Raw genomic sequence first — 52,070 nt, 5'->3', positions numbered from 1 at the left:
CCGGTATTCTAACCAACTGAACTACCACTCCGCAAAATCTTGCTTAATATTGAGTTTTACTTTATTTTTATTAAATATAGCACGGTACTCTAACCGTTATAGATATAAGTGGCGGAGTGGACGGGACTCGAACCCGCGACCCCCGGCGTGACAGGCCGGTATTCTAACCAACTGAACTACCACTCCGCAGTATATATCTAATTTCGAGTTTAGCACAAAAATCAGTGAACGGGACTCGAGCCCGTTTCAATAAATATAAGTGGCGGAGTGGACGGGACTCGAACCCGCGACCCCCGGCGTGACAGGCCGGTATTCTAACCAACTGAACTACCACTCCGCAGTATATATTTACCTAAGAGACCAACATATTTTAAAATATGGTGGACGATACTGGGCTTGAACCAGTGACCCCCGCCTTGTAAGGGCGGTGCTCTCCCAACTGAGCTAATCGTCCGTCTCTGTGGGGGCGTATTATAGGCAGATCCAAAAAGCTGTCAACATAAAAGCTATTAAAATTACTAATTTTTTTCAAATTAGTGCTTGTTTGATTTTTTTTTGTGCATAACGGTGTTTTTGTCGACATTAGATTTTAAAAACAATCACAATATTCATGATTAGTTGTAAACAAGTCTTGTTAAAAGGTGAATTAAGGCAAGCACAATGATAAAATGCCGCCAATTTCTAGACTTATTTGTGTACTAGGCTGTGTTTTATATATTTGCCTAGTTTTTTGATATTGAGAATTTTATGACTTTAACTACTCGTTTTGCTCCTAGTCCTACTGGATATTTACACGTTGGTGGCGCACGTACCGCCTTATATAGTTGGCTTTATGCTAAAAAAAATGGCGGTGATTTTATTCTTCGCATTGAAGATACTGATATAGAGCGTTCAACCCAAGCTTCTGTCGATGCCATTATGGATGGTATGAATTGGTTAAATTTAGAATGGACACACGGCCCTTATTTTCAAACTAAACGTTTTGACCGCTATAAAGAAGTTATAGCGCAATTACTTGAATCTGGTCATGCTTATCGCTGTTATAGTACAGCGGAAGAAGTTGATGCGATGCGTGAGGAAGCTAAAGCGAAAGGTGAAATAGAAAAGTATAATGGTTTATGGCGTGAACGCACAGACTATCCAACCGACAAGCCCTTTGTTATTCGTTTTAAAAACCCACTTGATGGTGAGGTGGTAATTAAAGATATGGTTAAAGGTGACATTACTATAAGTAATACACAACTAGATGATTTAATTATTGCTCGTTCTGATGGTACACCAACATATAACTTAACTGTCGTAGTAGACGATTGGGATATGAAAGTAACCCACGTTGTTCGCGGAGACGATCATATATCTAACACGCCAAAACAAATTAATATTCTTGCTGCATTAGGTGCAGATATTCCTGAATATGCTCATATTCCTATGATTTTGGGCGATGATGGCAAACGTTTATCTAAACGCCACGGTGCGGTAAGTGTTATGCAATATCGCGATGATGGTTATTTACCTGAAGCCTTACTAAATTATTTAGTGCGTTTGGGGTGGTCACATGGCGACAAAGAGATTTTTTCTCGTGAAGAAATGATTGAACTATTTGATTTAAAAGATTGTAATCGTGCCCCTTCAGGTTTTAACACCGACAAACTGATTTGGGTGAATCAGCATTACATGAAAACAATGGATCCCGAGTATGTGGCGCAACACCTTGCGTGGCATATGAAAGATCAAGGTATAAATACTGACAATGGTCCTGCGTTGGCTGATATTGTTAGTATTCAAGCAGACAGAGTGAAAACTTTAAAAGAAATGGCAGAAATTTCACGTTATTTTTATGAAGATTTTTCTGAATTTGATCCAAAAGCAGTGAAAAAACATTTACGCCCTGTTGTAAAAGAACCGCTTATTTTGGTTAAATCAAAATTAGCCGCATTAATAAGCTGGGAACCTGCACCAATTCATGAGGCAATTAACGCGACAGCTGAAGAACTAGAGGTAGGTATGGGTAAAGTGGGTATGCCATTACGTGTTGCAACCACAGGGGGAGGTAATTCACCCTCACTTGACATTACGTTAGCACTGCTTAGTAAAGACAAAGTGCTTGAACGTATTGATTTAGCTTTAGCATTGCTTGAAGCACGTATTGCGGCTAATTAATGAATTGCTTTGCAGAGAATAATTTGGGAGAAATAAGTGCAATTTAGTGATTTTGGCTTAGAAAGTCGTTTAATGAGTACGGTAGAGCATTTAGGCTTTAGCGAGCCTACTGAAATTCAGCAACAAGCAATACCAGCTGCAATGCAAGGGCATGACTTGATTGCCTCATCAAAAACAGGCTCGGGCAAAACATTGGCATTTATTATTCCTGCCATTCAGAGGTTAAGTAAAAATAGAGCCTTGTCTAAGCGAGATCCACGTGTGGTTATTTTAACGCCAACACGAGAATTGGCTAAACAAGTCTTTAGCCAATTGCGTTTATTTACCGCTAACACGCAATTTAAGGCTGTGCTTATTTTAGGAGGCGAAAATTTTAATGATCAAGTTAATGTGTTAGAAAAAGACCCTCATTTTATTGTAGCTACCCCTGGGCGTTTGGCTGATCATTTAACGCAAGGTCATTTTTATTTAAATGGTTTGGAATTGCTAATTCTAGATGAAGCAGACCGTATGCTTGATTTAGGTTTTGAAAAAGAATTAAGCCAAATTAACAAAGCTGCTGACCACCGTAAACGTCAAACCTTGCTATTTTCGGCTACTTTAGAGCACGCACAAGTAAATGAATTTGCGCAAGAATTGTTAAAAAAACCAAAACGTATTGCTATTGGTGGAGCTTTTACTGAGCATAATGATATAACTAAACGTTTTTATTTAGCAGATAATCTTGACCACAAAGAGGCATTGTTAGCGCACTTTTTAACAAGTGAAACGTATCAGCAAGTGATTATCTTCACAGCAACGCGCAGTGATACTGAACGTTTAGCTAACTTGCTTACTAGTAAAAAATTTAATGCCGTAGCGTTAAGTGGCGAGTTAAATCAAGGCCAACGTAATCAGATAATGGAAGGTTTTAGTAAAGGCCACCATAAAATATTGGTAACGACAGATTTAGCTTCCCGTGGTTTAGACTTAGTGAATGTATCTTTGGTTATTAATTTTGATATGCCAAAACATACAGAAGAGTTTATTCATCGTATTGGTCGTACGGGTAGGGCAGGAAGCAAAGGTGACGCTATTGCCTTTGTTGGCCCTAAAGATTGGTTAAGTTTTAAAAATGTTGAAGGATTAATAGAGCAAACCGTTAAATTTGATCAAGTTGACGGCTTGAAAGCTAAGTTTAAAGGGGTAAAACCTAAAAAGGATAAAACGAAAGCGGTTACGGCTAACGTGAATAAAGCGTCTAAAATACAAGCGCCTAAAATGAAGAAAACCACTAAAAAGGTATTTCATGCGGCTAAAGATGTTGGCGACATGCCGATAATAAAACGCAAAAACACATTGCCAGCAACGCAAATTGAAGACAGTGATATAGATGAAGTGGATTAATGGTTACCGAAAAATACTGGTAGCGTGTAGTAGCTTATACTTTCGTTGATTATAAAGTTACCTTGTGAATCTTTAAAGATATTATCTAATCAGGGAATCTAATTAGGGAATCTAATCAGGCCATCCACGATAAATCTAAGTAATAACGTACGTTAATTAGGTTGTTTTTTTATTAAAATAATTCACATCATGAGCAGGTAAATGGCTCGGTTACCCGTTTTCTTACGTGTAATGTCACTTTTTCTGAATTTTAGATGAGTGGGTGTTGTGGCATTATCGAAATATCCACTTTTCTTTGTTTTATTGTTTAGTAAAATTAGTCGCAATTCCAACAGGCTTTGGCATTTTTGCTATGCCGTGCGTGCGCTTTAAGCACACACGCTCACTAAATTCACTTAATAAAAGTTATTATGGGTGGCCTGATTTTAATTTCTGAAACTTCATTAGGACAAGAAGTTGTCTTAGATTTAAAGTTTATTCAAGGTAAGTGTAAAGGCAAGACAATAATATCGAAGCGGTTGTGATGATTGAGCTATTTGCTGCTGATTTATCAGGGTCATATTTTCATGTTGGCATTCATTCCAATAGCACCACAGCATTTATCTTTGCTATTTAAGCGCATTAGCAAGAGTATGTATCTCCCAAAGTAAATAAATTAGGTTTATAAAAAGTAGATAGGTCCATTTTAAAAGAGCTTAAAGTATACAAGTTATGTGTTTTTTTATAGTAAGTGTTCAAGGTGTTAATCGAGTCGAGTTATTCTAAGTGGCTGGTTTGTCGCTTGAGCGGACATTAAGCTTGAGCATCCTAAAGACAATTTTAAGCAAATTTATTATATATTTGTTCATTATTTCGATTGACCAAAAAATTAACTCATTAGCAATCTCAATCAATACTTTTTTATTACAACATATAAAATCATCTTTAGATTAATTAATTCAAATTACGTAAATAACTAAATATTAATACAATTAATGAAACAACGGGGTAAGTTTTTGCAAATGAGTAATTACGAACAAAATATTATTAGGGTGTGTGATTACATTAATCAGAATCTTGATGATGATTTAACGTTAGATATGTTAAGTGAGGTGTCGGGTTTTTCTAAATATCACTTTCACCGTATTTTTTCGGCTTATACCGGGCTTAATCTAATTAAGTTTATTCAGATGTCACGACTAAAACGCGCGTCTTTTAGGCTAGTATTTAAAGCGGAAATAAAAATTATCGACATCGCTTTTGAAGCTGGATTTGAAAGTGCTGAAGCGTTTTCAAGAGCCTTTAAGCGCGAGTTTGGACAAAGTCCTTCCGAATTTAGAAAATCCCCTGAGTGGCTTAACTGGCATGATAAAATAGATATATTAAGCATACAGTTAACTGAAGCGATAGATAACAAAATGGATGTAAGAGTTGTTAATTTTGAAGAACAAAAAGTTGCGGCATTGGCGCATTACGGTGACCCTAAACTTCACTACCAAACATCGATGAGGTTTATTGCTTGGCGCAAAGCAACCAAGTTATCACCAATCAAAACTAGCAATACTTATGGGATTCCTTATTCTGATCCGAACATAGTAAAAGCAGAAGATTTTCATTTTGACCTCTGCGGCGCAGTACAAGCAGACATTCCAGAAAATGAATATGGTGTGGTAAATCAAGTTATCCCAGCAGGGCGTTGTGCGGTTGTTCGTGATATTGGTAATCGCGATGACTTAAAAAAAGGCGTTTATTATTTATATGAACAATGGTTGCCAACAAGTGGTGAACAATGCCGAGATTTTCCCGTGTTTTTTCATTATGTGAATTTTGTTCATGACGTGCCTGAACATGAAGTGATCACAGATATTTACTTGCCAATTAAATAGTTTTATCCATTAGGAATTAAAGAATGCCCCACGCTAATAATATGTTTCTTGTCGGTTCGTTACCGTCTGTCTTTATAAAAACCGCCGCACCTATTATTTTAATGATGTTGGTCAATGGTTCGTTTTCATTGGTTGATGCTTACTTTCTTGGTGAATATGTTGGCGCACATGCTCTTGCAGCCGTTACCTCAGTATTTCCTGCTTTTATGCTACTGGTGGCCTTATCAAGTTGGGTTTCCGCTGGCTTTTCAAGTGTGATGGCAAGGTTGTTGGGAGCCAATAGAAAAGATGAAGCTATCTCGGCTTACGGTCAAGCGATAACATTATCTATGTTTGTTTGTATGGTGTTAATTTTATTGTTTTTAGTGGGCGGTGAGCAACTGGTATTGTTTGTTAATAATGGCTCAGTAAACTTGTCGGGTATGAGTTATGATTATTTATCATTAATGATATATTTTTCACCATTATTATTTATTCTTACCATTAATAGCGATAGTTTGCGTTGTGAAGGACAGATGTCTTTTATGGCGGTTGTACCTTTGTTCTCGGTATTTTTTAATATTGTGTTCAATTACATTTTTATTGCGATGCTTAATTGGGGCGTGGTCGGTTCTGTTTATGGTACTTTGCTGGCTCAAGCCTTATCCCTGTGTACTGTGTTTCTATTTCGCCGTTACAGTAAAACTGCCTTAAAGGTTGCTATTGTACGCTTTACTACTAATCGTAAGCTATGGTTAGACTTTTTAGCCTTAGGTGCACCGACGAGTTTGTCTTATGTTGGTGTCGCACTTTCTTCTGCTTTTATTTTATATAACTTACAAATTTGGAGTAATGAAAACTACAGCATGATTGTGGCGGCTTATGGCATTATTACTCGAATTATGACCTTTATTTTTCTTCCTTTGCTGGGCTTGAGCATGGCGTTTCAAACTATTTTAGGCAATAACATTGGCGCTAAAGAATGGTTAAGAGCAAACAGCGCAATTAAAATCGCCATCATTATTGCGTTTATTTATTGTATATTTTGCCAGTTGTTTGTTTTGCTACTTAAAAATCAATTAGGCGGTGTGTTTGTTAACGACATACATGTTAATGCCGAAGTAGCGCGTATTTTACCTATTATGTCATCGGCCTTATTTTTATTAGGTCCGTTAATGATGGTTGGTGTTGTATTCCAAGCTATGGGGGATGCCAAACGAGCCGCTATTTTACGATTGGCAAAAGTATATATTTTCACTTTACCATTGATTTTTATACTGCCAATGTTGTTTGCCGAAATAGGCATTTGGTTAGCAGGCCCAAGCGCAGAATTTTTAGCGCTGTTACTGACCATTACTGTTTTGTTTCAACGCCGCCAAAAATCAGGGAATCCTTTTGGTTTGTTTTTTTTACATAAATAAAAATACCATTCGTATATACCCAAACCACCTCAAGATGCAATATTCAGCTGAAATTAGAAACGAGCACCTTGAGGTGGTTTGGGTATAACTCTTTCAACTTGATATTTCATAAAAATTAACTATTTATTTTTTTTAATTTAATTTCTGCTTTGTCGCTTGAGTTCAATCGGAAAAGCAGATTACTCATCGCTATACCCCCAAGGCGCAGCAGGTGGCGTAATTGGTTTGGTTAGGTCAAAGTCTACTCTAAATTCACGTCCTTCTCGAATCATGCGGTAGGTGAATTTTTCAGGGTAAATAAACATTTGCCACGTATTACCATTTGATTGTGGAATACCTTGTTTTACAAACAGTTCTTTTGAATATTGATCAACTGGAAAAGATTGCACTCGCTCCCAACCTGCATCCAAGGTGTGGCCACCATACATAGTTGATTTATCGTAACTTCCATCTACTTGACGATGATCGTGCTTTAAAGAAATACCAGAGTTTGTTTTAGTTAAAATCCACGTGCGTGAGGCATCGTTCCCAACATGAAATGGAATTTGCAGCTGACGGTCAGTACATCTTCGTACATGCATTACTAATTTTTTATTAGCAAAGCTGTCGCCACTGGCATTGTCGACTGTAACTTTACCCTGATACGCTTTGCCGCAGTGCTTTTTAAAATGTTCGAAATAAGCATCATGGGTTGAAATAGAAACTTGCGGAGCTGGCAAAACAACGGCCTTGCCATCAGCGGTATTTGTGCCAGCACTAACCGTTACACTAATACTTAAAATAGCCGCGCCAATCGGGCCAATAATAGGGCTTGATAAAATAGAAGTTTTCATGACAATTCTTTTATATTTAATAGGCGATAACCACTGATATTATCAGCTTTTGGATAGCATACACAATATGCTTGCGTATGCTCAGATTATCCATCGATTTACAAAGCAATAAATGTGATTGCCAACTATTTTATAAAGTAGCATCATATCTAAGTATTATCGGTTTCGCGCTTTATTGAAATTGCTAGTTAATTGTTAAGTGGTTGATAAATATTATGAAGTTAAATATCTATACCGATATAGGTTATGCGTTAAAAAATCTTATCTAAAACTGATTTAGCTGCGCGGATTTCTTTAAATCGTTCAACGCATCCCCCTTTGTCAGGATGATGCTTTTGAGCAAGACGCAAATATTGAGCTTTAATCATTTTTGCATCAGCATCATTTGGCAAGGCTAAAATTTCAAGTGCCTCTTTTTTATTGTCTTGTGCAATATATTGTTGCCAAAATGATTTTAGCAGATCCGTTATTTCTTCTTCTTGTGTATCAAAATAATGTTTTGCATTGAGATAATAACGTTCGAGGGGATCTTTGGTTTCAAGCGCTGTTTTAACATTATTATTGTTTGACGTGGAGTTGTTTAATGCAACTCGCTGAATTTGCACTGATTGAATAATTAACGTGAATTTATTCGAAAGCTGGTACTGTTTTTTTAAATGGTAGAGTGCATGCATGCAAAGAAAGTGGGCGCTAAATAAGTCTTTTGTATTTGCTAAGTTAAAATGGTGAAAAGGCATAATTTTTTTATCTTGTAAATGCTTAATTATTTGGTGTTCATTACATAAAGGGTACTCAGATAAAAATTTTGTTAATTCATCAAGTATTGAGGTTAAATAAGGGTTTAATGTTTGCATGTAGATAGCCTACCTAAATTTTAAGCTTGGCCTAATGAAATTTATAAAATAAAATGCTTGCCTGTATCTTAACACATTAAGCATTTGTTTTATCGTTCTGACTGTTCATCAATACAACACTCATCTTGTAGAAAATCGATAACAGTGAGTAATTTTTTATATTCTACAACACAATAAAGAGTACGTCCTTCACGTCTTTGTTTAATTAATCCAACTGAGGCTAGCTTAGAGATATGATGTGATAAGGTAGAGGCAGGAATTTTTAATTCTTCTTGTACTGCACCGACAGAAATGCCTTGTTCGCCTGCTTTAACTAAACGTTTAAAGATTGCTAACCTAGTTGGGTGACCTAATTCTTTTAATATGTTAGCAACCAGTTTTACTTCCACTATACTTTCCAAAAAATGGTTTATTTTATTTATTATTCGATAATACTCGAAATGTTTTGACATCGATACATTTTTCTTTATAATTCGATAAATCTAGAAATATGGAATCTTAAGAAATTACAATGAATATCACTCAAAATATGGTGTTTGACACATTAAATATGTTTGCATTTTTGGCTGTAGAGTTAACTCTACTCTTTTTACTTATTAGTTATATCGTAGGTGTACTTCAGCTATATATTCCACCGAATAAAATTGAAAATATATTGAGTAGCAAAAATGGTAAGGGGTATATTATTGCTGTTTTTCTTGGTGCAATAACCCCTTTTTGTTCTTGTTCTACCATTCCTTTTTTAAAAGGATTACTTAGAGCGAAAGCAGGCTTTGGTACTATGATGGTATTTTTATTTGCTAGCCCATTACTTAACCCAATTATTGTGGGGTTATTTTTTGTTACGTTTGGTTTTAAAGTGACAGCATTTTATTTTGCTATTGCTACAGGGGTTTCGATTGTGGCAGGCTATTTATTAGAAATATTAGGGTTTGCGCAATACGTTAAACCTGAATCTTACATAGCTCCTGAACCAAAAGGCTGTGCGAGTACTTGTGGTAAAGCTCCTTTGCCTAAAAGTAAGTGGCTTACAATTTGGAATAGCACGTGGGCAGATTTTAAAAATGTTTTACCTTATCTCATTGGTGGTATTGCTTTAGGGTCAATAATTTATGGTTTTATGCCAACAGAATTTGTAGCAAATGTAGCTAGCGACTCTAATCCGTATGCAGTGCCAGTTGCTGCGGTTATTGGTATTCCATTGTATATTAGGGCAGAAGCTGTTATCCCATTAAGTGCTGCATTAGCAGCTAAAGGTATGGGACTTGGTGCTGTTATGGCATTGATTATAGGTAGTGCAGGGGCAAGTTTAACGGAAGTTATATTACTTAAGTCTATTTTTAAAAATCAAATGATTGCTGCTTTTCTTTTCGTCATATTATCGATGGCAATGGGGGCAGGTTATTTATATTCCTACCTTTTTTGATTCTGATGTATTAGCTATTTTAGAATGAGTAAATTTGATTACTCTGCAATTAACTGGGTAATAGTGAAATAAGTTTCACTATTACCTAACATCTCTTTTAAATAAGGCAGTACTTCTGTCATTTGCTTTGATAATTGCCAAGGTGGATTAACAATAAACAACCCTGTGCCTGTCATACCATATTCATTGGTATCTGGTGATAAACAAAACTCAAGTTGTAAAAGGTTTTTAACATTACTATGAATGAACGCTTGCTCCATAGTATTTACTTGTTCCCGCTTAACAACGGGATACCAAAGTATGTAAGTTCCCGTAGCAAACTTTTTATAGGCTTTCACAATAGTATCTACGGCTTTGTAATAATCTTCTTTAAGTTCATACGGTGGGTCTATTAATACAACACCACGACGATTAGGAGGGGGTAATAACCCTAAGATGCCTTGATAACCATCACTTTGTTTAACAAAAACCTTCTTCCAGCGGTAACAAAAATCGTTTAAATGTTGAATATCAGTTGGATGTAATTCAAATAAATGCGTGCTGTCTTGGCGGCGCATAAAACGTTTGGCGATACCAGGTGAACCAGGATAAATATCGAGTTTGTTAGTGTCGTTTGTGCTGTTAGTAGGATTTAATTCTTTGATTAAATTCACGTAAGGCTGCAATGCTTCAGGAAGGTTTGATTCATTAACTAATTTAGCAATACCGTCTTTGTATTCTCCTGTTTTTTGAGAATATTCATCTTGTAGCTGATACATACCAGCACCAGAATGGCTATCTATATAATGAAAGCCTTTTTCTTTACGGCACATATAGTCAAGCACAAGTGTTAATACACTGTGTTTTAGTACATCAGCAAAGTTGCCTGCATGAAAGGCGTGACGGTAACTTAACAAAGATAATCCTTAATTTTTAATATGATTTTAAAATGTTTTTCTGTTAAGCCCAGAGTAAATTGATTATTCATTTACTCTGGGCGTCTTGATGTTATTACTTATGCTTGGCTTGCTAAGTATTCATCATAAGTCCCTGCAAAATCATTATAACCCTCTGGCGTTATTTCAATAATACGGGTGGCGATAGTTGATACAAACTCTCTGTCGTGACTAACAAATAATAGGGTGCCTTCGTAGGACTCTAGCGCCATGTTTAAAGATTCAATTGATTCCATATCCATGTGGTTAGTTGGTTCATCAAGTACTAAAATATTAGGCTTTTGCATCATTAGTTTGCCAAATAACATGCGGCCTTTTTCACCACCAGAAAGCACTTTAACTGATTTTTTAATGTCGTCAGCAGAGAATAACAGCCTACCTAAATAACCACGAACCACTTGTTCATCGTCGGTTGGTTGACGCCATTGACTCATCCATTCAAATAAGTTCATATCGGTTTCAAATTCATATTCGTGGTCTTGTGCATAATAGCCAATATTAACATTTTCAGACCAGGTATATTCGCCAGACGATAGTTCATAACCCACATCATTCATTAAAGTACGTAAGAATGTTGTTTTACCAATACCATTCTCACCAATAATGGCAATGCGTTCACCTACTTCAATCAATGCTGAAATATTTTTAAGGATAGGTGTGTCATCAAAGCTTTTACATAGGTTTTCTATCACTAAGGCATTACGGAATAATTTCTTTTCTTGTTCAAAGCGAATAAATGGGTTACTACGACTTGAGGCTTTTACTTCATCAAGTTGGATTTTATCTATTTGTTTAGCACGAGAGGTTGCTTGTTTTGCTTTTGACGCGTTAGCTGAGAAACGAGCAACAAAGGCTTGTAATTCACCAATTTGTGCTTTTTTCTTTGCATTGTCTGCTAATAAACGTGCTCGTGCTTGTGTTGCTGCTAGCATGTACTCGTCATAATTACCTGGATAAACACGGAGTTCTCCGTAATCTAAATCAGCCATGTGGGTACAAACACTGTTTAAAAAGTGTCTATCATGTGAAATTATGATCATGGTTGAATCACGGGCATTTAAGGTTTCTTCAAGCCACTGAATAGTATGTATGTCTAAGTTGTTGGTTGGTTCATCTAGTAATAAAATATCAGGATCTGAAAACAATGCTTGGGCGAGTAGAATACGTAATTTAAAGCCTGGCGCTATTTCACTCATCAGGCCGTAATGCTGCGCCACTGGAATGCCCACGCCAATTAATAATTCACCTGCACGAGCTTCTGCGCTGTAGCCGTCCATTTCAGCATATTCAGATTCTAAATCGCCAACGCGCATACCGTCCGCTTCACTCATTTCAGGAAGCGCGTAAATGCGATCACGTTCTTCTTTAACAGCCCATAACTCGGTATGCCCCATAATAACGGTATCAATTACACTTGATGTTTCAAAAGCAAACTGATCCTGACGTAACTTACCTAAACGTTCGCCAGTATCAAGACTAACATTACCTGAAGTTTGCTCTAAATCGCCCCCTAAAATTTTCATAAAGGTCGATTTGCCACAACCATTTGCACCGATTAAACCGTAGCGATTACCACCACCAAATTTTTGTGAAATGTTTTCAAATAAAGGCTTAGCGCCAAATTGTTGTGTTATGTTGTTTGCTGCTAGCATATTATTTCAATTCTCTTAAATTGTATTTTTTAATGAGTTTTACTAGTGACTTTTCACTAATGTTAATTTATTTATCGTGTAAATAATTATTTTTGCTTATTTCTTTTGCTTATTTTTGTTTTTAATTACACGTTGTTCTGACCATATTTCAGTTAAACCTGATTTGAGGTGCTCAGTCTTGTTATTTTTACTGTGTTTAGCTGTTTTTTTACGATCCTTAAATTGATCGTCACTAAAGCGAGTTAATCCTTTTTTACTGGCATTAACATTGTTATTGCTTGTATTATTTCTTTTTTGGCCGGGGCTACTTTTAAAACCTTTAGCGTTATTTTTACCTTGCCGTTTTCCATTAATATGATTGCGTTGCTCGTTACGAGTTTCTCTCGGTACTAAACACGTAGGAGAGGAGCCAATTAATTTACTTAATCCCATTTTAATTAAAGCCGCGCGTATTTCTGGCCAGTTATTTGAATCATGGTAGCGTAAAATAGCTTTATGTAATCGTCTTTGTATTGCACCTTTAGGTACAGCAATTTTACCGTCGTCTTTTGCTAGATTTTTACTGGTAACATTACGTAGTGAATTCAACTCAGTGTGATAGAGCGTTGTAGCATTGGCTAAAGGTGAAGGGTAAAAATTTTGTACTTGGTCTAGTTTAAAATCATTTTCTTTAAGCCATAGTGCCAAATTCACCATGTCTTTATCTGTAGTTCCCGGGTGGGCAGAAATAAAATAGGGAATTAAATACTGTTTCTTACCGGCAAGCTTTGAGTAATGATCAAACATTTCTTTAAATTTGTCATAACTTCCCATGCCAGGCTTCATCATATTGTTTAATGGCCCAGTTTCGGTATGCTCTGGTGCTATTTTTAAATAGCCTCCTACATGATGACTTGCTAATTCTTTAACATAGTCAGGATCTTGTATTGCTAAATCGTAGCGTACGCCAGAGGCTATAAGCACTTTTTTAATACCTTTAACCTTTCTTGCTTTACGGTAAAGTTCAATTGTTGGTGTATGATCTGTATCTAAATGTCCACAAATTGTGGGCCATACACAAGAAGGTTTTCTGCAGGTAGCTTCAGCTTTTTCACTTTTGCAATTGAGTTGATACATGTTGGCCGTTGGGCCACCTAAGTCTGAAATTACGCCTGTAAAACCGGGTACTTTTTCTTTGATATCTTCAATTTCAGCAATAATAGAATCATGTGAACGTGATTGAATTATGCGACCTTCATGCTCAGTAATAGAACAAAAAGTACAGCCGCCAAAACAGCCTCGCATGATATTAATCGATGTTTTGATCATGTCATAGGCTGGAATTTTCGCTTTACCATAACTGGGGTGTGGTACACGCTGATAGGGCAAACCAAATACACCGTCCATTTCATCTTGTGAAAGCGGTTTAGCTGGTGGATTTAGCCAGATAATTCGATTGCCATGAGATTGTACCAAGGGTTTAGCCGATGTTGGGTTGACTTCTTGATGAAAAATACGTGATGCATGGGCATACATTACTTTGTTGTCTTTTACTTGCTCAAAGGTAGGCAAGTTAATATAGGTATTTTCCCAAGGTTTTTCTTTTTTCTTCCATGTTGTATTTTTGCTGTATTTTAACGCTGAAATATTTACAACTTGGGCTGTTTTAGTTACATCTTCTAGTTCGTTAGTTTTTTCAGTCACAGCTGATTCATTTTCACTACAACTTGTTGATGTGATTTCTTCATAAGGATTGGGGATGGGGTCTATTTTCCCAGGTCTATCGATATCCCGTGAATCAATACCTTTCCAGCCTGGCAGAGCGTGGTTAGCAAGAAAAGCACTACCACGAACATTGGTTATGTTTTTTATATCTTCGCCGTTAGCAATACGGTGGGCTATTTCAACAAGCGGACGTTCAGCATTACCATACACCAATAGATCGGCTTTTGAATCAAATAATACAGATTGACGTACTTTGTCTGACCAGTAATCATAATGTGCAATACGGCGTAAACTGGCTTCAATACCACCAATAACAACAGGCACACCTTTAAAAGCTTCTTTGCAACGTTGAGTGTAGGCTGTTACCGCGCGGTCAGGACGTTTACCGCCTTCGTCATTTGGCGTGTAAGCATCATCATGGCGCATACGACGTTCAGCAGTATAACGGTTGATCATTGAGTCCATATTACCTGCGGTAACCCCAAAAAATAAATTGGGTTTACCTAGGGCCATAAATGCCGCTTTTGAGCGCCAGTCAGGCTGTGCAATCATGCCAACGCGGAAGCCTTGAGCTTCTAACATTCTGCCAATGATCGCCATGCCAAAACTAGGGTGATCTACGTAGGCATCACCAGTGACAATAATGATATCGCAGCTATCCCAGCCCAAGGCGTCCATTTCTTTTCTAGACATAGGAAAAAATGGTGCGGTGCCATAGCTTTCAGCCCAATATTTAGGATAATCAAATAAGGCTTGCGACTGTGTATTGCTCATAGATAGGCTCAATTTTTTGGTATTAACTTTTCAGTATTAATAATTGTAGATTACTAGTTAATTATGACAGGCTGAAACTAAGCGCGCGATTATAACAAAAATTCGTGAGTTTTTCTAAGGGAATATCATTTCTTTGGGGGGAGAATTTATTGATATGTCTTAAAAGTAAAATTTTATTTACGGCCTATTGTATGCACTTTGGATTTGTCTATTGTAAATATACAACCCTTTTGTTGTAATCAAAAAACAAAAAGCTTAAAGAGATAAAAAATGAAATTAACATTAATTACCTGCGCGATTGTTTCAGCACTTACTTTATCTGGTTGTAATGGAACGAAAGATACCACATCAGTAGGGCAACTTAGTAAGCCGTCTGTTACTGAACTAGCTAAAATTGAAAATAAAGCACAACAAAATATTAATGTATTATATTCGAAAGCAACACAAATACTTTTTAGTAATAGAGCACCTGAAGCAACAATGTATGGCTTGTCTGTTGACGAAGTAAGTATAAAATTTAATGGTGAATTATCGGATTTTAGTCCAAACAGTGAGGCTGAATTACGTCAAAAACTAGCAAGCTTATCTGCTCAAATTGGTCATTTTAAACAAGCACAGGTAAGCGATGTTGAGTTGGATAATCAAGAAGTGATGGCTGATATAACACAGTATTACGCAGGACATAAAGATTTTTCTATTGGTTATATTGATGGGTGGATGGGATTATCGCCGTTTATTGTGAATCAAATAAATGGTCCATTAATTGATATTCCACGTATCATGCAAAATGATCAGCCTATCACTACAGAGCAAGAGGCACTTGAATATATTAGTCGTTTAAGTAAGTTTGGACAAATGGTTGCAAGCGTAGAAGAAAAGCTTGCTTTTGATGCCGCTCAAAATTGGCTACCACCTAAAAGTACGGTGACAGGGGCAATACGTTATTTGAAGGGGTTTACTAGCGCAGAACCTGAAAAACATGTTTTTGTTCGTAACTTTGTTGAAAAAGTTAATATCATTCCTTCACTTTCAGCAGAGAGAAAAAAACAATTAATAACACAGGTCATCGCGCAAGTGACAAAAGTAGTTTATCCTGCTTATCAATCAATAACGAAAGCAACAGAAAAATTATTAACGAAAGCGAGAAATGAAGCAGGGATTTGGGCGCAACCAAATGGCGAAGCATATTATCAAGAAGCAATTATCCAATTAGGTAATAGTTCATTAACGGCAGATGAAATTCATAAAATTGGTTTAGATGAAGTAACACGCATTAGCAAACAGATGGATTCAATACTTTCAAGTCAAGGTTATAAAGAAGGTACAGTGGGCGAGCGTATGATTGCGTTAACCGAAGAACCACGTTTTTTGTATGATGATTCTAAAGCAGGGCGAGATCAACTGCTTAATGATCTTAATGGGTACATTGATGAAGTTACCCAAAAGATGGCACCCATTTTTAAAACAAAACCAAGTTACAATGTTGAAGTTCGTTCTTACCCAGTAGAAATTCAAGAAGGAGCGCCAGGCGGGCAATATAGTCCCCCTTCTGTCGATGGTTCCAAACCAGGGATTTATTGGATTAATTTACGTGATATGAAAGCGAATCCGACCTTTAGTTTGAAAACATTAACGTATCATGAAGCGAATCCTGGTCATCATTGGCAAATTGCCTTGAATATGGGCCAAGCATCACTTCCATTTTTACGCAGAATAGCACCTTACAATGCTTACGTAGAAGGTTGGGCTTTATATAGTGAACAAGTTGCCAGTGAATTAGGGCTTTATGAAAGTGACCCTTTTGGTGATTTAGGTCGTTTACAGGCTGAATTATTTCGTGCGGTACGTTTAGTGGTTGATACAGGTATGCACCATAAACGTTGGACGCGTGAACAAGCTATTACTTATATGAGTGAAAAAATGGGTAATGCAGAGTCAGATGTCATTGCTGAAATTGAACGCTATATTACTTGGCCAGGACAAGCATTAGGTTATAAACTAGGTATGCTTAAAATTTTATCATTACGTGAACAGGCCAAAGCAGATTTAGGCGATAAATTCGATTTAAGTGCTTTTCATGATGTAGTTCTACTTGGTGGTGCAGTACCTATGGCTGTGTTAGATAGAAATGTGAAACATTGGGTTAAATCACAGTTATCGTTATAACTTAATAGTATTAGCGTGATAAACTAATTATTTAAAAGACTACCAACGACTTTAATTTTTTAAATTATAGTCGTTGGTTCTTACACATAATTTAGCATTGCTGAGTTGTTTTAATGTAAGTGACATTGTTTCATTAAGAAGCAATGTGTTTTACCTAATTTAGCCGAATATTCAAGCTGCGCTATTTCATCTGCCGCAAAGACACTATCTGATAAAATTACTGCTGAACAATTTCCTTTACTTAACACTGATGTAATTTGCTTTAATTCAATTTTTACTCTATTTGTTGCATTACTTTTATAGTTCACCATTAATATTTTTGAAGCATCTATGCCGTGTGTTTTAGCAAGTTGTTCTATTGAATTTTCTTCTGGATTAATAAATAAAACCCATTTTTTTTCTTGCTTATGTTGCTGACAAATAGTGGCATATTGATTAGATAGTTCAAACTGATTTGCAACATTAGTATGCTGTAACCAATTAATATACATTGATTGGTTATTATTATGTGAATCAATTAACATATTGATATTATTGTTATTTATATTAAACATTATTAATTACCTGTATTGTAAATTACGCAAAAACAAATTAACTGTATGTATGTACAGTATCTCTGTTTTGTGTAATATTCAACCTTTATTTTTAATTAATTTCAAATTAGGTTTTTATTAGCGTGTGTATTTAATATGAAATACAAAAATGACACTTCTAGGTAGCAGCTTTAGAAAGATTTTGTTATTGTGTTTCTTATCTAGAAAGTTTTCATCTAACAAGACTTGATCGTTCGAAATAAAACTATAATCGATTAAGCTGTGGGTATAATTATGTATAAAAATATGAAAATAATATTGGCGGATGATCATCCTTTATTTCGTCAAGCGTTAACGCTTACCTTAAAATCACACTTCAGTGATGCCGAAATCTTTGATGCTCAAACCATTCCAGAGCTTGAGCAGCATTTGCAAACAGTAAACGATGCTGATTTATTATTACTTGATTTAGATATTCCAGGCGCACAAGGTTTTAATAGTCTTATTACAATTAGGCGCATGTATCCCAATTTAGGGGTTGTTATCATTTCAGGGTTTGAAGATAAAGAAACTATTCACAAATCAATGAGTTTTGGTGCTGCTGGTTTTATTCCAAAATCTACGCCTGTCTCTGATATGGTGCTTGCTATTAAAGAAGTGGTTAATGGTAAGCTTTGGACGCCTGACGGCGAGTTTAACGGTCATGCTAAAACAAGCATAGCTGAAGATAAAATTGCATCATTAACACCTAAACAACATAAAATTTTATTAATGTTTGCCGATGGTTTATTGAACAAACAAATAGCTTATGAGTTGGGGTTATCTGAATCTACGGTTAAAAGTCATGCCAGCACTATTTTTTTAAAGTTAGGTGTGCGAAATCGCACTCAAGCGGTTATTGTATTGAATGAATTACAGCTCAATCAAAGTGCATTTAATCACGATATGACAGAATAGAAGGTTTTATTATTTGCCTTTTATTTATAAAGTGTTGTGAGAATAATTATTTGCTAGCTCCTTGGTAAGTAATGAACTAATTAAAGCACGTAAGGCGAGGGGTTTAATTATTTTTCTTAAATAACTAATATTATGCAGTTTTGCTAACGACGTAAGGTTCTCATCAGTTGTGGCTGTAATCAGCACGGCAGGTAATGAATATTGGCTCATAAGCCTTAATTGTTCAATAAGCTCTATACCATTAACTTTATCTATTGAGCATTCTCTCAAGCTCTTTTCAGTTAATAAAGTATCCATGTTCAGTGCTAGTTCATCGGGCTTATTCTCGCTAAGTTGGTAATCAACCAATAAAATATCTATTTCGTCTTCGTGCTTTTTATATATAGCTTTTGCCTGTTGTGCTGTTTTTGCAGTGAATACATGGCATTGCCATGTAGATAAGAGTGTTGACATACCGTCAAGTATTGCTTGCTCGTTATCTACACACAATACACCTACACCTTGTAAATTCATACTTGCTGTTGGTTGTGGCTGTTCTGCTTTTATTTTGTATTTTGTGATAGGCACATTAACGCTAAATAAACAGCCATGACCACTTTTAGATTTTAAATTGATTTTATGATTAAGAATGTTTGCTAAACTTTGAGCAATATTCAAACCTAAACCAAGACCTTTCGGACCAACAGAATTTGTACTATTTAGTTGGGTGAATTGCTCAAAAACCTGTTTTTGTTTTTCTAGCGGAATACCTGGGCCATTATCAAACACTTGAATGCTCAATTCATCGCCTTGTCTACGACAGCCTAATAATACTTTATGTATTTTATTCTGTGTGCCTGTGTGCGCATAACGAAATGCATTACTGAGAAAATTTTGTATAATTCTGGCTAATAGAGTTAGATCACTAACAATGAATAATTTACTTGTTTTACAGTGGAATTCAATATTGTACTCATCTGTTAGAGCGCTAAATTCACTTGATAGCATATCGCAGATTTGTTTAACGGAAAATGCTTCAATGTTAGGTTTGATATTACCGCTTTCAATGCGCGCTATTTCGTTAAGATCAAGCAGTAAGCTATTAGCAATTTCTAAAGAGTTATCAATTTGTTTTATTTGTTCACGTACCTCTTTTGAGAGTTTTGGATTTAACGATGCGGATGAAGAAAATAATCGAGCGGCTGATAAAGGTTGAAGTAAATCATGACTACATGCTTTTAAATATTGGCTTTTTTTCACATGAGCCTGTACTGCTCTTTCTTGTGCTTGTGCTAATTCAGCATTAGCTTGCGCAAGCTCTTTGTTTGCTTGTTCTAGCTCTACAGTACGAAAACGCACTCTTGATTCAAGATCCGTGTTTTCTTCCTTTAATACTTTTTCGGTTTGGCGATATTTAGTAATATCTGAAAATATCATTACAAAACCACCACCAGGTATTGGATTACCTTCTATGTGAATATTTTTACCATTTTTTAATTTATATTCAGAGTTATGTCGGCTGCCAGCTTTGATAAACTGAATACGTTTATCAACCTGTTTTGCAATATCTTCTATAAAATAACCTTGTTGACTAAGGTTAAAATGAATTAATTGACTGATAGGGCAGCCAATATAAATAATTTCATCAGGGTAATTAAAAATATCTATATATTGTTTATTCCAAGCCACTAAATTAAGTCCACTGTCAATAACAGAAATACCTTCGCTAACATTCTCAATAGCACTTTGCAATACCGTACGACTGAACTCTAATTGCTGAGTTGAGTTGTCTTCTACTAATTTAGCGACCTGATCAAACGCCATGTTTTGCCCACTAATAGCGAAAGATGTAACTAATTTAGCTGATGCTGAGCCTAATACACGAGCAAGTGTTGTTTCTGCATGAAGTAATATTGCTTCATTAAATTTTTTGTTGTTTTTGTTACCGTGATGACGATGAAATTGCTTAAAGCATTGTTGAGCCTTTTCTTTACCAATAAAACGGGCAAGTAAAAACTCTAACTCAACCAAATCAACTTTAGGTTGAACGGGAAGATTCCATTGAGTATTGCTTCTATCTTTATAAAAAAATTTACTTTGCATTTGCTCTCGAATACTTTGCCTTGTTAATAAGGATACTAGCCAAAGGGAGAAAATGTTTATGACTAATCCAACTAACGTGATAACGGTGGTTTTTGGTAAGTCGCTGTTTAATAAAGGATGATCGTACACACCTAATTGAGGGAGTAAATTAAACAATATCCAAATAGCAAAACCACTACTTATGCCTATCAACACACCAGCAAGCGTGGCTTTGCGCCAATAAAAAGCAACGAATAAGGTGGGGCCTACTTGTGCTATAGCACCAAAAGCAACTTCTCCTAATGAAGACAAGGTATCGGGCGGCGACAACAGTAATAAACCGTAACTCAAAAAAACAACAAATAAAACCAGCGCTTTTCGAATCAGTAAGAGTTGAGATTGAAAGTGGTTAAAATCGTGTTGTTGCTGACGTGAATATTTAAACATTAGCGGAAAGACAATTTCATTGCTGAGCATGGTACTTAAGGCGATTGTTGAAACAATTACCATTGAACTGGCTGCTGATACTGCCCCCAAAAAGGCAAATAAAGATAGCCATGTTTGGCCATGATATGCTGGTAAAAATAATACGTAAGCATCGGCAGCTAATGAATTTCCATAATTTAAATTACCAGCTAAACCAAGTGGGCCAGCAAAAAAGGCAAAAATTAGCACATAAATAGGTAAAAGCCATCTAGCCATGCTACTGGTTTTCTGTTCTTTTATTTCAACAAACATCACTTGAAATTGTCTAGGTAAGCATAAAAAGGCAGACATAACAATAATTAACAGACCAAACATATCCACAAGGCTAGAAAACTCAAACTGTTTATCTAGATTAAGTTGATCTTTTGATAACTCCCAAATAGCTGATGGCGAATCGTAAACAATATAGCAAACGAAAATACCCACCACAAAAAAAGCAATTAACTTCACCAGAGACTCAAAAGCTATGGCAATCATTACGCCTGGATGGCGCTCAGTAATATCAATGGTACGAACGCCAAAAATAATGGTAAATACCGCAAGTATAATGCTGACAATAAGTCCGAGTTGCCAAATGGGTAAATCGGGCGTTTCTTGTAAAATTTGATAGGAATAAATAATAGCTTTTAGCTGCAGTGCTATATAAGGCATAGTACCAATGAGTACAACAATAGTAATTATTACGGCCAAATTTTGAGATTTACCAAACCGTGCTGATAATAAATCAGCGATAGAGGTAATTTTAAGCTGTAAGCTGGTTTTTACAATGCGTTGAATAAAAGGCCAAGCAAAAACAAATAATAAAATGGGAGCCAAGTAAACTGATATATAGGTAAATGAATGATTGGATGCTTGTGCTGTAGTACCTAAAAAGCCCCATGATGTACAGTACACTCCTAAAGAGAGAGCATAAATAATAGTTTGTTGTTTAGCTTTAAGTTTATTTCTGTATTTGCCACCTAAATAAGCAATGAGAAACAATAAGCTGATATAGCCAATGCTAACACAAACTAATAACCAATTTGAAAACATACCCATTCCACAGAACTAATCACTCATTCTAAATTTATCATAATTCAGCCTTAAAACATTCCTATATTTCTAAAACTTAAGTACTAGTACTTATCACCCAGTATTTAATTACGACTAAAGGACTAAGTACTAGGTGCTAAGTCTTATTGCCGATTGTTAGATTTTTGTACTGTTCTATTATGTTTTTGGAAACAGAAAACAAATGAAAAAAAGAACATCAAAATAAATAGAAACAAAAATACATATAACTAGGGGAAACAAAAATGATTACCAAGTCTAAAAATTTATTACTCGCGTCAAGCTTACTTGTTGCAGCTGGTGCTGCCAATGCAGGTTATGACATTAAGTTATCAGAAGACGATAAAATTTCTTTTGGCGGCTACATAAAAGTAGACGCACGTTATGTTGATGGTGATGTAGCCTATAGACCTTATTGGATTGGCACCGGTGCTAAGCTTGATGATAGTGCTTCACAATTCAACTTATTTGCTAACGAAACGCGCTTTAACATGAAGTATACCCATGGTGATGTTATGGGCTTCATTGAAATGGATTTTTGGGGCGGTGGCGGTAACGAAATCGTTTCAAACTCAGCTAATCCACGTATTCGTCATGCGTTTATCAAATACAAAAATGTACTTGCAGGGCAAACTTGGTCAACTTTCATGAACACAAGTGCTATTCCAGAATCAGCTGATTTTGCTGGTGCAACACTAGGTTTAGTCTTCATTCGTCAAGGTCAAATACGTTATACCATGGGTGATTTCCAAGTATCACTTGAAAACCCTGAAACTTGGGGCGGTGATACGGCCAATGACAATGTTCCAGATGTTACCGCACGTTATAACTTAAAAGGCGATTGGGGTAATGTGTCGTTTTCTGCATTAGCGCGTCAATTAAATACAACCCTAGGTAATACTGAAACAGCTATTGGGGCTTCAATTGCTGGTCGTATTAAAACGGTTGGTAAAGATGATTTCAGATTTCAATTCCATCAAGGTGAGTTAGGTCGTTATGTAGGTGCTGCTTTTGCTGCTGATGTTATTGGTGAAGAAGTTGAAGACGTAACAGCATATCTTGCAGCTTACCGTCATTATTGGACAGACACTTTACGAACTACTGTACTTTATGGTGCTGCAGAAGCGGATGTTTCTGGCGCTGATAGAAGTCAATGGGGGGTTAACTTATTCCAAGACTTAACTAAACAATTAGCGGTAGGTGTTGAAGTAGGTAATTTCAAAATGAAAACTCTTGATGCTGATTCGAACTATGCACAGCTTTCATTGAGATATGTACTTTAGTTTTATAGCAAAACCTTGTTGACGTAACAGTTCCCATTTGTTGTTACGTTTTGGAGGGGGATATTCCCCCTCCCTTTTTATGTACAGGATGTACTGTATATCACGGTGAAAGGATATCAAAGAGCGTGTATTACGCATATATTATTTAATTAATTTAGGAGAGTGAGTATGACTGAGTCAATACTCAAAGTAGAACATGTTTCCTTGGCGTTTGGTGGTGTTAAGGCGCTAACCGACGTTAGCTTTGAGGTTCCCCGAGGCTCTGTATTTTCCATTATCGGTCCTAACGGGGCAGGTAAAACATCCATGCTTAATTGTATTTCTGGTCGTTATCGTCCTAACTCAGGCGGTATTATTTTCAATGATCAAAATGTTACTAAGTTACGTCCAAACGATAGGGCAGATCTTGGTATGGGACGTACTTTTCAAAATTTAGCCCTTTTTGGTCATATGTCAGTATTGGACAACATCATGGTTGGTCGCCACCATTTATTGAAAAATAACTGGTTAACAGGGCCATTGTATTGGGCTTCATCTGCGCAGAAAGAAGAACTTGCTCACCGTCGTTACTGTGAAGAAATTATCGACTTTTTAGAAATCTCACATATCAGAAAATCTGTCGCAGGTACTTTATCTTATGGTTTACGTAAACGTGTTGAGTTGGCACGTGCAATGGCACTAAAGCCTGAATTAATTCTGCTTGATGAGCCTATGGCAGGCATGAATTTAGAAGAAAAAGAAGACATGGCGCGTTATATCCTCGATTTAAATGAAGAATTTGGTATCACGGTTGTGATGATTGAGCATGATATGGGTGTAGTGATGGATATTTCTCATAAAGTAATGGTACTTGATTTTGGTAAGAAGCTCATGGCGGGATTACCTGATGAAGTGATGGCTGACCCACATGTTAAACGTGCTTACCTTGGTATAGAAGATGATGAAGTAGATGATATCTATGAAGAACAGGAGGCAAGTTAATGTCGAGCCAATTAAAAATAAATTCATTCAAAGCAAGTAACGATTTTGATATGGGAGAGTTAGATACTTTCCCTAAAATACTCAGACATAATGCTAAAAACTGGCCTAATGATATTTCCATGCGAGAAAAAGAGTTTGGCATTTGGAACGAGTTTACTTGGCAAGATTATGAAAACCGTGTTAAGTGGCTTTCGCTTGCCTTACGAAAATTAGGTGTGCAACCTAAAGACGCCATTGCCTTATTGGGTGATAACCGCCCTGAATGGGTTTGGGGTGAAATTTCAGCTCATGCGATGGGCTGTTATTCCATTGGTATTTTCCAAGATTCATTGCATGAAGAAGTTGTGTATTTACTGAATAAAAGTAATGCGACTGTTGTTATTGCAGAAGATGAAGAACAATGTGATAAATTGATGGAATTAGGTGATGAAATACCCGATGTAAAATTCATTGTTTATTGTGATCCACGAGGTATGCGTAAATATGACGATAAGCGATTAATTAGTATTGAAGATATTTACCAACAAGGCCAAGAAATAGATAAAAAATTTCCAGACTTATATAACGCTTATGTTGATTCAACTCATGCTGATGAAACTGCTATTTATTGTACAACGTCAGGAACAACCTCTAAACCTAAAATTGCTTTTTTAGGTGGTGGTAACTTTGTTAAACACTGTAGTTCTTATTTGCGCGCTGATCCTCGTCAAGCGGGTGATAATTATGTGTCAGTGCTGCCACTGCCTTGGATTATGGAGCAAGTATATGCTGTTGGCCAAGCCTTAATAGCAAGACAAATTGTTAACTTTGTTGAAGAACAAGAAACCTTAATGGCTGATCTTCGAGAAATTGGTCCAAGTTTCGTGTTGCTTGCTCCACGCGTTTGGGAAGGCATTTTAGCGGATGTTAAAGCGAGAATGATGGACTCTACTCCGCTGAAACAAAAGTTATTTGACTATGCATTTGCTATTGCAGAGAAAGCGCAAAACCAAGGGAAACGTTCTTGGTTTGCTGATTTATTGTTGATGAACGCGCTAAAAGATAGATTAGGTTTTACTTTCCTTAAATCGGCTGCAACGGGTGGTGCTGCCATGGGACCTGATACTTTCAGATTTTTCCAAACTATCGGGGTGCCGCTACGTCAATTGTATGGTCAAACAGAGCTTTGCGGTGCATACACTGTACATCAAGCTGATGATGTAGATTATGACAGTGTAGGTATTGCTTTTGATAATGCCGAAGTGAAAGTTATTAATGCTGATAAAGAAGGTGTTGGTGAAGTTATCGCGAAAACAGTGGGTATGTTCACTGGGTATTTAGATAACCAAGAAGCTTACGATGAAGATGTCATTGATGGTTGGATGCATACAGGTGATGCTGGATATGTTAAGCCTTCAGGTCATTTAGTGATTATTGACCGTATTAAAGATTTGGCAAAAACCAGTAACGGTGTTCAGTACTCGCCGCAATATATTGAAAACAAATTGAAATTTTCATCCTTCATTGGTGAAGCTGTGATCTTAGGTAAAGATAAACCTTATTTAAGTGCGCTAATTTGTATTCGTTTTTCTATTGTATCTAAATGGGCAGAACAACAAGGTTATGGGTTTACTAATTATACCAGCCTTGCTTCATTACCTGAAGTTTATCAAAAGCTTACAGATGAAGTTAAAAAAGTAAATGCAACCTTACCAGACGCTCAAAAAATTAATAAATTTATCTTATTGTATAAAGAACTAGATGCTGATGATGGCGAATTAACGCGTACCCGTAAAGTTCGTCGAACTGTTATTGCTGATAAATATGGCGACATTATTACTTCAATTTATGACAACAAAGAGAAGGTGGATGTTGATACGGTTATTACTTTCCAAGATGGCGGTAGCTCACGTATTCAAACTCAACTTAAGGTTGCAACGTTAATTGAAAACGATGGTCGTGCAGTGTCGAAACCTAACAACTCATCACAGAGGAAAGCATCATGAATTTTGAACTCTTACTTCAATTAGTCACCAATGGACTTATTGTTGGTTTGCTATACGGCGTTATCGGTATGTGTTTTGTATTGGTGTATAAATCAACACAAATCGTTAACTTTGCCCAAGGTGAATTTTTACTTGTTGGTGCTTGGGTTTGTTGGGCATCGCTAATTTATCTAGAACTGCCATTTTTTGTTGGGTTTTTACTAACACTAGTTTTTATGGCTGGTTTTGGTGTTTTACTACAAATGATTGTTCTCAGACCTATGATTGGTGAACCGATTATCTCTGTGATCATGGTTACTATTGGTTTATCAATATTTTTCCAAGCCCTGATGAAATGGATATTTGGTGTTTCACCTCAAAGTTATCCGCAGGTATTTGATACTCAAAATATAAATATTTTTGGCTTAAATATCGAAATGGCTTATTTAATGAGTACGATTATTGCGCTGTGTATCATGGTTGCCTTCTTCTTATTCTTTAAGTATTCAAGACATGGTTTAGCTATGCGTGCCACTGCTTTTGATCAACAAGTATCGCAAAGTTTAGGCATATCCGTAAAACATGTGTTTGCGATGAGTTGGGGGATTGCAGCGACAGTATCAGGCACTGCAGGTGTGGTAATTGGTATGGTTAATGGTGTGTCAGATTCACTGTCAATCATGGGTATTAAAGTTTTCCCAGCGGTTATTCTTGGGGGATTGGACTCTATTGTGGGTGCTATTGTAGGTGGTATTACTATTGGTGTTTTAGAGAATGTTGCTGAATTTTTTGATAGTCAATATCTTCATGTGGGCAATATGTATGACATCGCACCATTTTATGTGTTGTTAATTATTCTTTGGTTCAAACCATACGGTTTATTTGGCACGAAAGATATTGAGCGTATATAACGCCAATTAACAGACAATAACAATTATTTAGGAGTGATTTATGTCTAGTTTAACTATGCGCCCGTGCGGAGACTTTCGTACTAGCTATAAACAAGATAATACAATTTTCGAAACAAAAACTATCCGTTGGGTAACTATTTTAACCATTATAGCACTGTGTTTTGCACCTTTAGTGTTGGGTGGTTATTTCATCACGCTGCTTATTCAAATTTCATATTTGGGTATAGCTGCGTTGGGTCTGAACATTTTAGTGGGCTATACCGGGCAAATCTCATTAGGCCACGGTGCATTCTTTGGTTTTGGCGCATTTGCCTCAGCCTGGCTAAATACAAGTTTTAATATACCTGTATTTTTATGTATTCCTTTGGCTGGTTTCTTAACCATGGGCGTTGGTATGATGTTTGGTGCACCAGCGGCACGTATTAAAGGTTTGTATTTGGCGATAGCGACGTTAGCTGCACAATTCATTATAGAAGATTTTTTTGCTAGGGCAGAATGGTTTTCTGGCGGTGCTGCTGGGTCTATGGCTGAACCATTAACATTATTTGGTTTTGCTTTCGATACAGATAAAAGCTTTTATTATGTAGCGTTATTTTCATTAGTGTTTATGTTCATTTGGGGCTGTAACTTAATGCGCAGTCGTGACGGTAGAGCATTTGTTGCCGTGCGCGACCATTATTTATCAGCTGAGATTATGGGCGTTAAATTAAATAAATATCGTTTATTATCTTTTGGTATTTCTTCATTCTATGCCGGTATTGGCGGTGCATTGTATGCGCATTATCTAGGTTATGTTTCGGCAGAAGGCTTCACTATTATGATGTCTATTCAATTCTTAGCCATGATTATTATTGGTGGTTTAGGTTCAATAAAAGGCACATTAATGGGCGTTATCTTTATGGTGTTCTTACCTGAAGTGTTAGGAAGTGGTGTTGAGATAATGAAGATGACTGAATGGGGAAATATACCCATGGTTGTTGATGGCTTAGCTTATATTAAAGAAATGGCTATTGGTCTAGTTATTATAGGGTTTTTAATTTTTGAACCTGAAGGTTTGGCTCACCGTTGGGCACAAATTAAAAATTACTGGAAATTCTACCCATTCGCTTATTAATAATTTTTGGTTTGAAAAATCAGATAACAATTTAATAAGTAATGGAGAATAAAGCGCAGTTAAGTTTATGGGGATAGTTGTTTATTTAACTGCGCAGCGTAAAGCAAACATAAGAATAATATTTACCTAAATTATTATGGGTAAGATAACAACAATTTAAGGAACATCATATGAAAAATGTTATGAATAAAAAATTATTATTAAGTTCAATTGCAACCAGTATTGTTTTAAGCATTACTAGCCAGGCACAAGCACAAGATTCTGTGTTTGTTGGCCATTTAGCTGACATGTCAGGCCCTACCGCTTTTGTTGGTAAAAACTACGCAGATGGTGTGCGTGATTCGCTTGCTTATATCAATGCACACGGTGGTATAAAAGGCACAATACTTGAGTCTGAAACTGTTGATTATGCTTATAAAGTACCACAAGCGATTGCGTCTTATAAAAAATGGAAAACACGTAAAAAAATGGTCGCTATGCAAGGTTGGGGAACCGCAGATACGGAAGCATTAATTTCTTTTGTTGCACGTGATAAAACGCCAGTTTTTTCAGCTTCTTATTCTGGGCATTTAACTGATCCAACAGGAAAAAACCCTAATACCAAAAAACCTGCACCTTATAACTTCTTCTATGGTGCTTCTTATTCAGATGCTTGTCGTGGCTTAGTGCAATGGGCAGCAGAAGATTGGAAAAGTAAAGGCAAAGCAGGTAAACCTAAGTTTACCCATATTGGTGCTAACCACCCATTCCCTAATGCTCCAAAAGCGGCTTGTGCTGAATATGCAGAAGAGTTAGGTTTTAACGTATTGCCTCCTGTGGTTATTTCAATGAAGCCTGGTGATTTTAAAGCGCAATGTTTAAGTATAAAAAGCTCAGAATCTAATTATGGCTATATTGGTAATTTAGGTGGCTCTGTACTGTCATTAGTGAAATCTTGTAATACTGTTGGTGTTGATATTCAGTTAATGTCAAATATTTGGGGTGGTGATAAAGAGGTGTTTGAAGCGGGTGGTGAAGGAATTAAAAACTATATATTCCCGACTATGACACCTTTTTGGAATGACCAAGTACCAGGTATGAAACTGGTTCGTGAAATCTCTAAAATGTCAGATGAGTCAGGTAAAAAAGAACGTGTACATCATTATATTCGCGGTGTTTGTTCAACTTACTTTATGAAAGAAGCAATGGAATGGGCAAAAGATAACGGTGGTATAACAGGTGAGAACATTAAAAAAGGTATGTATGTTCATAAGGACTGGGTACCAAAAGGTTTAGAAGGTGTGTGTTTAGCCGCTAACTGGACCAATGAAGATCACCGTGGTATTAACCAAGTTAATATTTATAAAGGTAATTATGTCAACGGTAAAGTTGATATAGAAAAAGTATCACAAGTGACTTTAAAGCGTCGTGATGACTGGTTAGGTTATTAATCCTCGTCTTACCTGATAATTGTTGGAACACATAACGTTCCTATTATCTAATAACTATCCAGCTTGTAAAAGCAGGATAGTTATATTTTCAACGGAGTAAATATTTTATGTCACAGGCGGCAGCAAACATTAAAACAGCTTCACCTATGCTATCGGTTAACAATATTGAAGTGGTTTATGACGAAGTTATACAAGTGCTTCGCGGAGTGTCTTTAGATGTGCCAGAAGGTGAAGTAGTCACTTTACTTGGGCCAAATGGTGCAGGCAAATCAACTACGTTAAAAGCTATATCAGGTTTACTTAAAACTGAATATGGTGAGGTTACTAAAGGTGATATTACCTTTATGGGTGAGCGTATTGATAAGAAAAATGCAGAAGACGTGGTACGTAGTGGCCTTTTTCAGGTGATGGAGGGACGTCGAATTATTGAAGACATGACATCAATTGAAAACCTTAAATTAGGGGCTTATACCCGTAAAGATTCGCAAATTAATCAAGATATCGAAATGGTATTTAATTATTTTCCTCGCTTGAAAGAGCGTACGGGTCTTGCTGGTTATTTATCAGGTGGTGAGCAGCAAATGCTGGCGATTGGTAGAGCATTGATGGCGCGTCCTAAAATGATTTGTTTAGATGAGCCTTCAATGGGATTATCACCATTACTGGTAAAAGAAGTTTTTGGAATTATTAAAAAAATAAATAAAGACCAAGGTATTACCATGTTATTAGTTGAGCAGAATGCCAACTACGCCATTAAAGCGGCAGACTATGGTTATATTATGGAATCAGGGAAAATTGTACTTGATGGTACGCAAGAACAGCTACTAAGTAATGAAGACGTAAAAGAATTCTATTTAGGTGGTGGTAATGAGGAACGTAAAAGCTTTAAAAACTTAAAATCTTACAAACGACGTAAACGTTGGTTGTAAGCATCTGAGACGTTTGTAATTTATCTGAATTTTAAAATAATCGAGTTACCATGAAACAATATTTTTATGAAAGAGAGTGTCAAAATCCAGAATTGCGAGAGCAATCTTTAATGGCACGCTTGTCTGATTTTATCACTTATGCAAAGCAAGAATGCTTACATTATCAGCAAATTTTAGCACATGTTGATGCTGAAAAAATAACAAGCCGAGAACAACTCGCACAACTTCCCATTACCAGAAAATCAGATCTAGTGAGGTTACAGGCAAAAAATTCTCCTTTCGGTGGTTTGAATGCTAAAAATGCCAATTTAGGTCGCACTTTTCAATCACCAGGGCCAATTTATGATCCTGAAAATACCAGTGATGATTGGTGGCGAATGGGACAAGCCTTTTATTCGGCTGGCTTTAGAAAAGGTGATTTAGTGCAAAATTGCCTGTCTTATCATTTGACGCCAGGTGGTTTTATACTCGATTCTGGTGCAAGAGCGTGTGGTTGCGTGGTGATTCCTGCAGGGCCAGGGCAAACCGATTTGCAACTTGATATTATTGAACACCTTAAACCACAAGGTTACGCAGGTACGCCCTCATTTTTAAAAATATTGCTTGATAAAGCCAAAGCAGAAAACCGAGATATAAGCAGTGTAACTAAAGCACTTGTTACCGGAGAAGCATTACCATCAGCACTTCGATCTGAATTCAATGTTGCGGGTATCAATACGTTACAAGCTTATGCTAGCGCTGATGTAGGACTTATTGGGTTTGAATCTAAAAGTGATGATGGTTATGTTATTGCTGAAGATTTACTCGTTGAAATTGTTCGCCCAGGAACATTAGAGCCTGTTGCTGATGGAGAAATTGGTGAAGTAGTGGTAACCAGTTTTAATATAGATTACCCACTTATTCGTTTTGCTACAGGCGATTTATCTGCAATAAAAACAGGTGTAAGTGCTTGTGGTCGAACTAATATGCGAATAAAAGGTTGGATGGGACGCGCCGATCAAACGACCAAAGTGAAAGGAATGTTTGTTCATGCAGAGCAAATAGAGAAAGTTAGACAGGCCTCTCCAAATATTGTAAAAATGCGCTTGTCAGTTACGCAAGTTAATTACAATGATCAAATGCATTTACAATGTGAATTAGCCTCTACCAACAACTCTGAGACTGAGCTCGCAGACATTATTGAAAACATTAGTGCTACATTGAAAAAGGTTACCAAATTAACTGGTTCTATTGAAATTGTCGCTTTAGGCACTTTAGTTGATGATGGCAAAGTGATTGATGATTTACGAACCATTGGTTAAGTTGTTTTATACCCAATTAGCACTATTTTAAAGTGTATGAGTTAAGGATTGAAAATGAATAAAAAAGCATTTCAAGATTGTTATCCAGAAGAACTAAGTCATTGTTATGGTTGTGGTAAAAATAATCATGACGGACATCAGTTAAAGAGCTTTTGGCAACACATTGATAAAGAAAATCTACTAGCAAGTACCACTATTGCCCATCATATGCCTGATGAGGTATACACTGCTATTCCTGGTTTTGTTTACGGTGGTATGATCGCCTCATTAATTGATTGCCATGGCACAGGTAGTGCGTCTGCTATGGCTTATCTGGCGCAAGGACGTGAAATGGGAAGTGCTCCAACATTACGTTTTGTTACTGGAGCGCTAAATGTGAGTTATTTAGCACCCACACCACAATGTGTTGAACTGGAATTAATTGGCCGTTTTAGTGAAGTGAAAGAACGAAAAGTTACTGTTGATATAACCTTATCAGCCAATGACATTATTTGTGCTAAAGGGCAGGTTATTGCTGTGTTAATGCCTGAAGGTATGACACCTAAAAAATAAAATGATAGCTACATTTTAATACCCACCTTAATCTTCCCCTGATTAGTTTTAAGGGGAAGTTTTGATAAGTTATATCCTATATATAAAAATAGAACATAGAGCAGGTATTGTCGGTTCTTTAACAAGAAGTTGTTTTTATTATTCTCATACTCGTTTTTGTGCTATTTAAGAAACTAATAGAGTTCTTCGGTGATTTGAGCTGCGCATTTATAATCTATTTAATTGTATTTTTCCTATTCTATATAGTCAAAAATGACCTAGCTTTAGGTTACGGAAAGTCTTGATGAGGTGATTAAGCTAGTAGCTCCGTTCAAATTAATAACCTACCAAGCAGCTACCCGATTATATAAAAGTGTTTTACGTGATATAAATCAAATATACCTTTATAGATGAATGTTCTAATTACCCATTTGAATTTGTAGAAACTGGGTTTATTGTGGTTGAAGAGCAGGTAAAATCGATAATTGATAGTTTATCTCAATCTATTTCTGATAATTTTATCGAAACTATTTGTTTATCTTTAGCAAAGGCGATTAGGGCTGATTTTGTTTTTGTTGCTAAAATAGACGATGACAAAGAAATAGCAACAACACTCTCAGTTGCTTCTCAATATAAAACACTAGATAACTTTTCCTATGCTTTAAAAACAAGTCCTTGTGAAAATGCTTATAAGGGAGAACTTTGTACTCATTTAACTAATTGCCAAATAACTTATCCTAATTATAATTTGTTGGTTAATATGGGGGTATGTGACTATGTTGGTGTACCGTTAGAAAATATTGATGATAAATCTGATGCCATTTTAGTTGCTCTTTATTATCAGCCTATTGAAAATATTTCAGAAGTAACGTCATTATTTCTATTGTTCAGTGGCATGATAAAAAAAGAGATGGAAAAACAAGTACTCATTAACGAGCTTAAAACAAGAAATAAAATCATTGAAGAAAGTAAAGAGGCGATTATTGTTTGCGACAAGAATAGAAATATTACCAGCGTGAACAAGGCATTTAGTAGAATCTCAGGTTATAGCTTTAAAGAGGTACAGGGAAAGAATCCACGAATATTTAATGCAGGTATTCATGATAAAAATTTTTACTATCAAATGTGGCAAGAGATTAATGATACAGGTGCTTGGTCTGGCGAAATATGGAATAAAAAGAAAAATGGAGTGATTTTCCCCGAATGGTTATCGATTAATAGTATTTATGATGAAAACAATAAGGTATCTAATTATGTAGGTTTCTTTTTTGATATTACTAATAAAAAAGAATCCGAAGCTAAAATTTTTAAGCAAGCCAATTTTGACATACTGACTGGAATCGCCAATCGCTTTTTATTTTTAGAAAAACTTACGTATGCTGTCAGCATTGCTAAATTAAATAATACTAAATACGCTATTCTTTACATGGATTTAGATTTATTTAAAGAGATCAATGATATCTATGGTCATGATCTTGGTGATGAATTGTTAATTCAAACCGCTGAACGTCTTCAATGTTATATCAAGTCAACAGATTCCGTTGCTCGAATTAGTGGTGATGGTTTTGCTATATTACTCAATAACATTGAAAATAATGAAATTATAAATAATATTGTTACCCGCATTCTCATTGGATTTAGTAAACCCTTTAACATAAGTAATGCTGTGCTTCGTTGTACCTTAAGTATTGGTATTGTGTCATTTTCTGGTGATGAAAACGATGTTGGTGAGCTAATGAAAAAAGGTGAAACCGCTATGTATCATGCAAAGGACAGCGGCAGAAACTCTTATAGCTATTTTACTCAAGACATGCAAAGTGTTGCTCGTCATCAATTGAATTTGAAACGTCAATTGATTGATGCAATAAAAAATAGACACTTGAGTGTTGTTTATCAACCAATTATTTCTATTAACGATGAAAAAATAAATAAATTTGAGGCACTTGTTCGTTGGAATCATCAAGGAGAATGGATTTCTCCGGTCGAGTTTATTCCCATTGCGGAAGAATTTTCTTTAATTGTAGAAATCGGGGAGTTTGTTTTATCTGAAGCCTGCATTCAGCTGAAAAAATTAAAGGATCAAGGGTTTAACGATATTGTTTTTAACATAAACCGTTCAATTTATGAAATTCCGTTGAATCAAAGCGAGAATGACCATTGGTTAACCATAATTAAAATTCATGGCTTAGAGCCTAGTGATGTGTGCTTTGAATTAACAGAAAGCGCATTAGCACCAGACAAACGAAATAATGAAGTACTTTTTAACCAATTAAGAAGTGCTGGTTGTACTATTGCTTTAGATGATTTTGGCACTGGCTATTCATCATTAAGCTACTTGCGGCGAATTCCTGTTGACTATATAAAAATTGACAAATCTTTTATTAATGATATTTGCATTAATCATGAGGATAATGTTTTGGTCTCTACTATTATTGCTATGTCTAAAGCGTTAGGGAAAGAGGTTGTTGCTGAAGGTGTTGAAACAAAAGAGCAGTTACAATTACTAATAGAATTAGGGTGTGATTATATTCAAGGTTATTATTTTTCTAAGCCTTTACCCATTGAAAAACTGCAAAGTCTTTTAATGGATTTTTCATATTCATCTTTATTAAGTAGTCAATAATGTTTTTATCTAGACACTTTTTGGAATATAACATATTGTTATCAATGAATATATTTTATGTGTAATAATATGAAGCTACTAGATAAATTTCAAAATACAAATCGACTTTATGTGATATTACTCTTTCCTATTCTTGGCATTTTATTATTTGCTGCCATAGGCATAAAGGATAAAGCTTATTTTGTTGACGAAATGAAACAAATTGAGCAAATTACTCAATTAACAACCCAAATAACAGCGCTTTTACATGAAATACAAATAGAGAGAGGGAATACCTCTGTTTATATGTATAGTATAGGTACAAAGTTTTCAGATGAGTTAGCTCTTCAGCATCAAAAAACAGATGCTTTACGAGATAAGGTAACTCGATTATTAATTAATTTTAACGGTCAAGATAATAAAAATGGCTTTCAAGATCTATTGAAAAGCGCAATTAATGCACTTGAACAAATCCCCGTTATTCGCCAAGATGCATTTTTTTTGAATATGCCGATGTTAGATGCGATAAATTATTATAGTGATTTAAATGGTAAGTTTTTTAAAATTATTTCTATACTACCCAGTTTGTCAGAGGACAGTAGAATATCTAGGCTAAGTAATACTTACCTTGATCTTTTAAAAGGCAAAGAAAAAGCTGGGCAAGAAAGAGCAATTATTAGCGGTATATTAACAGCCCATAAATTTTCTCCTCACTTGTATTTACAAGCTATTTCTGTGTCAGCACAGCAACAAATGTATTTTGACAGTTTTTCTTTATCGGCATCTCCTAATTATTTAACCTTATTTGAAAAAATAGAATCATCTGTTGATAGCCAAAAAGTGGCAATTATCAGGCACTTTATTCATCAACAATTTTTTCAAAATCAATTTAAAGAAAAGATTGAAAATTTACACGATTCAATTGTGGATAGTAAGTTAGAATCTAACCCTTCTTCGGATGAATTTCAATCCAATGTATCACAATGGTTTACCTACAGTAGCAATAGAATTAATGCTTTAAAAGGGGTGGAAGATTCAATTTCTGCAGATTTACTTGCTCACACCCAACAAGCTAAATTTGATGCTTTTTATAGCTTAGTGTTCTACTCAGTATTAGTGATAATGGCTATTATCATGGCGCTTGTTATCCCTATTATTTTTAGAAAACTGCAGCGAAGTAGGAGAAAATTAAAAAATAATATTAATGAATTAAAGTTAACTCGAGATGAATTAGTACAAAGTGAAAAAATAGGTGCTCTTGGACGTATGGTTGCAGGCTTTGCCCACGAGGTGAATACGCCAATTGGTATTGCAGTAGGCTCAGTAAGCCAAATTCAACAAAGCTCAGCATGTTTAAATACCCTATTAAAACAAGAAGAGGTAGATGAGCAAGACTTGCTAGATAATATAAAGACGATTAGCACGGTATCTTCACTGGCATTATCTAACCTAAATCGTGCCGCAAGATTAGTTCAAAGCTTTAAACGTACCTCCGTCGATCAATTATCTGAAAAGGCTAGGCGTTATAACATTAAAGAAGTGCTTGATGATGTTCTTTTTACACTTAATAGCAAATTAATTAAACATAGAATTTCAGTTGAATTATCTTGCCCTACCGATTTGAATGTTTTTGGTCAGCCAGGGCGCTTTGACCAATTGCTTACTAATCTTATAATCAATAGTGTTGTGCATGCTTTTGATGATTTAATGAATAATGCATTAATTTCTATTGCGGTAAATCGTAACGACGATAACTTTATATGTTTAACTTATCGCGATAATGGTAAGGGTATGGAAACATCTGCGGTAGACAAAATATTTGAACCTTTTTTTACAACGTCACGTAATGATGGTACAGGATTAGGCATGTATATTTGTTATTGTATTGTTGTGAATGATATGCTGGGACACATTCGTTGCGAAAGTAGTTTGGGCAATGGCATTCTTTTTGAAATACTTTTTCCTCCTCAAGAAATTATGGGGTTGGAAAATGAAAATTAAATATCGTTTTTTACATGCTTAGCCCAAACTAGTGTTGTATTTGTTGTGGAGAAAATAAATGAAAATTATTAATAGAAATACAAATAAAAATAGTATTTCGGCTCCAACTAAAGATGTTTCAAGCCATTATGTATGGAAAGTATTAATTGTTGATGATGAAGAGGATGTTCGTACATTAACTAAGATTAATTTAAAAGATTTTGAATTTAATGGCCGTAAGCTGCTCTTTTTAGAAGCGGATTCAGCCACTTCAGCTAAGAAAATTTTATTAGAGCATAACGATATTGCATTGGCTTTAATTGATGTGGTGATGGAAACTGACGATGCTGGTTTGCAATTAGTTGAATATATTCGTAACGAACTTAACAGACATATGATCCGTTTAATTATACGAACTGGTCAGCCAGGTATCGCACCAGAGCGATACATCATTGATAATTTTGATATTGATGATTATAAAGATAAAACTGAACTGACAGTTGATAAGTTATACACTACGGTTCGCTCAGCAATTAAAGCTTATCGAGAACTAAAAGCGATTGATTTGAATAGAGTCGGTTTAAGAAAAATTATTGATGCTTCACCAGAAGTGTATCGAATTTCTAAGACGTCCTTGAGTGATTTTTTTGATGGTATATTATCGCAAATTGTTGGCCTTTGTCATTTAAACGAAAATGCGCTTATCTCTACAATTGATGGTATGGTTGCGACAATCAATGGAGAGGAAGTTAGAATTGAATCTGGTTTGGGGACACTTTGTCATAAGGAAGAGAATAGAAGCCGAATTGATAGTATTTCTCAACTGTGTATTGACATTATTTTAAATAAAGAACCCGCTACCAATTTACAGCAAGGGTCGCTTGTTTTACCTTTAACTATTGATGAACATACCGTTGGATTTGTCTACTTAGAATCTAACCATATATTGTCGCTAGAAGACAGAAACCTTATTGAAGTGTTTACTAATCAATGTGCAAACGCTTTGGAAACCCTTAAATTACACTTAAATTTGAAAATGGCTTATGGTCAAGCTATTGATACGCTCGCTGAAGTGGCGGAATTTAAAGATTCAACCACAGGTAAACATATTAACAGACTTGGAGCTTATACAGCTATTGTTGCAGAGGCGATGGGCATACCTCCAGATGAGGCACACCATTATGGCAAGGCAGCAATGCTTCATGACGTTGGTAAAGTGGGTATACCTGACAATATTTTACAAAAACCGAGTAAGTTGACAGCAGAAGAGTTTGAAATAATGAAACAGCATTCAGAGATTGGTGCTCAAATATTGAGTCATTCAGACAGTACTAAGCTGGCGCAAGGTGTTGCTTTATATCACCACGAACGCTGGGACGGCACAGGCTATCCTAAGGGGATTCCAAGTCAGCAACTTCCCTTAATCACTAGAATTGTTGCTGTAGTTGATGTTTTTGATGCTTTAGTCAGTAAACGACCATATAAAGAAGCATGGTCTCATGAAGATGCGCTAGAGGCTATTTTATCGGGTTCAGGTACTCAATTTGATCCGAATGTGGTTATGGTTTTTGTCAAACTGTACCATGACGGCATGTTAGATAATACTTTAGCAATGAACTAACTATATGAAAAATATAGTAATTACTTTTTTTAACTTTTAAACAAAATAAAATGAATAGCAAAAATATACACTTAACAGAAAAAAATAACCAGAATGAAAGAAGAAAACCTTCTGCATATTCTCAGTTATTTCATCCTTATTTTTCAATTGATAAGTATGCTTTAAACGACTTAATTTCTACAAAGCTACATTCCGATGATTTTATAGCCACACGTACCAGTTATATCACTATTCGCCTTTGGTTTATGTGTATGTTCTTTTCTTTGACTGTGCCTATTTTTTCTTTTTTTGATTTTATATTTTTTCCAAATAAAGAGGCTACATACCTTCTTGCTGCAAGAGTGGTGTTGTCAATTAGTCTTTTTATTTTAGCGCAATCATTAAAAGTATGGCCTTTGGTGCGTACTGCTAGAATAGTGATGCCACTGGCTTTTTTGTTACCTATGGTGTTTTTTGTTGTTAGTATGTTGATTATAAAGGATATTCCTGTCGATGTGGTGCCAAGCATATTTAGTATGATGCCTTACTTTATATTGGCTATGCTAGGGTTATTTCCATTAACCATTAGCGGTGGTCTTTTTATTGTTGCTTGTGTGTTTACGCCCTTTGTTATTTATAAATTATTGATAGTTAAACAACCTTTTTGGTTGTTTTTTAATGATGTTTGGTTATTTATGTTATTTGCGGGTATCAGTTTGTGGCTGCAAGTAGGGCAATTATCAATGTTGATGAAACTTTATCGGGAATCAACCATAGACCCGTTAACAAAACTCATCAATCGCAGGGTACTTTTAAGATTGGCGCAAAGAAGCCATGAATACCATAAAATGTACTCGGTTATTATGTTTGATTTAGACCGGTTTAAACGTATTAATGATAATTATGGTCACGCCATTGGAGATAAGTTTTTAGTTGATATTGCCCAAGTTATTCAAAAGGAATTGAAAAAAACCGACGTTGTTGCCCGTTTTGGTGGAGAGGAGTTTGTTGCAATATTACCTAAAACCGAGCTAAATGAGGCTAAGCTAATAGCGAATAAAGTCGCTATTGCTATCAGTCGCCAAATTATTGTTTTAGATGACGGTACCGAATTAAGCATAACTGCCAGTGTTGGAGTTACTCAAAGAAAACAGGAAGAGAATATTGATGATGTGTTAAAAAGGGCGGATGATTTTTTATATTTTGCTAAAGAAAATGGTAGAGACTTAGTTATTACAGATCATGATTATGTTCAAGCTAGTGCATAATTTGTTGATAGCACTAAGATGACTTAATTTGTTGATAGCACTAAGATGACTTAATTTGTTGATAGCACTAAGATGACTTAATTTGCATAGCATTTATTGTGCTGAAAAGTTCCAGGCAATAAAACGACTTGTTTTTTGGCCTTGTGCCATGTTAACTACTTTGACTTGTGATGCTTGAGCTTTTTTTAGAAAAAGTTTTATTTTAGGTAAATTATCTTTTTTAGAGATTAAACAAGTAAACCAATGTACTTGATTTTGATACTTTTTACTCTCACTAATCATTTTACGGATAAAGGCTACTTCGCCGCCATGGCACCATAATTCTGCTTTTTGTCCACCGAAATTTAAGGCTTTTCCATTAATTTTTTTCTTACCTTTTTGTAAATTCTGCCACTTTCGATTAGTGCCAGTATTTGCATCTTCTATGGATTGATGAAATGGTGGATTGCACATTGTTACATGATAGTATTCTTTTGCGTTGATAATACCGTGAAAAATGTTGTCTCTATTTTTTTGTAGACGACAAGTAACATATTTGGCGATAGTCTTATTCCTATTAACATTGGTGTTAGCTGAATCGACAGAAACAGGATCAATATCAGAAGCAACAAACTGCCATCCGTATTCACGTGCACCTAAAATGGGATAAATACAGCTGGCCCCAGTGCCAATGTCTAGTATTGATATTGGCTTTGTGGTTATGCCACTTTCTTTTAATAAATCAGCAATATAATGAATATAATCAACACGTCCAGGAATAGGAGGGCACAAATACCCTTGTGGGAAGTCCCAATACTCTATTTGATAATATGCTTTTAATAAGGCTTCATTTAATGCTTTTACCGCATTAGCATTGCTAAAATCGATAGTATTTTGTTGATTATATTTATTTTTTATAATTAACGCAGATAGCGGTGGATGCGCCTTTATCAGCTTAGCAAAGTCGTAGCCAGAGCGGTGTATATTACGGGGGTGCAGTGCAGTTTTTATAGTCATTATTTAGGTTTATCACCCACTTTAAAATAACCGTTACTGGTAAATTGCACTACTTGTTGACGTTTTTTACCAATAAGAATTGGGCCATCATCCATAAAGAGGAAATTTTTCCAACAGCGTTTAAATACTGCCCAAGTTGTTTCAATAACATTGTCTCTGTTTGAACAATAGTAAACGACAGTATTATTATCCCAATTAATATGTGAGTTGATTAGCTCAGGTAAATTTTTATCGTTACTATCCCAAATGCCTTCCCATTTTCCTTGTTCAACCCAATTGCTTTTATCAAAAGGCCAGTCACCTTTTTTGAAAAAATCAGGATGATCAACCTGGCGACTAATAAAAGTATCCCATAATACATTGGCGCGATCTTTATCCATAGGTTTGATTTTTGCTAAATCAATTTCACTTATAGGAAGACTCTTATGTTTAAAAATCCATGCATTTTTCAATTGTTCCAATGGAATATAGCTCATTCATTCGGCTCTGTGATAATACTAAGGCATATAAATGGATTATACGGGAGTCAGTATGTATTTATAAAGAAATTGAATGATTTTTTTAAGTAAAACCATAAAGAATGACAAGTGATAAATTATCAAACAAGCTCATGGACTTGTTATGTGAGAAAATTCAGTCAATACTAAAACAAATTTGATTAAATAAGCTATCACAGCAATCGTTTTAGCCGCATCAGATAGATAAAGAGATTTTTTGTATTTGCAGCGTAATTATAACGTTTTACGCTAAATCAATGCCGAGGCGTTAATTTCAACTATTCAGAACCCTAAGAGATAGCATCATGGATAAATACCTTATTACTAAAAATGAAATTGAACAAATGGAGGGGGTTTCCAAAACTCATTTTCTTAATGAAAATGCACAAAGAGTTAATAAATCACTTGGTGATCATACTGGCTTAACAGGTTTTGGCTTCCATATCATTGAGATTCAGCCAGGCTATGACTCTACAGAACTTCATAAGCATTACCATGAGGATGAATGTGTTTATATTCTTGAAGGCGAAGCGATTGCTGAAATAGGTGGGGAAACTTACGTTGTAAAAACGGGCGATTTTATTGGTTATCGTGCTGATGGTTTAGCTCACAAGTTAACCAATAATGGCGATTGTGTCTTAAAGTGTATTGTCGTCGGCCAACGGTTGGATCACGATGTCGCTGATTATACAAATATTAACAAACGCATTTATCGCAATAAGGGGGTAAAGTGGAATTTGGTAAATATTGATAATATTGAAGAGCCTGTTGCGGGTAAGAAATAAGTAGTGACAAAATTAGTGCTTGTTTGCAGAACAGTGCAGCGGACACCTGTTTTAATCTTTTTGGCTTAATATAGCCTTTTGGTACTTTTTTAAACAGGAGTAGTACAAGGATACAGCTAAAAATTTAGCATTGATGACTATCCATTGCATTGTTTTCATAAATCCGTATTATGCGCGACTTTCACTATTATTTTCAGCTGATACAAGCTCGTATTTCTGTCAATATATCATCAATCAGAGTGTGTAAATTTTAATGAGAAAGTTGTTGTCGTCACCTGTACAAATGCCATTATCTGCTGCAGAAAATCAGATTTATCAAAATACACTTAAATATGTTACTCCCTTAAGTTTGAACTTAATGGCAGTTAAAGTACTAAATAGGCCCGAAGACTTCACTGGCTGGTGTGGCGAAGTCATACGATTATGCCGTGAAGATCTTAAAATTGAATTGTTAGATGATGAACAATTTGCCCCGTTAAAGAAGTTAGAGCAAACACTTGAAGAGGGCTTTACAATCGGCCAATGTAAAATGGCTCGAATTGCCCCTTGGCCTATATTTGTTGATTTTATCGAACAACAGAACACCTTGCACGCTTTAGATGAACGTTTACGTCTTCTTGATTATATTAATAAGTATTGCCAAAAATCTTTAGCTGATTTATCTGTTGAAGATCGTTTAGCTTTTGCAGGTAAACATACCAAACAGCACAACTACCAAACATATGACTTTGATATTGAGTGGTTTGCTAGTACTAAAGGAGCTAAAGTTTTTCACGCTTTGCTTGAGCAATATCCTGAAAAATTTGATGCAGCGTTATCACATATTCCATTAGTTGGAGATGTGAATTATGAGCATTATCAAATGTTTGTAAATGATTTTAAGCAAATAATTCAAGCGTATACGCAAGAAAACTCTCAGGGTAATAGTACCCAAACTAAAGCCCCTTTGGCCGTAGCTACCCGTTTATTAGCGATGCGACGTCCAGATCAATTTATCGCCTTAAATAATAATAAAATTGACCTGCTGTGCAAAGGGCTATCCATTGTTAAATTCTCAAATACTGATTTTTCATCCTATTGGCATGACATGATTGGTACGTTACGTACTTTTCCTTGGTGGAATCAAGCTAAACCTCTACCTTTGGCTGAAAGCAGTTCTGATAGTGCCATTGAAATAAGTGCTGAACATGACGCAACATCCATTGAACAAGGAAATCATGTGGCTAGCCGTGAATTTACGTTATGGAATAACCGAGCGATTTTAATTGATTTATTTTTATTTGCTGATCCCACGTTATCACAGAACTCAAATTATGTTCGCGCGCGCGATAAAGCGCTGAATAAGTCAGTGAATAAGTTACAGTCAAAATCATGCACTACCATGAGAAAGAAGAGTATTGAGTCTATCGAATCTTTGGTTGATAAAGCGCTTATGGCAGAAGATTTACCTGAGTATATGATTTCTAAGCGAGACTCTATTATTACTCAAGTAAAAAAAGGGCAAAGTGTTGAAAAAGCTATTAGTTTAATGCGTGCTATTTTTGGTTAAATTTATCCTTTCAATATAGGAAAGTTAGTATTTTATGTGCGTTATCTAGCAAAAATAAATACCCACTTTACCGCTTAATACTTTGTGTCCGTTTTATACTAAACGGACACCCTAATGTCCGAACGGACAATTTAAACAATTAAAAACGGACACCTAAATTGTTTAGTTAAAATAATTCCTCTATTTAACAATATCTTATTTTTTATTTCAGTGTTGGCATAGTACTAGCTGTAGTGATGGTATGTATAACTATAGCGAAGTAAATATGATTAGCTCTACCGCAGGACAAGACGAAATAATTAGTAAAGTACCATCTCAAAAACCTTGGTTAAAAATATTCATAAGTGTTTTTTTTGTCGTTATAGCTATTTGGTTATTTTTACCTATATTACAACAATGGACAAACGGAATTCCAAGTATTGATTCAAAAACAGTGACAAGTGCAACGGTTTTTAAAGGAACACTCATTCGGGATGTAGCCGTTAACGGTAAGCTAGTAGCAGCTAATGCACCAACATTATATAGTTCTGAAGCTGGGCAGGTTACATTATTAAAAAAGCCGGGTGATATTGTTGAAAAAGGGGATATAGTCGCTAGTGTATTAAGTCCTGAACTTCAATCAATAATTCAACAAGCTACAGCAAAACTAGAAAGCCTTAGAATTGATGTTAGACGTGGTGAATTACGTGATTTGGAGTCTCAAATTGATCTTGAACAAGTGCTTGATACTGCAAGGGTACGGAGTAATGCCAGTAAAAGAGAGCTAGCACGTGCAGAGCTATCATTTGAAAAACAAGTGGTTAGTGAACTCTATTTGGTCAGTCAAAGAGATGAAAACACAGAAAATCAACTTTTGTTACAACACGCACAAAAACGCGTTGAATTGGCAATTAAGCGCCTTGAGTTTGAAAATAAAACGCGAGAAATTGCTGTAGAAAGCCAACAATTAGTCGTAGATGAACTTCGTCGTCGTGTTGAACTATTGAGTATTCGCACACCCGTTAACGGCATTGTTGGTAATTGGTTAGTACAAAAAAAAGAACGTGTTAATGCTTCACAACCTGTTATGACAATCGTTGATTTAAGTTTATATGAAGCAGAGATTAACGTTCCTGAATTTTATGCAGATGATTTAGGTTTAGGGCTTGATGTAAAAATGACAATTTCAGGTAAGTCCCTTGTAGGTAAAATTATTTCAATTTCACCTGAGGTGAAAAATAACCAAGTTATAGTAAGGGTTTCGGTTGTCAACAAAGAAGGGCTTCAGTTACGCCAAAACCAAAGGTTGAATGCACGGATTGAATTTGAAAACAAAGAAAATGTGTTAATGGTTAAGCGTGGTAGTTTTCAAGGCAGTCACGGCGGCCAAGCCGTTTATTTAATTAACGGAAATAATGCGAGTTTAACACCTATTTCAATAGGCTCTCAAAGTGTTGAGCATGTTGAAATAGTGTCAGGGTTAAAAGTAGACGATAGCATTATCATATCATCAACAGAACTGTTTGATGCCCATTCAACAATATTACTTAATTAATCAACATGTTAACCAGCAAGTTAACTATTAAATTAGACAAGTTATTATATTAACGAACAAGAAAAATATTAAGGAAGAATTATGCTTAACATGAAAAATATTAGCCGAATTTATCGTAGCGACACTATTCAAACTCATGCATTGCGAGATTTTAACTTACAAGTTAATGCCGGAGAATTTGTCGCTGTTACAGGGCCTTCTGGTTCTGGCAAATCTACCTTTTTAAATGTAGCAGGGTTATTAGATAGTTTTGACCAAGGCACGTATGAATTAGATGGCATAAATATACAAGGATTAAATGATGATGAATTATCACGCTTACGTAATGAAAAGATTGGTTTTATTTTTCAAAACTATAATCTCATTCCCGACTTTTCTCTTTTTGATAATATTGATATGCCATTACGCTATCGCGGTTTTAATGCTGCAGAGAGAAAGCGCCGCATTAATAGTGCTTTGGAGCAGGTTGGTTTAGTTAGCCGAGCGAGTTATTTACCTAGCCAATTATCTGGTGGGCAACAGCAACGTGTTGCTATTGCGAGAGCCTTAGCGGGGCAGCCAAAAATACTATTAGCTGATGAACCAACAGGTAACCTTGACTCTTTAATGGCACGGCAAGTAATGGAGTTACTCCATACGCTAAATGCTGCAGGTAGTACCATTGTTATGGTAACTCATGACCCTGATCAAGCTCGATCAATAGGTCGAAATGTACAGGTTATCGATGGACAAATAACCGACCATAGTATTTATTCACCGTTAAATCACAATGCACCCATTGAAATGAAAGTTTAAGGACATTGTCATGGAAATGTTTAATTATTACCTAAAATTGAGTTTTCGGAATTTAATCCGTAATCAATTGTTTTTTATTTTAATGATCTCAACCTTAGCGGTAGGCGTTGGTATTTTTTTAGCGAATATCGCCATTATAAAATCGATGTCCTCAGACCCAATTCCTTATAAAAGCGATCGTATTTTTAATGTGTCACTTAATATTTGGCCACTGGACAACCCTGATGCAGAATTAATTGAAGTTATGCGATACAACGATGCTATGCATATTTTAAAAAATGACATAGCAACTAATACTATGGTGCATTATCAATCAAAAGTTTACACCAGAGATATTAATGCTAAAAGTCTAACGCGCCACCAAGCAGTAGTAAGAGCTACCACTCCTGGGTTTTTCCCGTTAACTGATGCGCTTTTTGCTTTTGGCGGTGCTTGGCAGCAAGACTATGCTAAGCAGATTGTTATTGGTGATACGTTTAATCAACAAGTTTTTGGTGGTGGCAATAGTGTAGGTAAAACCCTTGAAATTGATGGTAAACCTTTTGAAATTGTTGGTGTGCTAAAACCATGGAATTTAAAACCTGCTTTTTATAAGGCTGCATTTGAGCAAGCATTTGAACCGACCGATGACATTTATGCCCCCATTGAAACGGCAATGGATAATGAATGGGCTATAGATTTGAGAAACATGTCAACTGATCGAATTAATTCAGTGTCTGATAACCGTGGAAAAAATGGATTCTTTATTCAAGCTTTTGTACAGCTCGATACGCTTGAGCAGAAGAGTTTAATGCAACAATACCTAGATAATTACTCACAACACCGTAAAGCACAAGGTGAATATTTACGCGCTAATGAGAACCGTTTATTGGATGTAAATGAATGGCTGACACACCAAAAGGTTGTTGATGAACGCATGTTGGCCTTCGCTTTAGCTAGTTCACTCTTTTTAGCTGTCTGTATTTTTAATGCCAGTAGCTTATTACTCGCTCGTTATCATAGCGCAAGATTTGAAACAGGACTCAGACGTGCAGTAGGTGCTCGAATGAAAGATGTTTTCTATCAAGGCGTTGTTGAAAGCATGTTGATTGGGTTATGTTGCGCGGTATTAACACTTTTATTTGGTTGGTTGTTTCTGCAAATATCAATGACATTATTTCCAGCACTAAAACAAACTAGCGATATAGACATAACATTACTATTGATGGGGATTGCCATTGCGTTAATCACTTCATTTATTAGCATGTTATATCCGTTAATTCGTTCCTGTAGAACGTCTTTGTCAACTACGTTGAAGTAAGGTATTACCATGAATATTAAAGCATTATTGAAGGCGTTACGTCTTCGGAAATTCGCCACAACATTATTAATACTACAACTTAGTTTAACCATAGGTTTAATGGTTAATACCGTTATATTAACGACGAGCACGATTGAAAAACTCAATAAGCCATTAGGCTTTGACGTTGAACAGCTTATAACCGTTGATTTAATGCCAACCTCTGGTGCCTATCGTGATACCGATTATTACCAATCGATTACCCGGCAAGATATTGCAAAAATATCAGCGATAGACGGTGTTATTAGCGCGGCTCATTATAACCAATTACCAATTCAACGAGGAGGTTGGAACGGTAATATGCAAGCTGCTGACTTCCCTGAAGATGCTGTTTTGCCTGCGGAATTACGTTATGTACCGCAGTTTTACAGTAGTAAAATTGGATTGGAAAATTTAGGCGTGGAAATTATTGAAGGGAGAAGTCTCACTGATGCAGATGACATAACCAAGGATTTTTATAGCTTGCAAGATAGAGATCAAATAGAACAAAATATTATTATTACGCAGTCATTAGCTAAAGCCATATTCCCAAATAAATCAGCGTTAGGTGAACTAACGAATAATGGACGAGTGATAGGTATTGCACGTGATTTTAGTATTAGCCCTTCACGTAAAGGTATTGATAAGAGTTTTGGTTTATTTGGCAACTTCATGTTTTCACAGTCAGATTATGAGCAACATTATGTTGTACGTGTTGAGCCTGGAAAATTAGCACAGGTGCAAGCTAAGCTTAGCGACACTATTTTATCTGTACAAGCAGAACGTGACATTATACGCGTGCAAAGTATGGCAGAGCGATTGAAAAATTTTTACAGTCAAGATGCGGGTCTAGCGAGCTTGTTTGGTATGTTGTCGTTATTAATGATTGTAGTGACAGTTGTTAGTAGCTTTGCCCATGCACATTTTCATGTTACTCAGCAACGCAAATTTATTGGCATACGCCGTGCATTAGGCGCCCGTAAAAAAGATATTATGCTTTATGTTTTTAGTGAAAACTGGATATTAACAATTGGTGCTAGTTTATTGGGTATTGCCACTATGATTGGCTTAAATATCGCGCTATCGCAAGTGATCACTATCGAAAAACCTACGGCATTACTGTATGCTTTAGCCGTATCAGTTGTGTTTATTGCAGGTTCATTAGCCACTTGGCTTCCTGCTTATAAAACAACAAAAGTATCACCTGTTATTGCAACTAAAACACTGTAATTCAGCGTTAGCTGTTATTCATGATGGCAGCTTTATATAAAATATAAAAAGAAGAACTACCAAGGTTTGAGAGAATGAAGCGAATATTAGTAGTAGATGACAATCCAGATATTTTAGACGCATTAGATTTATTACTTAGTTTGCATAACTATCAAGTAACGACTGCTGGTAATATTAAAGAAGCGGTTATTACTACAACACATCAACGTATTGATTTAATTATTCAAGACATGAATTTTAGCCAAGGCACTACGTCTGGTGAAGAAGGCAAGTCACTTTTCTATCAATTAAAAGCAATTGCGCCCAATACACCCATTATTGTTATTACTGCTTGGAGCCAGCTTGAAACTGCCATCGAACTAGTTAAAGCAGGCGCTTCAGATTATTTGCCTAAACCATGGGATGATGTGAAATTACTCGATATAATTGAGAAAAACATTGCAATCAACTCTGCAGAACTCGCAACCATCTCAAGTAAAAAATCAATTCATAAAAAGAACATATCCACGCCTTTTATTGTTGAAAGCGAGCCAATGAAAAAGCTGGTAGCAATGGCTGACAAAGTAGCTAATAGTGATATTAGTGTGTTAATTACAGGGGCAAATGGTAGTGGCAAAGAACGTATTGCCGATTATATCCACCAAAACTCCCCTCGCCAGGCTAACCCTTTCATTAAAGTGAATATGGGTGCATTAGCAAGTGAATTGATGGAAGCAGAATTATTCGGTGCTGAAAAAGGTGCCTACACTGGTGCAACGACAAAGCGAGAAGGTCGTTTTGAAGTCGCAAATGGTGGTACTTTGTTTTTAGATGAAATTGGTAATTTGTCTTTGTCAGGGCAAATGAAATTATTACGAGTATTACAAACGGGGCAGTTTGAACGAGTGGGTTCTAGTGAAACCATTAGCGTAGATGTTCGTGTGATTAGTGCCACTAACAGTAATTTACAACAAGCTATTGCAGAAAATACCTTTCGTGAAGATTTATACTATAGGTTAAACGTAGTAGAACTCAATTTACCCCCACTTGCTCAACGGCAAGATGACATTATACCGTTAGCACAACATTTTGTATCGGGTAGCCATCAGTTAAGTGAGCTGGCTGCTAAATTACTTAAACAACAACCTTGGCATGGCAACGTCCGCGAGTTAGAAAATCACTGTCAAAGGGCAATGGTTCTGTGTGCTGATGATTTATTGTTACCTGAGCATTTTATGCTTTGTGACGTCAGGGATACCTCATCATTGCATAGGGAAAATTTCACTAACTCAAATTCTGACTCTATTTCCACTACAACAGTAAATGTTGATGATCATAAAAATAATTTGAAAGCCGTATTAGATAAACATCAATGGGTTATTTCACGAGCAGCCAATGAATTGGGATTAAGTCGGCAAGCCTTATATAGGCGTATTGAAAAATATCAACTTAATCAAACCAAAGAGCAATAAATGCGATTAATTATTTTATTAGGTTTATTACATAGTGCATTAATATTACTGGTCTACTATTGCGTTGAACAACACCCCACTTATGTTGGTTTGTTAATAGCTATATCATTATTGGTGACATATTTATTATTTAAAAAACTATATGATCGTCACCGGAGTATTTTATTAAGCTTAGATCAAGGCTTACAAAGTTTACGTGACAATGATTTTTCGGTGAGTTTAAATCAACAAAAAGAATCGAATTACAACGTACTCGTTGATACCTTTAATCAAACCAGTAATAAATTGCGTGAAGAGCGACAGCGATTATACCAACGCGAAATGATGTTGGATAAAGTATTAAACACATCTCCAATGGTGACTGTTTTAGTTGATCACCGTGATACTATTACTTTTACTAACCATAGTGCACAGCAAGCTTTTGAATTAAAACAATCTATTGTCGGGCTTAAATGGAGCAAATTACTTGAATCATTAGCGCCAGAGTTTCAACAGGCATTAAAGCATCAAGGGGAGTCAATTTTCACCATAACCGACAAGCAAGGAACACAACAAGCTTGGCATGTAACTAATTCAAGAGTCGTTATTCATCAAGCACAACATCAATTATTGATATTAAAAACCATTACACAAGAATTATCAAAACAAGAAGTAGCTACATGGAAAAAAGTGATCAGCGTCATCAGTCACGAACTTAATAACTCTATTGCGCCAATAAGCTCTATGTGTCACAGCGGTGAATTATTGGCTAAAAACTTAGATGAACCTAGACTCGATAGAGTATTTAAAACAATTGGTGGTAGAGTAAATCATCTCAATGATTTTATTAAAGGATATACGACACTCACTAAAGTAAAAGTACCGGACAAACAACCATTCCATTGGCGTGTATTAATTGAGCCGATTAAAGTTTTATATTCATTTACCCTTTTAACAGCTTTGCCTGAAGCAAAAATTAATGCGGATATAGTTCAGCTTGAGCAGGTATTGATAAATATCCTAAAAAATGCCCATGAAGCAGACCCTTCAGGCAATGTTACAATGAGCTTTACAGAGTGTAACCACGAAGTTGAATTGACTATTAATGATCAGGGGAAGGGCATGTCGGCAGAAGTTTTACAAAACGCTTTACTTCCTTTCTATTCGACAAAACACTCAGGTACAGGGCTTGGTTTAGCTTTATGTCGAGAGATCATCGAAGTACACCAAGGAAGACTAGTGTTTAAAAATATTGAGACTGGTGGGTTAAGTGTCTTAATTATTTTACCTTTTCTAAATAATCAGCAAAGCTCAAATAGGCTCTAACGGTTAATTGATACCTCCTGCAAGTGATAAAGAACGATAAAATACCTAGCCCATGTGTTAGGAATTGTTGTTTAGATAAAAATGATGTTTGCCTAGGGTGCTATACCAACCTCACTAACTATGTGATCATTTCTACTTGCTAAAATCACCAACTACATCGTTATTTATTTAATAATTAGAACAACTAGTTATTGAAATAAATGCCTTGTATTTGGCAATTTTTTCTACGTATAAAATAGATCACTTAATTAATGAAATTGGTATTATAGAAGTTTATCCGAAATTATAAATTGGCGAGTTATGTCTGCAAAAGAAAGAAAAGAAATACTGAAACGTTGTAACCAAAAAATGCAATTATACCATTTTTATTAAATTTGTGATCTAATTGATTTTATTTTTCATACCTAATATCACAACTTATGAGTCCCTTTGATCACATCGACTTTAAATCCCTTATCGCAAAAGAAACCAATG

General features: G+C 35.8%; 40 protein-coding genes and 3 tRNA genes. 30 read left to right on the top strand and 13 right to left on the bottom strand.

Annotation, left to right across the window (positions count from 1 at the left end):
* Positions 1 to 109 precede the first annotated feature (109 nt).
* The 3 genes from ACE1OF_RS13645 to ACE1OF_RS13635 form a co-directional block, all read right to left on the bottom strand.
* Positions 110 to 186, bottom strand: a tRNA-Asp gene (locus ACE1OF_RS13645).
* A gap of 74 nt (positions 187 to 260) precedes the next feature.
* Positions 261 to 337, bottom strand: a tRNA-Asp gene (locus ACE1OF_RS13640).
* A 41-nt stretch (positions 338 to 378) separates the two neighbouring features.
* Positions 379 to 454 (bottom strand) — tRNA-Val (locus ACE1OF_RS13635).
* 293 nt (positions 455 to 747) lie between these two features.
* Between ACE1OF_RS13635 and gltX the strand changes: the two genes are divergently transcribed.
* The 4 genes from gltX (at position 748) to ACE1OF_RS13615 (ending at position 6,811) form a co-directional block, all read left to right on the top strand.
* Entirely contained in the window at positions 748 to 2,160 is a 1,413-nt protein-coding gene (gene gltX, locus ACE1OF_RS13630; RefSeq protein WP_448895194.1) for a glutamate--tRNA ligase, read from the top strand.
* Positions 2,161 to 2,196: 36 nt separating this feature from the next.
* Positions 2,197 to 3,546, top strand: a complete 1,350-nt coding sequence (locus tag ACE1OF_RS13625; protein ID WP_448895193.1) for a DEAD/DEAH box helicase — start codon at positions 2,197 to 2,199, stop codon at positions 3,544 to 3,546.
* 1,001 nt (positions 3,547 to 4,547) lie between these two features.
* Positions 4,548 to 5,411 carry an AraC family transcriptional regulator gene (locus ACE1OF_RS13620; RefSeq protein ID WP_448895192.1) on the top strand — a complete coding sequence of 288 codons (864 nt, stop codon included), beginning with the start codon at positions 4,548 to 4,550 and terminating at the stop codon, positions 5,409 to 5,411.
* Positions 5,412 to 5,434: 23 nt separating this feature from the next.
* Positions 5,435 to 6,811: an MATE family efflux transporter gene (locus ACE1OF_RS13615; protein ID WP_448895191.1), complete on the top strand. Its 1,377-nt coding sequence runs from the start codon at positions 5,435 to 5,437 to the stop codon at positions 6,809 to 6,811.
* A 179-nt stretch (positions 6,812 to 6,990) separates the two neighbouring features.
* Here the strand turns inward: ACE1OF_RS13615 and ACE1OF_RS13610 are convergent, their stop codons facing one another.
* The 3 genes from ACE1OF_RS13610 to ACE1OF_RS13600 form a co-directional block, all read right to left on the bottom strand.
* Positions 6,991 to 7,644: a hypothetical protein gene (locus tag ACE1OF_RS13610; protein ID WP_448895190.1), complete on the bottom strand. Its 654-nt coding sequence runs from the start codon at positions 7,642 to 7,644 to the stop codon at positions 6,991 to 6,993.
* 251 nt (positions 7,645 to 7,895) lie between these two features.
* Positions 7,896 to 8,498: a DNA-J related domain-containing protein gene (locus ACE1OF_RS13605; protein WP_448895189.1), complete on the bottom strand. Its 603-nt coding sequence runs from the start codon at positions 8,496 to 8,498 to the stop codon at positions 7,896 to 7,898.
* A gap of 89 nt (positions 8,499 to 8,587) precedes the next feature.
* Positions 8,588 to 8,887: an ArsR/SmtB family transcription factor gene (locus ACE1OF_RS13600; protein WP_448895188.1), complete on the bottom strand. Its 300-nt coding sequence runs from the start codon at positions 8,885 to 8,887 to the stop codon at positions 8,588 to 8,590.
* 122 nt (positions 8,888 to 9,009) lie between these two features.
* Here ACE1OF_RS13600 and ACE1OF_RS13595 point away from each other — a divergent pair, with 122 nt between their 5' ends.
* Positions 9,010 to 9,924 (top strand): permease, encoded by a 915-nt coding sequence (locus tag ACE1OF_RS13595; RefSeq protein WP_448895187.1) that lies wholly within the window; start codon positions 9,010 to 9,012, stop codon positions 9,922 to 9,924.
* Between the two features lie 38 nt (positions 9,925 to 9,962).
* On the opposite strand, the gene ACE1OF_RS13590 is transcribed toward ACE1OF_RS13595, so the two are convergent.
* The 3 genes from ACE1OF_RS13590 to ACE1OF_RS13580 all read right to left on the bottom strand — a co-directional run bounded on the left by ACE1OF_RS13590 (position 9,963) and on the right by ACE1OF_RS13580 (position 14,989).
* Entirely contained in the window at positions 9,963 to 10,820 is an 858-nt protein-coding gene (locus ACE1OF_RS13590) for a 23S rRNA (adenine(2030)-N(6))-methyltransferase RlmJ (protein ID WP_448895186.1), read from the bottom strand.
* A 98-nt stretch (positions 10,821 to 10,918) separates the two neighbouring features.
* The gene (locus tag ACE1OF_RS13585) at positions 10,919 to 12,511 is read right to left on the bottom strand and encodes an ABC-F family ATPase (protein ID WP_448895185.1); all 1,593 of its coding nucleotides are present in this window, start codon (positions 12,509 to 12,511) and stop codon (positions 10,919 to 10,921) included.
* Between the two features lie 96 nt (positions 12,512 to 12,607).
* On the bottom strand, positions 12,608 to 14,989 hold the full coding sequence (locus ACE1OF_RS13580; protein WP_448895184.1) for a YgiQ family radical SAM protein: 2,382 nt from the start codon (positions 14,987 to 14,989) through the stop codon (positions 12,608 to 12,610).
* 270 nt (positions 14,990 to 15,259) lie between these two features.
* Here ACE1OF_RS13580 and ACE1OF_RS13575 point away from each other — a divergent pair, with 270 nt between their 5' ends.
* Positions 15,260 to 17,155: a DUF885 domain-containing protein gene (locus tag ACE1OF_RS13575; RefSeq protein WP_448895183.1), complete on the top strand. Its 1,896-nt coding sequence runs from the start codon at positions 15,260 to 15,262 to the stop codon at positions 17,153 to 17,155.
* A 110-nt stretch (positions 17,156 to 17,265) separates the two neighbouring features.
* Here the strand turns inward: ACE1OF_RS13575 and ACE1OF_RS13570 are convergent, their stop codons facing one another.
* Positions 17,266 to 17,709, bottom strand: coding sequence for a hypothetical protein (locus ACE1OF_RS13570; RefSeq protein WP_448895182.1), 444 nt, complete (start codon positions 17,707 to 17,709; stop codon positions 17,266 to 17,268).
* Positions 17,710 to 17,982: 273 nt separating this feature from the next.
* Between ACE1OF_RS13570 and ACE1OF_RS13565 the strand changes: the two genes are divergently transcribed.
* On the top strand, positions 17,983 to 18,645 hold the full coding sequence (locus ACE1OF_RS13565) for a response regulator transcription factor (protein WP_448895181.1): 663 nt from the start codon (positions 17,983 to 17,985) through the stop codon (positions 18,643 to 18,645).
* A gap of 24 nt (positions 18,646 to 18,669) precedes the next feature.
* On the opposite strand, the gene ACE1OF_RS13560 is transcribed toward ACE1OF_RS13565, so the two are convergent.
* Positions 18,670 to 22,224 carry a PAS-domain containing protein gene (locus ACE1OF_RS13560; RefSeq protein ID WP_448895180.1) on the bottom strand — a complete coding sequence of 1,185 codons (3,555 nt, stop codon included), beginning with the start codon at positions 22,222 to 22,224 and terminating at the stop codon, positions 18,670 to 18,672.
* Between the two features lie 263 nt (positions 22,225 to 22,487).
* On the opposite strand from ACE1OF_RS13560, the gene ACE1OF_RS13555 reads away from it, so the two are divergent.
* From ACE1OF_RS13555 to ACE1OF_RS13495, 13 genes are all read left to right on the top strand, one after another.
* The gene (locus tag ACE1OF_RS13555) at positions 22,488 to 23,525 is read left to right on the top strand and encodes a DcaP family trimeric outer membrane transporter (protein WP_448895179.1); all 1,038 of its coding nucleotides are present in this window, start codon (positions 22,488 to 22,490) and stop codon (positions 23,523 to 23,525) included.
* 168 nt (positions 23,526 to 23,693) lie between these two features.
* Positions 23,694 to 24,506 (top strand): ABC transporter ATP-binding protein, encoded by an 813-nt coding sequence (locus ACE1OF_RS13550; RefSeq protein ID WP_448895178.1) that lies wholly within the window; start codon positions 23,694 to 23,696, stop codon positions 24,504 to 24,506.
* Positions 24,506 to 26,491 carry an AMP-binding protein gene (locus ACE1OF_RS13545; RefSeq protein WP_448895177.1) on the top strand — a complete coding sequence of 662 codons (1,986 nt, stop codon included), beginning with the start codon at positions 24,506 to 24,508 and terminating at the stop codon, positions 26,489 to 26,491. The genes ACE1OF_RS13550 and ACE1OF_RS13545 overlap by 1 nt, the downstream gene beginning before the upstream one ends.
* Positions 26,488 to 27,381: a branched-chain amino acid ABC transporter permease gene (locus ACE1OF_RS13540; RefSeq protein WP_448895176.1), complete on the top strand. Its 894-nt coding sequence runs from the start codon at positions 26,488 to 26,490 to the stop codon at positions 27,379 to 27,381. Before ACE1OF_RS13545 ends, ACE1OF_RS13540 begins: the two co-directional genes overlap by 4 nt.
* Positions 27,382 to 27,421: 40 nt before the next feature.
* The gene (locus ACE1OF_RS13535; protein WP_448895175.1) at positions 27,422 to 28,495 is read left to right on the top strand and encodes a branched-chain amino acid ABC transporter permease; all 1,074 of its coding nucleotides are present in this window, start codon (positions 27,422 to 27,424) and stop codon (positions 28,493 to 28,495) included.
* A gap of 182 nt (positions 28,496 to 28,677) precedes the next feature.
* Positions 28,678 to 29,925, top strand: a complete 1,248-nt coding sequence (locus tag ACE1OF_RS13530; protein ID WP_448895196.1) for an ABC transporter substrate-binding protein — start codon at positions 28,678 to 28,680, stop codon at positions 29,923 to 29,925.
* A 107-nt stretch (positions 29,926 to 30,032) separates the two neighbouring features.
* Positions 30,033 to 30,854 (top strand): ABC transporter ATP-binding protein, encoded by an 822-nt coding sequence (locus ACE1OF_RS13525; RefSeq protein WP_448895174.1) that lies wholly within the window; start codon positions 30,033 to 30,035, stop codon positions 30,852 to 30,854.
* Positions 30,855 to 30,904: 50 nt separating this feature from the next.
* On the top strand, positions 30,905 to 32,155 hold the full coding sequence (locus ACE1OF_RS13520) for a phenylacetate--CoA ligase family protein (RefSeq protein ID WP_448895173.1): 1,251 nt from the start codon (positions 30,905 to 30,907) through the stop codon (positions 32,153 to 32,155).
* 54 nt (positions 32,156 to 32,209) lie between these two features.
* Positions 32,210 to 32,707 carry a PaaI family thioesterase gene (locus ACE1OF_RS13515; RefSeq protein WP_448895172.1) on the top strand — a complete coding sequence of 166 codons (498 nt, stop codon included), beginning with the start codon at positions 32,210 to 32,212 and terminating at the stop codon, positions 32,705 to 32,707.
* 436 nt (positions 32,708 to 33,143) lie between these two features.
* Complete coding sequence (locus ACE1OF_RS13510) at positions 33,144 to 35,309, top strand: putative bifunctional diguanylate cyclase/phosphodiesterase (protein ID WP_448895171.1); 2,166 nt, start codon at positions 33,144 to 33,146, stop codon at positions 35,307 to 35,309.
* A 69-nt stretch (positions 35,310 to 35,378) separates the two neighbouring features.
* Complete coding sequence (locus tag ACE1OF_RS13505; RefSeq protein ID WP_448895170.1) at positions 35,379 to 37,289, top strand: nitrate- and nitrite sensing domain-containing protein; 1,911 nt, start codon at positions 35,379 to 35,381, stop codon at positions 37,287 to 37,289.
* Between the two features lie 58 nt (positions 37,290 to 37,347).
* On the top strand, positions 37,348 to 38,889 hold the full coding sequence (locus ACE1OF_RS13500) for an HD domain-containing phosphohydrolase (protein ID WP_448895169.1): 1,542 nt from the start codon (positions 37,348 to 37,350) through the stop codon (positions 38,887 to 38,889).
* 50 nt (positions 38,890 to 38,939) lie between these two features.
* Positions 38,940 to 40,136 (top strand): GGDEF domain-containing protein, encoded by a 1,197-nt coding sequence (locus ACE1OF_RS13495; protein WP_448895168.1) that lies wholly within the window; start codon positions 38,940 to 38,942, stop codon positions 40,134 to 40,136.
* Positions 40,137 to 40,229: 93 nt separating this feature from the next.
* Here ACE1OF_RS13495 and rlmF read toward each other — a convergent pair whose 3' ends face one another.
* Both rlmF and ACE1OF_RS13485 read right to left on the bottom strand, forming a co-directional pair.
* The gene (rlmF, locus tag ACE1OF_RS13490) at positions 40,230 to 41,132 is read right to left on the bottom strand and encodes a 23S rRNA (adenine(1618)-N(6))-methyltransferase RlmF (RefSeq protein ID WP_448895167.1); all 903 of its coding nucleotides are present in this window, start codon (positions 41,130 to 41,132) and stop codon (positions 40,230 to 40,232) included.
* Positions 41,132 to 41,608 (bottom strand): DUF2947 domain-containing protein, encoded by a 477-nt coding sequence (locus ACE1OF_RS13485; protein ID WP_448895166.1) that lies wholly within the window; start codon positions 41,606 to 41,608, stop codon positions 41,132 to 41,134. Before ACE1OF_RS13485 ends, rlmF begins: the two co-directional genes overlap by 1 nt.
* 326 nt (positions 41,609 to 41,934) lie before the next feature.
* On the opposite strand from ACE1OF_RS13485, the gene ACE1OF_RS13480 reads away from it, so the two are divergent.
* The 10 genes from ACE1OF_RS13480 (at position 41,935) to ACE1OF_RS13435 (ending at position 51,968) form a co-directional block, all read left to right on the top strand.
* Positions 41,935 to 42,414: a cupin domain-containing protein gene (locus ACE1OF_RS13480; RefSeq protein WP_448895165.1), complete on the top strand. Its 480-nt coding sequence runs from the start codon at positions 41,935 to 41,937 to the stop codon at positions 42,412 to 42,414.
* Positions 42,415 to 42,667: 253 nt separating this feature from the next.
* Entirely contained in the window at positions 42,668 to 43,963 is a 1,296-nt protein-coding gene (locus ACE1OF_RS13475) for a hypothetical protein (RefSeq protein WP_448895164.1), read from the top strand.
* A 241-nt stretch (positions 43,964 to 44,204) separates the two neighbouring features.
* Entirely contained in the window at positions 44,205 to 45,497 is a 1,293-nt protein-coding gene (locus ACE1OF_RS13470) for an efflux RND transporter periplasmic adaptor subunit (RefSeq protein WP_448895163.1), read from the top strand.
* 81 nt (positions 45,498 to 45,578) lie between these two features.
* Positions 45,579 to 46,292 (top strand): ABC transporter ATP-binding protein, encoded by a 714-nt coding sequence (locus tag ACE1OF_RS13465; protein WP_448895162.1) that lies wholly within the window; start codon positions 45,579 to 45,581, stop codon positions 46,290 to 46,292.
* A 10-nt stretch (positions 46,293 to 46,302) separates the two neighbouring features.
* Entirely contained in the window at positions 46,303 to 47,592 is a 1,290-nt protein-coding gene (locus tag ACE1OF_RS13460; RefSeq protein ID WP_448895161.1) for an ABC transporter permease, read from the top strand.
* A gap of 9 nt (positions 47,593 to 47,601) precedes the next feature.
* A complete protein-coding gene (locus ACE1OF_RS13455) occupies positions 47,602 to 48,840 on the top strand; it encodes an FtsX-like permease family protein (protein WP_448895160.1) in 1,239 nt (412 codons plus the stop codon).
* A 74-nt stretch (positions 48,841 to 48,914) separates the two neighbouring features.
* Positions 48,915 to 50,291 carry a sigma-54-dependent transcriptional regulator gene (locus ACE1OF_RS13450; protein WP_448895159.1) on the top strand — a complete coding sequence of 459 codons (1,377 nt, stop codon included), beginning with the start codon at positions 48,915 to 48,917 and terminating at the stop codon, positions 50,289 to 50,291.
* Entirely contained in the window at positions 50,292 to 51,596 is a 1,305-nt protein-coding gene (locus ACE1OF_RS13445; RefSeq protein ID WP_448895158.1) for a sensor histidine kinase, read from the top strand. It abuts the gene before it with no gap.
* Between the two features lie 23 nt (positions 51,597 to 51,619).
* Positions 51,620 to 51,739: a DUF1289 domain-containing protein gene (locus ACE1OF_RS13440; protein ID WP_448895157.1), complete on the top strand. Its 120-nt coding sequence runs from the start codon at positions 51,620 to 51,622 to the stop codon at positions 51,737 to 51,739.
* Positions 51,740 to 51,896: 157 nt separating this feature from the next.
* Positions 51,897 to 51,968 (top strand): hypothetical protein, encoded by a 72-nt coding sequence (locus tag ACE1OF_RS13435; RefSeq protein WP_448895195.1) that lies wholly within the window; start codon positions 51,897 to 51,899, stop codon positions 51,966 to 51,968.
* Positions 51,969 to 52,070: the final 102 nt, after the last annotated feature.

The sequence above is a fragment of the Colwellia sp. E150_009 genome (assembly GCF_053543955.1).
The sequence above is the reverse complement of the archived record's forward strand: the minus strand, read 5'-3'. Positions and strand labels throughout refer to the sequence as shown.

What these genes read in the sequence shown, in the direction of transcription:
- ACE1OF_RS13460 (WP_448895161.1), top strand. Translation starts at nt 46,303, where the DNA reads ATGGAAATGTTTAATTATTACCTAAAATTGAGTTTTCGGAATTTAATC.
- ACE1OF_RS13540 (WP_448895176.1), top strand. Translation starts at nt 26,488, where the DNA reads ATGAATTTTGAACTCTTACTTCAATTAGTCACCAATGGACTTATTGTT.
- ACE1OF_RS13530 (WP_448895196.1), top strand. Translation starts at nt 28,678, where the DNA reads ATGAATAAAAAATTATTATTAAGTTCAATTGCAACCAGTATTGTTTTA.
- ACE1OF_RS13535 (WP_448895175.1), top strand. Translation starts at nt 27,422, where the DNA reads ATGTCTAGTTTAACTATGCGCCCGTGCGGAGACTTTCGTACTAGCTAT.
- ACE1OF_RS13520 (WP_448895173.1), top strand. Translation starts at nt 30,905, where the DNA reads ATGAAACAATATTTTTATGAAAGAGAGTGTCAAAATCCAGAATTGCGA.
- ACE1OF_RS13555 (WP_448895179.1), top strand. Translation starts at nt 22,488, where the DNA reads ATGATTACCAAGTCTAAAAATTTATTACTCGCGTCAAGCTTACTTGTT.
- ACE1OF_RS13525 (WP_448895174.1), top strand. Translation starts at nt 30,033, where the DNA reads ATGTCACAGGCGGCAGCAAACATTAAAACAGCTTCACCTATGCTATCG.
- rlmF (WP_448895167.1), bottom strand. Translation starts at nt 41,132, where the DNA reads ATGACTATAAAAACTGCACTGCACCCCCGTAATATACACCGCTCTGGC.
- ACE1OF_RS13595 (WP_448895187.1), top strand. Translation starts at nt 9,010, where the DNA reads ATGAATATCACTCAAAATATGGTGTTTGACACATTAAATATGTTTGCA.
- ACE1OF_RS13615 (WP_448895191.1), top strand. Translation starts at nt 5,435, where the DNA reads ATGCCCCACGCTAATAATATGTTTCTTGTCGGTTCGTTACCGTCTGTC.
- ACE1OF_RS13505 (WP_448895170.1), top strand. Translation starts at nt 35,379, where the DNA reads ATGAAGCTACTAGATAAATTTCAAAATACAAATCGACTTTATGTGATA.
- ACE1OF_RS13605 (WP_448895189.1), bottom strand. Translation starts at nt 8,498, where the DNA reads ATGCAAACATTAAACCCTTATTTAACCTCAATACTTGATGAATTAACA.
- ACE1OF_RS13620 (WP_448895192.1), top strand. Translation starts at nt 4,548, where the DNA reads ATGAGTAATTACGAACAAAATATTATTAGGGTGTGTGATTACATTAAT.
- ACE1OF_RS13545 (WP_448895177.1), top strand. Translation starts at nt 24,506, where the DNA reads ATGTCGAGCCAATTAAAAATAAATTCATTCAAAGCAAGTAACGATTTT.
- ACE1OF_RS13495 (WP_448895168.1), top strand. Translation starts at nt 38,940, where the DNA reads ATGAATAGCAAAAATATACACTTAACAGAAAAAAATAACCAGAATGAA.
- ACE1OF_RS13560 (WP_448895180.1), bottom strand. Translation starts at nt 22,224, where the DNA reads ATGTTTTCAAATTGGTTATTAGTTTGTGTTAGCATTGGCTATATCAGC.
- ACE1OF_RS13515 (WP_448895172.1), top strand. Translation starts at nt 32,210, where the DNA reads ATGAATAAAAAAGCATTTCAAGATTGTTATCCAGAAGAACTAAGTCAT.
- ACE1OF_RS13455 (WP_448895160.1), top strand. Translation starts at nt 47,602, where the DNA reads ATGAATATTAAAGCATTATTGAAGGCGTTACGTCTTCGGAAATTCGCC.
- ACE1OF_RS13465 (WP_448895162.1), top strand. Translation starts at nt 45,579, where the DNA reads ATGCTTAACATGAAAAATATTAGCCGAATTTATCGTAGCGACACTATT.
- ACE1OF_RS13470 (WP_448895163.1), top strand. Translation starts at nt 44,205, where the DNA reads ATGTATAACTATAGCGAAGTAAATATGATTAGCTCTACCGCAGGACAA.
- ACE1OF_RS13580 (WP_448895184.1), bottom strand. Translation starts at nt 14,989, where the DNA reads ATGAGCAATACACAGTCGCAAGCCTTATTTGATTATCCTAAATATTGG.
- ACE1OF_RS13475 (WP_448895164.1), top strand. Translation starts at nt 42,668, where the DNA reads ATGAGAAAGTTGTTGTCGTCACCTGTACAAATGCCATTATCTGCTGCA.
- ACE1OF_RS13570 (WP_448895182.1), bottom strand. Translation starts at nt 17,709, where the DNA reads ATGTTTAATATAAATAACAATAATATCAATATGTTAATTGATTCACAT.
- gltX (WP_448895194.1), top strand. Translation starts at nt 748, where the DNA reads ATGACTTTAACTACTCGTTTTGCTCCTAGTCCTACTGGATATTTACAC.
- ACE1OF_RS13585 (WP_448895185.1), bottom strand. Translation starts at nt 12,511, where the DNA reads ATGCTAGCAGCAAACAACATAACACAACAATTTGGCGCTAAGCCTTTA.
- ACE1OF_RS13575 (WP_448895183.1), top strand. Translation starts at nt 15,260, where the DNA reads ATGAAATTAACATTAATTACCTGCGCGATTGTTTCAGCACTTACTTTA.
- ACE1OF_RS13480 (WP_448895165.1), top strand. Translation starts at nt 41,935, where the DNA reads ATGGATAAATACCTTATTACTAAAAATGAAATTGAACAAATGGAGGGG.
- ACE1OF_RS13485 (WP_448895166.1), bottom strand. Translation starts at nt 41,608, where the DNA reads ATGAGCTATATTCCATTGGAACAATTGAAAAATGCATGGATTTTTAAA.
- ACE1OF_RS13610 (WP_448895190.1), bottom strand. Translation starts at nt 7,644, where the DNA reads ATGAAAACTTCTATTTTATCAAGCCCTATTATTGGCCCGATTGGCGCG.
- ACE1OF_RS13450 (WP_448895159.1), top strand. Translation starts at nt 48,915, where the DNA reads ATGAAGCGAATATTAGTAGTAGATGACAATCCAGATATTTTAGACGCA.
- ACE1OF_RS13565 (WP_448895181.1), top strand. Translation starts at nt 17,983, where the DNA reads ATGTATAAAAATATGAAAATAATATTGGCGGATGATCATCCTTTATTT.
- ACE1OF_RS13500 (WP_448895169.1), top strand. Translation starts at nt 37,348, where the DNA reads ATGAAAATTATTAATAGAAATACAAATAAAAATAGTATTTCGGCTCCA.
- ACE1OF_RS13445 (WP_448895158.1), top strand. Translation starts at nt 50,292, where the DNA reads ATGCGATTAATTATTTTATTAGGTTTATTACATAGTGCATTAATATTA.
- ACE1OF_RS13550 (WP_448895178.1), top strand. Translation starts at nt 23,694, where the DNA reads ATGACTGAGTCAATACTCAAAGTAGAACATGTTTCCTTGGCGTTTGGT.